The sequence below is a fragment of the Streptococcus sp. 27098_8_12 genome (genome assembly GCF_041432115.1).
GTDB classification, from domain to species: domain Bacteria; phylum Bacillota; class Bacilli; order Lactobacillales; family Streptococcaceae; genus Streptococcus; species Streptococcus parasanguinis_V.
Genome location: NZ_JAPVZA010000002.1, coordinates 113,862 through 154,888, shown reverse-complemented (window position 1 = coordinate 154,888; position 41,027 = coordinate 113,862). Strand labels below are relative to the sequence as shown.

Sequence of the window (41,027 nt, the reverse complement as noted above, 5' to 3'; positions counted from 1 at the left end):
TCTTTTTCTTATGCATGTGGGGGGAGCCATGAAAGGTCAAACTGGAGCAATTGGGCTTCAAGGAGATCTTGATGGGAAATCTCTTGTTTCTCTTTGCCATCTAATAGGGCTTTTTGGATGAAATAGGCGCCTGCAGTGTGTGAGTTGGCGCAAATCTTGAGCTCTTGCTTGGGAAGATGGAGAAGGACTTCTTTAAAGAGAGGGAGTCCCAGATCATAGATTGGTTTTCCTGGACAGGTTGGATAGAGTCCAAGGGCTGACCAGATGTACCAAGCAGATAGGCTACCATTGTCCTCATCACCTGGATAGGCTTGGAAATCTTGATGGAAAGCTTGGGAGCGGATCTGGTGGATCAGGAGATTAGTGTATTCGGGATGAAGACTGTAACGGAAGAGGTAGGGAATGTGAAAGCTGGGTTGATTGGAGATGGCGATCTGCCCAAATGGAGCTTGGGCCATTTCACTCATTTCATGGATTTCATAGCCATATCCTCTTACATCAAATTGAGGTCTTTGATTGGCCAGATCCAGCAGTCGTTGGGTGAAGGCTTTTTTACCGCCCATTAGCTCTATCAGGCCGGAGAGGTCGTGTAAGGCTCCAAAAGTAGCCTGGGTGGCAGAGCATTCTGCATAATCTCCTCCCCAGCTAGTAGGAGAGAAGGGTTCTTTAAAGTTTCCATTGGTGGATCGTGCTCTCATAAAGCCTGTTTGGGTATCATACAATGTTCGGTAGGAGAGGCTGGAAGTAGCATACTGAGTAGCCGTTTCTGTCTGACCCAATTGCTTGGCAACGGTAGCAATGCAAAAATCACTATAGGCATAATCGAGGCTATGGCTCACACTTTCGTGAAAATCATCGGGTAGGTAGCCAAGGGCCTTGTAGCTTTCATTACCATGGCGACCAAAATGTTGAGTGGGGTCTGTTTTTTGAGCCGTCTGGAGCATGGCTGTCAGGATGTTTTCATGTAGGTCTGGTGCGATCCCTTTTGTGACAGCATCCGCAAAGACGCCATCGATGAGGGTGCCTGGCATCATCCCTCGTTCATCTGGGGCCAACCATTTTGGTAGAAAACCAGTATCCTTGTAAGTGTTTAAAAATCCTTCGAGAAAGTGACGGTAGTAATCGGGGTAGCCAAGGCTAAAGAGCGGAAAAGAGGTCCGAAAGAGGTCCCAAAATCCGATATTCGTATAAGCTTTTCCTGATTTGATTTCATTATGGGTGACATCCAGGTGCCAGTCATTTCCCTCAGTATCCGTTTCATAAAAAGTTTGAGGGAAAAGGAGGAGTCTGTAAAGGCAATGGTCGAAAAAGGCTTGGTCACGCCCTCCGGTATCCTTCACTTCAATTCGTTTTAGCAGCTGATTCCATTGATCGGTTGCTTCTTTTTTAGCTTCCTCTAGGGAAGGGTTGGGAAGATGGCTGTGAGCCATGTCTTGGGACAGATAAGAAGTTCCTAATTGGACGGTCACTTCATTGCTAGAAAAGGTGAGAAAAAGATCTTGATCGATATGAGTGACGTTCTCGATCGGCTGGCTAAATTGCCACTGGAGAAAGAAAGAGTAGAAAGTATCTGCGGTATGGGCCTGATCCAGAATGTGGAAGTGGCAGGTTTGGTCTGTCAGAGTCAAGTCCTCTAGTTCCTTTGCTGCATGAAAGCAGAGTGTTAGCTTTTCTGGTGCTCGAAAGCGCATGACAGCCCCGTAGCGACTTGGAACCAGCTCGCTTTGAATCTGATAACGTTCCGAAAAAATACGAAGGTAGTGGGGCTGGAAAAGAGCTTCTTTCATTGAATAACTGCTTTGGCGACGGAAGAGGTCGGAACTTGTAACTTCTCCTGTGATGGGCGTGATGAGGCACCAAGCGTAGTCTCCTATCCAAGGACTAGGCTGGTGGGTGAGGCGAAAACCCTGAAAAATAGGAAGATTGGGGTTGAAAAACCAAGCCCCTTGTTCGTGTGTCGTCTGGGGAAGGAAGTAGTTCATTCCAAAAGGGACTCCAGTATAAGGGAGGGTATTTCCGTGGGAATAGTGGGGATGATTCTCGCTTCCCCAGCGGGTATCGATGGTCTGGCAAGTTGTGCGCATCTTGTCTCCTTTTTCTTCATCAACCTTAAATGATCTGTGTTTTTCTTGGAACACGCGGTGGTATTTTCTTCATTGTATCAAAGTGTTGTCAAATATGATAGCGTTTTTATCAAATGGAAAATTTTGTAGAAAAAGGGCTATAGTTTGCGTATGTATTTCCCCTTTGAAATCTTTTATACTGAATAGGAAAGAATCGATACGTGTGAGGAAAATAAATGACCTATTCAAAAGAAATTGTGCGAGAATGGTTGGATCAAGTGGCTGAGCGAGCTAAGGAGTACCCGGAGTGGGTGGATGTCTTTGAACGTTGTTATACAGACACTTTGGACAACACAGTTGAAATTTTAGAAGATGGTTCAACCTTTGTGTTAACAGGGGACATCCCAGCTATGTGGCTGCGTGACTCAACGGCTCAATTGAGACCCTATCTTCATGTGGCAAAAAGAGACCCTCGTTTGCGCCAGACCATTGCTGGTTTGGTCAAACGCCAGATGACCTTGATCCTCAAGGATCCCTATGCTAACTCTTTTAATATTGAGGAGAACTGGAAAGGCCACCACGAGACCGACCACACCGATTTGAATGGCTGGATTTGGGAGCGCAAGTATGAAGTGGATTCGCTTTGCTATCCCTTGCAATTGGCTTATCTCCTGTGGAAGGAAACAGGTGAGACTAGCCAATTTGATGAGACTTTTGTTACAGCGACCAAGGAAATCCTTCATCTTTGGACAGTGGAACAAGACCACAAGAATTCCCCTTATCGCTTTGTTCGGGATACAGATCGTAAGGAAGACACGCTGGTGAATGATGGCTTTGGGCCAGATTTCGCTGTGACAGGGATGACCTGGTCAGCCTTTCGTCCAAGTGATGACTGCTGTCAGTATAGTTACTTGATTCCGTCCAATATGTTTGCAGTGGTTGTCTTGGGTTATGTGCAAGAAATCTTCGCAACATTGAATCTAGCCGATAGTGAAAGGATCATTGCAGATGCCAAACGCCTGCAGGCGGAGATTCAAGAAGGGATCGAAAACTACGCCTACACCACTAACAGCAAGGGTGAGAAAATCTATGCCTTTGAGGTAGACGGTTTGGGAAATGCTAGCATCATGGATGATCCGAACGTACCAAGCTTGTTGGCGGCTCCTTATCTTGGTTATTGTGCGATCGAAGATGAAGTCTACCAAGCCACTCGTCGGACGATTTTGAGCCCTGAAAATCCTTACTTCTATGAAGGGAAGTATGCTAGTGGGCTCGGAAGTTCTCATACCTTTTATCGCTATATCTGGCCGATTGCTTTATCAATTCAAGGATTGACAACAAATGATAAAGCTGAGAAAAAACATTTGCTGGACCAGTTGGTTGCCTGCGATGGAGGCACGGGCGTCATGCACGAAAGTTTCCATGTAGATGATCCAACCAAATACTCGCGTGAATGGTTCTCTTGGGCCAACATGATGTTCTGTGAATTGGTCTTGGATTACTTGGATATTCGCTAATGAGCTGTCGCTTAACAGATTCTGGGAAAGAATCAAAAATATATTTTTAAATTTAAGTTAGAATGAGGTTTTACTCATGGAAAATGTTGTTGTACATATCATCTCTCACAGCCACTGGGATCGTGAGTGGTATTTACCTTTTGAAAGTCACCGCATGCAATTGGTGGAACTCTTTGACAATCTCTTTGATCTTTTTGAAAATGACCCTGAATTCAAAAGTTTCCACTTGGATGGACAAACCATTGTCCTTGACGACTATTTAGAAATTCGCCCTGAAAACCGTGACAAGGTGCAGCGCTATATCGACGAGGGCAAGCTCAAGATTGGTCCCTTCTATATTTTGCAGGATGATTACCTGATCTCTAGTGAAGCCAATGTCCGCAATACCTTGATTGGACAGGCTGAATGCGCTAAATGGGGCAAATCTACTCAGATTGGTTATTTCCCAGATACCTTTGGAAATATGGGGCAAGCCCCTCAAATCCTTCAAAAATCAGGGATTCACGTAGCAGCTTTTGGGCGTGGGGTCAAACCAATCGGATTTGACAACCAAGTCCTCGAAGATGAGCAATTCACCTCTCAATTTTCTGAAATGTACTGGCAAGGGGCGGATGGTAGCCGTGTGCTGGGTATTCTCTTTGCCAACTGGTACAGTAACGGGAACGAAATTCCAGTGGATAAAGACGAAGCTTTGGCTTTCTGGAAACAAAAATTGGCAGATGTTCGCGACTATGCCTCAACCAACCAATGGTTAATGATGAACGGCTGCGACCACCAACCGGTTCAACGAAACTTGAGTGAAGCTATTCGCGTGGCCAACGAACTGTTCCCTGACGTGACCTTTATTCATAGCTCCTTTGATGAATATGTGCAAGCAGTGGAAAGTGCACTTCCCGAACAATTATCAACGGTTACGGGAGAATTGACCAGTCAGGAAACCGATGGTTGGTACACTCTTGCTAATACCTCTTCTTCACGTATTTACCTCAAACAAGCCTTCCAAGAAAACAGCAACTTGCTCGAGCAAGTGGTGGAACCTTTGACCATCATTACTGGTGGGCACAACCATAAGGATCAATTGACCTATGCTTGGAAGACACTCTTACAAAATGCGCCACACGATAGTATTTGTGGATGTAGCGTAGATGATGTTCACCGTGAAATGGAAGTTCGTTTTGCCAAGGTCAACCAAGTCGGAAACTTTGTCAAGACCAACCTTCTGAACGAATGGAAGGGTAAACTAGCGACTCAAAAAGCCCAGAGTGAGCACCTCTTTACGGTCATCAACACTGGCTTGCATAATAAGGTGGACACCGTCAGCACGATTGTCGATGTTGCGGTTTGTCCATTTAAGGAATTGCATCCGACAGAAGGCTTCAAGAAAATGGCTGCTTTGAGCTTGCCAGACTACCATGTAGAGGATTTAGATGGACATCTTGTAGAAGCAGAGATTGAGGACTTGGGAGCAAGCTTTGGCTATACCCTGCCTAAGGATAAATTCCGTCAACCTTATATTGCACGTCAAGTGCGCGTGACAATTCCAATTCACCTTGCACCACTTTCTTGGTCAAGCTTCCAACTAGTCGAAGGGCCAGCAGCACAAAGCGATGGTATCTTCCAAAATGGAGTTATTGATACTCCATTTGTGACAGTAAGTGTAGATGAAGGTATCACAGTCTACGACAAGACTACAAACGAAGCTTACGAGGACTTTATCCAATTTGAGGACCGTGGCGATATCGGGAATGAGTACATTTATTTCCAACCAAAAGGAACAGAGCCAATTTTCGCAAAACTGAAAGGTTATGAAATTCTGGAAAACAATGCTCGCTATGCTAAGGTTTTGCTCAAACATGACTTGACTATTCCAGTTAGCGCAGATGAAAAATTGGATGCTGAACAAAGAGGTATCATCGAGTTCATGAAACGAGATGCAGGTCGTTCAGAAGAGTTGACAACCATTCCTCTTGAAACGGAGATGACCATTTTTGTAGATGATCCACAAATTCGCTTCAAGACTCGCTTTACCAATACAGCCAAAGACCACCGCATTCGTCTCTTGGTCAAAACTCATAACACACGCCCAAGTAATGATTCTGAAAGCATCTATGAAGTTGTTACAAGACCAAATAAACCAGCAGCTTCTTGGGAAAATCCTGAAAATCCACAACACCAACAAGCCTTTGTTAGCTTGTATGACGATGTTAAAGGAGTGACAGTAGCCAATAAAGGATTGCACGAATACGAAATCCTTGAGGACGACACCATGGCTGTAACCCTTCTCCGTGCTTCAGGTGAGCTAGGTGACTGGGGCTACTTCCCAACGCCAGAAGCTCAGTGCTTGCGCGATATCGAAGTTGAGTTTGCAGTAGAATGCCATCAAGCAGGGGAACGCTTCTCGGCCTTCCGTCGTGCTAAAGCCTTCCAGGTGCCATTTACAGCTCTTCAAGTTGCAAAACAAGAAGGTAGAGTTGCTGCAACAGGTAGTCTCTTCAACCATGCAGCCCTCAACTTGCCACAAGTCTGCCCAACAGCCTTTAAGGTGGCTGAAAATGAAGAAGGATACGTCCTTCGTTACTACAATATGAGTCAAGAAAATGTTCGCGTGTCAGAAGGACAACAAACGGTTGTCGATCTTCTGGAACAACCGTATCCGGTCCATACAGGTTTATTGGCACCGCAAGAAATCCGGACAGAATGGATCAAAAAAGAAGAAATCTAATTTCAAAAAGATAACATAAAAAGAAAGGAGGAGCGAAAAGAGTAAGAACCGACTGCTGATTCGCTCCTTTTTACAGGTAAAAGCAATGACCATTGCAACGATTGATATCGGAGGGACTGGCATTAAGTTTGCTAGTCTAACTCCTGATGGAAAGATTTTAGATAAGGCCAGCACCGCAACGCCAGAGACTCTGGAAGAGTTGCTAGCTTGGTTGGATCAGCGATTGTCAGAACGTGACTACCGTGGGATTGCCATGAGTGTGCCAGGAGCCGTTCATCAAGAAACAGGGGTAATTGAAGGGATCAGTGCCATTCCTTACATCCATGGTTTTTCATGGTATGAGGCACTTTCTCATCATAAGCTACCTGTCCATCTAGAAAATGATGCCAACTGTGTTGGACTGAGTGAATTGCTGGCGCATCCTGAGATTGAAAATGCAGCCTGTGTTGTGATTGGTACAGGAATCGGTGGGGCTATGATTATCAATGGCAAGCTTCACCGTGGTCGTCATGGCTTGGGCGGTGAGTTTGGCTACATGACAACCATCGAACCTGCAGCAAAGCTCAATAACTGGTCACAACTAGCATCAACAGGAAATATGGTGCGCTATGTGATTGAAAAATCAGGTCAGTCTGATTGGGACGGACGCAAGGTTTACCAAGAAGCGGCAACCGGCAATGCCCTTTGCCAAGAAGCCATTGAGCGGATGAATCGAAATCTAGCTCAAGGGCTCCTCAATATTCAGTACCTAATCGACCCAGATGTCATTAGCCTCGGTGGCTCTATCAGTCAGAACCCAGATTTTATCAAAGGGGTGCAAAAAGCGGTAGACGTCTTTGTGGAAAGATATGAAGAGTATACAATTGCGCCAGTGATCCAAGCTTGCACCTATCAGGCAGATGCCAATCTCTACGGTGCCCTTGTCAATTGGTTACAGGAGGAAAACCAATGGTAACTTTTACAGGACTTAGTTCCAAACAAGCCCAAGCTATCGAAGCATTAAAAAAGCACATTTCTCTACCAGATGTAGAAGTGGCGGTCACCCAGTCTGACCAAGCTTCTATCTCTATCAAAGGTGAGGGTGGAGAATATCAATTGACTTATCGCAAACCTCACCAACTCTATCGCGCCTTATCTGTTCTCGCAACAGCTTTAGAAGAAGGGACTAAGGTAGAGATTGAAGAACAAGCGGCTTATGAAGATTTAGCCTACATGGCTGACTGTTCGCGAAATGCAGTTCTAAATGTTGCATCTGCCAAGCAGATGATTGAAGTCTTAGCTCTCATGGGTTATTCAACCTTTGAGCTTTATATGGAAGATACCTATCAGATTGAAGGGCAACCTTACTTTGGCTATTTCCGTGGCGCTTATGCTGCTGAAGAATTACAGGAAATCGAAGCTTACGCCCAGCAGTTTGATATGACCTTTGTACCATGTATCCAGACCTTGGCTCACTTATCAGCCTTTGTCAAATGGGGTGTCAAAGAAGTCCAGCAACTTCGTGATGTAGAGGACATTCTCCTCATCGGTGAAGAAAAAGTTTACGACCTAATCGACGGCATGTTTGCCACTCTGTCTAAACTGCAGACACGCAAGGTCAATATTGGCATGGATGAAGCCCACTTGGTTGGTTTGGGACGCTACCTCATCTTAAACGGTGTTGTGGACCGTAGCCTCCTCATGTGTCAACATTTGGAGCGCGTGCTGGATATTGCAGACAAGTATGGTTTCCACTGCCAGATGTGGAGCGATATGTTCTTCAAGCTCATGTCAGCAGATGGCCAGTACGACCGTGATGTCGAAATTCCAGAAGAAACTCGTGTTTACTTAGACCGCCTTAAAGACCGTGTGACCTTGGTTTACTGGGATTATTATCAGGATAGCGAAGAAAAATACAACCGTAACTTCGGTAATCACCACAAGATTAGCCAGGATATTGCCTTTGCAGGTGGTGCTTGGAAGTGGATTGGTTTCACACCACACAACCATTTCAGTCGTCTCATCGCTATCGAAGCAAACAAAGCCTGCCGTGCCAATCAGATCAAAGAAGTCATTGTGACTGGTTGGGGAGACAATGGTGGTGAAACAGCTCAGTTCTCTATTCTGCCAAGCTTGCAAATCTGGGCAGAACTCAGCTACCGCAATGATTTAGACCGTTTGTCAGCTCATTTCAAGACCAATACAGGTCTACCGGTTGAGGACTTCATGCAGCTGGATTTGGCCAATCTTTTACCAGATCTACCAGGAAATCTAAGTGGTATCAATCCCAACCGCTATGTCTTTTATCAGGATGTTCTTTGCCCAATTCTTGATAAGCATATGACTCCTGAACAGGACAAGCCTCACTTTGCCCAGGCAGCTGAGACTCTGACTGACATTAAAGAAAAAGCTGGAGTCTACGCTTATCTTTTCGAAACTCAGGCACAGTTGAATGCCATTTTAAGTAGCAAGGTGGATGTAGGCCGACGCATTCGTCAAGCCTATCAAGCAGGTGATAAAGAGAGCTTGCAACAAATTGCTCGGGAAGAATTACCAAAACTCAGAAGCCAGATTGAACACTTACATGCTCTCTTTAGCCACCAATGGTTGAAAGAAAACAAGGTCTTTGGTTTGGATACCGTAGATATTCGTATGGGTGGACTCTTGCAGCGGATCAAGCGAGCTGAAAGCCGTATTGAAAACTACCTAGCAGGCGAAATCCCTCGTATCGATGAACTAGAAGTAGAGATCTTGCCATTCAACGATTTCTACGGGGATCAGGACTTCGCAGCCACAACGGCTAACCAGTGGCATACTATTGCGACGGCTTCAACCATTTATACAACGTAAAAAATGCCAAGTTGGATGACAGAAGTCTCATCCACAGTGGCTAGGAGTAGAAGAGGAGCTGTCTTTACGACCACCCTTTTCTACTCTTTTTTAAAGCTATGTCATAAATTTGTAGAATTTTTTCTATAATTAGGAGTTTGAAAATGTAAATGGGCTATCTTATAATAGGTGATGTAAACGCTACCAAAGCAAATAAACACGCTCAAGGCTCAAAGGGGGGGAGTTAAATGAAAAAGTTTGTAAGGACTCTGAGAGAAAATTTCATTTTTCTTTTAATGGTCTTACCTGGTGCAGCGTGGTTAATCTTATTCTTCTATATTCCGGTTTTTGGGAATATCGTAGCATTTAAGGACTATCATATTACGGGAGAGGGCTTCATTGACAGTGTCATGAAGAGTAAGTGGGTTGGCTTTGACAATTTCAAGTTCCTCTTTAGTTCCAAAGATGCCTACATTATTACAAGAAACACGGTATTGTACAACTTAGGATTCATCTTCTTAGGATTGATTGTTTCCGTTGGGATCGCCATCATCTTTAGTGAGTTGAGATCAAAAAGAGTGGTCAAGGTGCTTCAAACCTCCATGCTCTTCCCATACTTCCTATCATGGGTTATCATCAGCTTCTTCACCGATGCCTTCCTTAACGTGGACAAAGGATTGGTCAACCACATCTTAACTTCATTTGGTATGAAAGCCATCAATTTCTACTCGGAATTGTGGATCTGGCCAGCGCTTCTCCTCTTCTTAGGAATCTGGAAAGGCTTTGGTTATAGTAGTGTCATGTACTATGCAACCATCATGGGAATTGACCCAACTTACTATGAAGCAGCGACTGTGGATGGTGCGTCTAAGTGGCAACGCATTCGCAACATCACCATTCCTCAGTTGTCTTCCTTGATTACAGTCTTGACCATTCTTGCAGTCGGAAATATCTTCCGCGCAGACTTCGGTCTTTTCTACCAAATCCCGCATAATGCTGGAGCGCTCTATAGCGTAACCAACGTTATTGATGTTTATGTCTACAACGGTTTGACCAAGTCAGGGGATATCGGGATGACAGCAGCAGCCGGTCTTTACCAATCGGTAGTCGGTTTGGTTCTTGTTTTGATCTCAAATATCATTGCCCGTCGCATTGATAAGAATGCCGCTCTCTTCTAGAAAGGAGGATCGTATGAAAAAATCAACCATTCAAAAAGAAAAAATTGATAATGTCGGGATCCATTCTTTCAGTAAGAAGAGCAACTTCTTCTTTACCTTGTTGTTGACCTTGGTCGGCTTGACCTGTGTGCTTCCCTTCATCTTCGTTGTCATGATCTCTTTGACAGACGAACAAAGTTTGGCAGTCCATGGCTTCCAATTCTGGCCAGCAAAATTTGGATTTGATGGTTATCTCTTCTTGGTACAATTCAAAGACAAAATCTTGCAAGCCCTCTTCATTACCTTGTTTGTGACCATTGTGGGAACAGCATGTAATGTCTTTATCACCACAACTTATGCTTACGCAATCTCACGGAGTACCTTTAAATACCGCAAGTTCTTTACCGTATTTTCACTCCTTAGTATGCTCTTTAGTGCAGGGTTGGTTCCAAGCTACATTGTGACCACTCAACTCTTGCAGTTAGGTGATACCATCGGGGCTTTGATTATCCCAATGTTGCTCAGTCCATTTAACATCATCTTGATGCGGACCTTCTTTAAACGGACCATTCCAGAAGCCATCCTTGAATCCGCTCGGATCGATGGGGCAAGTGAAACACGGATCTTCTTCCAAATCTGCTTGCCATTGTCTCTACCAGGGATTGCGACTATCAGTTTGTTCACTGCTTTAGGATTCTGGAACGACTGGTTCAACGCCCTCCTCTATATTAAGAGTGACAACCTTTACCCATTGCAATACCTCTTGATGCAAATCCAAGACAATATGGATTACATCGCTAAAAACGTCGGGGTATCCGGCCAATTGGCAGGAGCTGTACAATCCATCCCACGGGAAACAGGACGTATGGCCATGGTGGTTGTGGCAACAGTGCCAATCGCCATTCTCTATCCATTCTTCCAACGCTACTTTGTAAAAGGCTTGACCATCGGTGGTGTGAAAGAATAACATCGTTCATTGAAAATCAACAGGATTTTCAACTCATAACTTAGTCTAAAAAGAAAATAACATAAAGGAGATTTTTCTTATGAAAAATTGGAAAAAATATGCGTTAGCATCTGCTAGTGTCATCGCTCTTGGAGCTACTCTTGCTGCTTGTGGAAGCCTTACAGGTAACAACAAGAAATCTGCAACAACTGAAGACGGTAAACCAATCATCAAGATGTACCAAATCGGTGATAAACCAGATAACTTGGATGTTCTTCTTAAAAATGCCAACAAGATCATTGAAAAGAAAGTTGGCGCAAAATTGGATATCCAATATCTTGGTTGGGGTGACTACGCACAAAAAATGAACGTCATCATCTCATCTGGTGAAAACTATGATATTGCCTTTGCCAACAACTACGTTATCAATGCTCAAAAAGGTGCCTATGCTGACTTGACAGAATTGTACAAGAAAGAAGGGAAAGAACTTTACAAAGCACTTGACCCAGCATACATCAAAGGGAACACTGTAAATGGCAAGATCTATGCTGTTCCAGTAGCAGCCAACGTTGCATCTTCTCAAAACTTTGCCTTCAACGGACCACTTCTTGAAAAATATGGTATCGACGTTTCAAACGTCAAAGACTATGCTTCTCTTGAACCAGTCTTGAAAGCTATCAAAGAAAAAGATCCAAACGTTGTTCCATTTGCAATGAACAAGAGCTACGGTGGACCTTCAGATGACTTCGACTATGTGGCTGTTGATGGACTTCCATTCGTTGTTGACTTGAAAGGTGACACTACTAAGATCGTTGACCGTTACACAATTCCTCGTTATGTAGAAAACTTGAAGACTCTTCACAAATACTACGAAGCAGGATACATTCCAAAAGACGTAGCAACGAGCGACACTGGTTATGATCTTTCTCAAGATACATGGTTGGTTCGTGAAGAAACAGTAGGACCAGCTGACTACGGTAACAGCTTGCTTTCTCGTGTAGCAAACCGTAAGATCGACATCAAACCATTTACTGAACTGTACAAGAAAAACAACACCACTCAAGTAGCTAACTTTGTTATCTCAAACAACTCTAAGAACAAAGAAAAAGCCATGGAAGTGTTGAACCTCTTGAACACTGATCCAGAACTCTTGAACGGCCTTGTTTATGGACCAGAAGGCAAGAACTGGGAAAAAGTTGCCGGTAAAGAAAACCGTGTCAAAGTCTTGGATGGCTACAACGGAAACACTCACATGTCTGGATGGAACACTGGTAACAACTGGATTCTTTACATCAACGAAAACGTAACAGATGAACAAATTGCACAATCTAAGAAAGATTTGGAAACTGCAAAAGAATCTCCAGCACTTGGCTTCATCTTTAACACAGACAAAGTGAAATCAGAAATCACTGCTCTTACAAATACTTTGAACCAATTCGCAGGTGCGATCAATACTGGTACTGTGGATCCTGAAGTAGAAGTTCCTAAGATGCTTGAAAAATTGAAATCAGAAGGTGCTTACCAAAAAGTGCTTGACGAAATGCAAAAACAATACGACGAATTCCTTGCTTCTAAAAAATAAGAAACAGGTCGTGTGAAAAGGCTTTGGGGCTGTCTCCAAGGCCTTTTTAAGTTTTTATGAAAATGAATCCTGGAAATGAAAATCAATATTTCAATTCACTAATGCAAATATGAGGAAAGCGTTTTATTTTTATGATATAATAGAATAACTAATTGGGAAAGAGGCTGAATGATGGGAAAAATCATCGAGTTCATTTTTACGAGAGTCTATGTTGCTATGCTGGTAACAGGGATTTTTTGGGTCTTGACGATCTGTGGGGGTGTTCTGCTAGGAGTAGGACCGGCTAGTGCCACTATCATGAGCCTCTATGCGGAAAATGGCATGACCTACAAGGACTATCATTGGTCACGCGCTTGGGAACTCTTCAAAGAAAATCTACGCCCGGCTAATCAAGTCTTTTACACCTTCTTTGCCATTGAAGGGGTTCTCCTTTATGGCATGTACCTCATGATCCAGATTCCTCACTTGAATTTCTTCCAAATTTTGGTTCTTTTGTTTAATCTGGTTTTTCTCTTGGTTGCGCCTCTAGCTTACGCCGTTTATTTGAAATTGCAAGTTCATTTCGATCTCTCTTATGCCAATAGTATCAAGCTCAGTTTGATCGGAATGTTGCTGGACATTCGTCCGGTTCTCAAGTTCATCCTTGGAACTGCGCTACTTGGCGTCATTAGCTACTATATGCCAGCCCTTCTCTTTTTCGTCTTGATCGGTGTATGGCATTTCTTTGTCAATGATATCTTTGACCCTGTTTATCAAAATATCCACGAAAAATTGGTATCCTAACGATGAAAAAAATCTGGTTAAGTACGCTTTTAAAATTCTACGCCTATGTCATGGTGGTCATTTTGACCATTATGGGTCTCGTCGTAGCGGGGATCTCTTGGAAAAACCAGCAAACTGAAGCCGATCGGATTGCCCAACGGGTCTTGACTGAAGTCGTGACGGATCTCGAGACCTCTTATCAGCGGGTCACACAAGAAGGGCGTAGTCTCGTTGAAAACCCTGCAAAGTTAGAAGGGGTTTATCGCTATTTTACCTTGTCACCATCGGAGTATGAGACTTGGCGATTGAATGCCCAGTTCCCTTCTTATATCCAATTGTCCCTACATAAGAATATTGACAGTCTCTATTTGAGCAATAAAAACATCGAGGGCATCGATGTCACCTTGTCTGATTACAAGACAGTATTTGTCTCTACCCGGCAATCGAAGGGGGGGAAGCAAGTTTCAGCGGACCATTACAAGGCTCCTGCGACAGCCATTCCGGTTCCTTTGACAGATCCGACTACGGGTGCTGGAGTTGGGATCGCTTATATGACGCTGGACCAGGAAATTTTGACGGCAGCAATTGACAATGCTAGAGGAGATCTACCGGTTGCTGTGCGGATCTTCACTCCCTTTGGGAAAGAAATGTACCATGAAGGGGATAAGGAGCAAGCAAAAGATGTTAAATGGCAAACCCGTAGCACGATCTATGGCTACAAGGTGGATGTCGTCGTTTCTGAAAGTTATTTGGTCAAGAAGGGTCTAGCTAACCTGACCACTTTTCTCTCCATTGCCTTCCTGATTTTCTTGATCCTGTACTTGTTATTACGGCAGATTTTCAAAAATTACCGGCGTCAAGTCCTCGACTTGGTTGATACCATGAATCAGATCAGTCAAGGCGATAGTGAACGTCGGATTGATACTTCGACCAAGGACCAAGAACTTTTGGTCATTGGTAATATGATCAATACCATGTTAGACAATATGGACAAGAACATTCGGGATATCTACCAGTTGCAGCTCAGCCAAAAAGATGCCAATATGCGGGCCTTACAAGCCCAGATCAATCCCCATTTCATGTACAATACACTGGAATTTATCCGGATGTATGCCGTCATGCAAGAGCAGGATGAATTGGGTGATATTATCTATGAGTTTAGTAGTCTCTTGCGCAATAATATCTCAGATGAGCGAGTGACGACGGTTGAAAATGAGCTCGAATTTTGTCGCAAATACAGCTACCTCTGCATGGTACGTTATCCAAAATCGATTGCCTATGGCTTTAAGATCGATCCAGGTTTGGAAAAAATGAAGATTCCAAAATTCACCATCCAGCCTTTGGTCGAGAACTATTTTGCGCATGGGGTGGACCATAAACGCAAGGACAATGTGATCAGTGTCAAGGTCTTGCAAGGAGAAGGGCAGGTCATCATCTTGATCACTGATAATGGGCGCGGGATGAAAGAAGAACAGCTAGAAAGCATTCAAGAGATGCTAGCCAATCGCAATCCACGCTCAGAAATCGAAGAAAAGAGTGGTCGGCAGTCCATCGGAATTGTCAATGTCCATGAACGCCTGCTGCTCTATTTTGGAGATCGCTACCATATCCAAGTCTTCTCCCAACCTAACCATGGAGTGACTTATACGATAACCATTCAAGATGAATAAAGGAGACAGAATGTACAAAGTCTTATTAGTAGACGATGAGTATATGATTACAGAAGGGTTAAAAAAATTAATCCCCTTTGACCACTGGAATATGGAAGTGGTCGCAACTGCAGAAGATGCAGACCAGGCCCTTGATTATGTGCGAGAGTATCCGGTAGATGTGGTGATCACGGATGTCAATATGCCTGGGAAAACTGGACTTCAGATGATTGCTGAGATGAAGGATTTGATCCCAGATGCTGCCTTTATCATTATGTCAGGCTATCAGGATTTTGAATACGTCAAGACAGCTCTCAATTTGCGCGTGGCAGACTACCTGCTCAAACCGGTCAATAAGGTGGAGATGGGCAATATCCTAGAAAAAATTCAGCATAAAATCCAGCAACCAAGCCAAGAGTTGGCCGACCGTTTGATTCACGATGATATCTCTGAGGAAGAGTTTTGTCGCTATATCGCAGGTCGGAACTCATTGTGGATTGGAGTCGCTAAGGAGAAAAAAGGCTTTATCAGCTCGTCTTATCAAGTTCTTGGGCAAAATCTTCAACTCTTTATCTCGGATCAGGAAGAAGAAGCCATGATTGAGAAGGCCTTTGAACCTCCGTATAAGGAGCACTTTCATCAATTTAAGGATCTAGTGGAGCGGAGCCTCTTTTATGGGGCGACCCCTCTCAATCAAGATGAAGAAGTCTTCCATTACTACGAGCCGGCCTATCGGGTGATCATGCAAGGAAATATCCAACAGATCTTAGAAGAACTGGACTGGTTAGAAAAAATGATCCTTGAGAAGACCCCTAAGGTCTCACTGACCAAGCAGCTCTTTATCCAATTTTTGATGGATGTCTTTCATTTGTTTGAATACCTACAAGGAGATGATTTGGCCGATGTGGTCAAGAAAGTCCAAGAAGCTGCTACCTTTAGAGAGATGATTAGCTTTATCCAGGAAGAATTGTCCCGTTTCTTATCCCACTATCGGATGAACGAAAATGTAGCGAGTGTCCTCCAAGTGATTAGCCGTGATTACCAAAAAGAGCTGTCGCTCAAGGACATCAGTCAGGCTCTCTTTATCAATCCAGTCTATTTAGGCCAATTGATTAAACGAGAAACCAATGCAACGTTCGCAGAACTCCTCAACAAACAGCGGATTAAGGCTGCCCAGCAGCTCCTCTTATCGACCAATGACAGCATTGAAGATATCTGCTATAAAGTTGGTTACAGTAATGTAGGCTATTTCTACAAGGTTTTCCGTAAACTCTGTGGGAAATCGCCTAAAACCTATCGCTTACAAGTCATGACAGAGCATACAGAAGATGAGTAAAAGGCTGAGACGATTTGTCTCAGCTTTTTAATTGAAGATAAAGTCTTCTTAGAAACTTTCCTTAGGTGAGTAGATAACAGAAGGTCAGAGACTCTGAAGCTAAGTTTTGAGTATTTTTTAATTTGACAAATATAAGTAGACAGTGTATACTTTATAAAAAGTAGACGGCGTATACTTTGATAGGGAAAGGTGGTCAAATGAAACGGAATACGGAAGAACTGAAAGAAAAGTTAATTTCGGTCGGCATTGAAGAAATTAGAACTAACGGGATTGACCGGATGTCTATGCGTACAATAGCTCAAAAATGTGGGGTGACTCATGGAGCTCCCTATAAGCATTTTGGAAGTAAAGATAGATATATTCAAGTGGTTATGGAACACTTATCAATGTTCTTTTTGACAAATATGATACAAGGGATTGATACTTCCATAGATGCAAGAACTCAACTAATTCTGATGGGCTGTAACTTTGTAAGGTTTGCCCAAGAGGAAACCTATCTATTTGAAGCATTATTTATCAAATTTCCATATAACTATTTGGAGCTATCCCAGGAAACTATTTCAGTCAACTCCTCTTTACCAGGATTTGAACATTTTAAGTCGGTAGCGTTAAGACTTAAAGATGAGGAAAATCTTTCTAGTAGTGACGCAGAAATTTTGATCCATTTTTGGAGTTTTATTGCTGGTTTGGCTCTATTGGTAAGGAGTCCCGTTGGAGAAAGCTTTAAAGAAAATGATGTTCAAAAGACCGTCAGAACGATGCTTGATATTTATATAAAAGGAGATAGCTGATGAATGTTTTAATAATCTATTCACATCCGAATGAAACAAGTTATAATGCATCAATCCTTCAAACTGTGCAAAAGCATTTAGCACCAGAGCATAGGGTTAAAATAGTAGACTTATATAAAGAAAACTTTGATCCGGTTTTACGTTTTGATGAAAGGCATAAAAGGAGAGATTTACAGCATAATGAAGACATGAAACCGTATAGAGATTTATTGAGTTGGGCGGATCAGTTGATTTTTATTTTCCCTACTTGGTGGAGTGGAATGCCAGCTATTTTAAAAGGTTTTATTGATCGTGTTTTTGTTGCAGGTTTTGCTTATCAGAATGGACCTCGAGGTCCGGTGGGGCAACTAGATGGAAAAGCATGGATCATTACGACGCATAATACGCCAAAAATTTTTCTTCCTTTTTCTCAAGACTACGCAAAGGTTCTAAAATCCCAAATCTTGAAACCCTGTGGTATTAAACCGGTTAAAGTGACACAAGTTACACGAGTGGAATATATGAGTGATCGTCAACGGAAAGAAGAACTCGAAAAAATCGCACAAATAGCAAAAAGGATTTAAAAAGTGCTTTACAAGTCATGACAGAGCATACAGAAGATGAGTAAAAGGCTGAGACGATTGTCTCAGCCTTTTTACTTTTCATTTTACGTCCTTTGTATCTTGATTTTCCCAACTAGCAGCTCAGCTTCAATGGTGATTTCTTTGAGTTGGGTCCAATCGATTTTTTCTTGGTCAACGTGAAATAGAAGGGGGGTCATGGCGAGGAGCGCCTGGCGTTCTTCAGGAGTTAAACTCTTGGTGAGGCTGACCGTTTCGGATGAGAGGATCTGGCAGTGGTCTTCAAAGTGCTCCAAAATTTCCTGGTTGGAGTAGGACTGCTTGGTCAATTGATCTTGGGCCAACTGACGAATTTCTTTTAGATGAGAAGAGGTTGGAACGACCTTAATGATGACCCCTTCAGCTTTTAAGACACGCTCAAATTCAGCATAATTAGCCGGGGAGAAGATGTCCAAAATGACCTCCATACTCTTGGATTGAATGGGTAAATGAGCCAAGTCTCCGACAAACCAATTGACCTTCCAGCTAGTGTCACTCTTGGCAGCTAGTTGCACAGATTCCTTGGAAAGATCAAAGGCATAGAAAGTAGCTTCGGGATAGGCTTCTTGTAGTTTTCGGGAGTAATAACCTTCTCCGCAACCGATATCTAGAATTCTGGCATCACTGGTCGGAATTTTTTGTCCGATCGCTGTTAGAATCGGCTCATAAAAACCTGCTTCTAGGATTAGCTGGCGATTCTGGAAATTTTCTTTGTCATAGTCCTTTGATTGTTTGATCTGGGGAGCCAGGTTGACATAGCCAAATTTCGCTAAATCAAAAGAATGGCCCTTGGGACATTTAAAACTGGTCTCCACAAGTTCTAGGTCCAGTTGACAGATGGGACAGGCAAAAGCAGTGGCTGTTTGAAATCGTTGTAATTTTGGTTTAATCGGTGTATTCATATTAGTAGTGTAACAAAAGAGCCTCTAGATAGCAACCGATGCTCTAATAGAGTACCAAACAGAATATGAGCTGATAGAAAAAGGCAATTCATTGATGCCGATTTTAAAGGACTTGAATCAATGGGGAAAAGAATGGCTGCAATAAATTTTTTCCTCATTTTAATCTCTTCTATCTCGCCACTCATCTCTTCATTTTGACCACTTATCCCCAAAAGCCATTTTTTAAGCGGCTTTTTTGTTAGACTGGTTCTATCAAAAGGAGAGAGAACATGATATTACAAGCTAAAAACATCAGTAAACGATATGGAAATCATTTAGCCGTAAACAATATTCACTTACAGTTTGAAAAGGGAACCTTTAATGCGATTCTAGGACCAAATGGGGCGGGGAAATCAACGACGATTTCCATGTTGATTGGTTTGAAACAACCAACGCAAGGTGAAATCATCTATAAACCAGGTACTAAAATTGGTGTGGTCTTCCAAACCAGTGTTTTAGATGAGATGCTAACGGTTAGAGAAAATCTGACCATTCGTGCGAGACAGTACAAAGACCTAAAATCAAATCGTGTGTCTGATCTTATTGATCGGCTAGGCCTATCAGCTTTCCAAAAGCAGAAATACGGAACGCTTTCAGGTGGCCAAAAGCGTCGGGTTGACATTGCGCGTGCCCTGCTCTCACAACCAGATATTCTGTTCTTAGACGAACCAACGACAGGTTTGGATATCCAAACTCGGAAGTCTATCTGGGATTTGCTCTATCAATTGCAGAGAGAAGAGGGAATGACTGTTGTATTGACCACGCATTATCTTGACGAAGCAGATGAAGCTGATCAAATTTATATTGTGGACCATGGGGAAGTGATTGCTCAAGGATCGGCGCTAGATATTAAGAGTCAATATGCAAAAAACATCTTGAAGATTCGTTTCAAGGAGAGACAGCAGATAGAAAGTCTCAAATCTTTGGGAATGTCAGTAGAGCAACAAAGTCAATTGGAGTATATTTTTCAACCCAAGAGTGAAAGGGAAGCCATTGATTACCTGGCGCAAGTTAGAGATAGAATAGCCCATTTTGAGTTTCGTCCAGGGACCATGGATGATGCCTTTATTGCACTTACAGGAAGGGAGGTCCGCTAATGCTAGCCTTACTAAAGCGAAATTTTTTATTGTACTTCAGAAATCGTTCAGGAGTTTTCTTCTCCCTGTTGGGAGCCTTGATTTCCTTTGTTCTCTATATTATTTTTCTTCAAAAAAATCTAACAGATGCTTGGGCTCAACTCCCCAATAGAGGTCCTGTGTTAAATAATTGGTTAATGAGTGGGACGCTGGCTGTAACAGGGATTACGACAAGTCTGGCTGCCCTGACTCAGTTAGTAAAGGATCGTGAACGTCAAGTAGATCAGGATCTTTATTTATCGGATCAAGGAAAGTGGCGGTTACCATTTTCGTATCTAACGAGCGCAATCATCATCTCTTTTTTCATGCAGGCCCTTATGTATGTGCTGATGTGTGGTTATTTTAGAGAAGTTCCAACCCTTTCTCTATTACCTGAAGTACTCCACATCATGCTGCTTAGTAGCCTGCTTTCTAGTTTGGTGAATGCCATTTTTGTTTATTTTTTCCATTCCGTAGACAGTCTTGGGAAGTTTTCGACCATAGTGGGTACAGCTTCTGGTTTTTTGGTAGGGACTTATGTACCTTTAGGTGTTCTACCTGATTTTGCACAACTACTAATGAAATGTACTCCAGCAACTTATATTGCTGCACTTTATCGGCAAGTACTCATGAAAGAAGCATTAAATGAGACCTTTAAAGGTCAAGATAATCTTCTTCAAGAGTTTCAAGAAAAAATGGGCGTTCAGCTCAAATGGCAAGCCTTATTGACAAAGGAACAAACATACCTTATAGTGTTAGGTGGTATTCTTTTAGCTTTGGGGATTTGGGTTTCCTTAGCAAAAAGATCGAATAAAAGAAAGTAAGTGAGAATTGGAGTAGGAATGAAGATTCGTTTTGAGGAAAAACAGGATATCCCAGAAAACGACCCCTGTGTGGTCATTCAAGCCAAGCAATTATCCGATCAAGCACGAGAGGTGATGGACTATCTCGAACAATTTTCGACAGTGAATCAAGTAGTGATCCCTATCAAAACAGATGATCATTTGATCATGGTGAAAATTGATGACATTATTCTAGCCGAGATTGATAAGAATCAGCTAACCATTTATACGACAGACAAAACGTTCATCGTCAGAGATACTTTGACAAATTTTCAACATCGGATTAATCGTCGTAATTTTTTACAGATATCCCGCCACGCGGTGATGAATATCGACCATTTGGAATCGCTATCGGATAGTTTTTCAGGCAATATGATGGCTAAACTGACACGCGGAGTAAAATCAAGTGTCAGTCGGAAATATGTCAAATCCTTGATGGATTATTTAGGGGTGTAGGAGAAAGTGATGAAACGAGTTATAGCTTATTTTGTATCTGGTATGAGGACAGGATCCTTCTTTTATTTGTGTTTGGTGTTATTATCCCATGTCTATCCCAACATCGTCTATCCCGCTGTAAATGTCCGCAATATCCTGGCGATCTTTTTGATGAGTGGGACAATGGGAGTCTTGACATTCATTCTTGAGGAAGAAGAGTTTTTGACCTATAGTTTGCGTGTGGCCTTGCATTTAGTTGTGACAGCTGCCATCTTAGCATTAACCTACTTGTTTTTTGGCTGGGGGACAGCCTTACGGAGCCCGATTCCTTGGTTGATCTTTCTAGCCATTTACGGCCTGATCTGGCTGTACCAGATTTGGCAGCTCCATAAAAAAACTCAACGAATTAACCAAGCTTTGTTGCATCGCAGAAAAGGGAAATAGTCCCAGAAAAAAGTATATAAGAAAACCACGAAGTTTCGTATGAACTTCGTGGTTTTGCTTTCTTAATATGTCAAAACAAAGTATTTTTTCTTACCGCGACGGATAACGGTCAATTCATTTTCTAATTTATCGCTATCGCTCAAGACATAGTCAAGGTCTTGGATGCGTTCGCCGTTGACGTAGATAGCTCCGTTTTGAACATCTTCGCGGGCTTGGCGTTTAGAATTGACCACACCAGCTGTGACCAAGAGTTCAACGATGTTGAGGTTGTCTTCTGCTTGGACCTGGTAGTTTGGCACACCACGAAGTCCTTGTTTGAGTTCTTTGACAGAAAGGTTTTTGATGTTTCCTGCAAAGAGTTGTTCCGTGATGTTGAGGGCTTCCTTGTAAGCTTCTTCACCGTGAACGAGGGTGACCACTTCACGCGCCAAGATCTTTTGAGCCAAGCGTTCATGAGGAGCAGCCTCAAACTGTTTGCGAATCTCTTCGATTTCATCGAGTGACAAGAAAGTGAAGATCTTCAAGAAGCGCACAGCGTCGGCGTCCATCACATTCATCCAGAATTGGTACATTTCGTATGGAGATGTTTTGTCTGCATTGAGCCAGACCGCATTACCTTCTGATTTACCGAATTTCTTACCAGTTGCATCTGTGATCAAAGGCACAGTCATAACATGACCAGTTTTATCTGCTTTACGACGCATCAACTCAGTACCGGCTGTCATGTTTCCCCATTGGTCAGATCCACCGATTTGAAGGGTTACATTGTGTTCTTGGTTGAGGACGTAGAAGTCATAGCCTTGCATGATTTGGTAGGCAAACTCTGTGTAAGAAATCCCTGTTTCAATCCGTTTTTTAACAGATTCTTTACTCATCATAGCATTGACTGTAAAGTATTTTCCGACATCACGAAGGAAGTCAATAAAGCTAATGCTTCCGAACCAATCGTAGTTGTTGACCATTTCGGCTTTATTGTCACCATTTTCAAAATCGAGGAAACGAGACAATTGCCCTTGAATGGAGCGAACCCATTCTTGTACAGTTTCTTTTGTTTGGAGACTACGTTCAGCATCTTTGAAGGACGGATCACCAATGAGACCAGTCGCACCGCCAACGAGCGCATAAGGTTTGTGGCCTGCTAGTTGAAGGCGACGGCTCGTCAAGATGGCAACCAAGTGACCAAGGTGAAGGCTGTCAGCAGTTGGATCATAACCAGTATAATAAGAAACCTGACCTTCTTCCAGTGCTTTGCGTAAGGCTTCTTCATCCGTCGTTTGAAATACCAAACCACGCTCTTTTAGCTCATCAAAAATGTGCATGTGTCTTTTCTCCTTTATAAGTTTATTCATTTCTCTATTCTACCATAAACCACGGAAATGGCAATGGTTCCCATCATTTTCTTGTCCTTACCCAGGAAGAATGAGTGACGATTTCTACGCTCTTGTGATTGAAAACAAAGGGCCTAATCTGCTATAATATAGGGAACAAGGAGAAAGAATCAGTGAATCAATTAAAAGAGAAGCTGCAAGAGTTTTGGAAGAAAGTCCAAAAATTCTTTGCAAAGATGTATACAGAAACTCCGAATAAGGAAAAAAATGAGGAAAGTAGCTGGTCTGTCGGCGATATTTTTGCGACATTTTTGAGGACCCTCAAACTCTTGTGGGATGTCATGATCGCCCTGTTCGTGTGCCTCTTTTTATTTGGTGCAGGGATCGGGATTGGTTATGCGGCGAGCCTCTTTAGCAATGTCAAGGTTCCAAAGACAGAAGAATTGGTCCAGCAGGTCCGCAACGTCAGCAGTGTTTCAAAACTGACTTATTCCGATAAGAGCTTGATTGCAGAAGTGGACAGTGATTTGATCCGCACGCCAGTCGCAGGAGACGCCATTTCAGATAATGTCAAGAAGGCTGTGATCGCTACTGAGGATGAGAATTTTGAAAGCCACAAGGGGGTTGTACCTAAAGCCGTTCTTCGGGCAACACTTGGATCCGTAGCCGGTGTGGGTTCCTCTAGTGGGGGATCGACCTTAACCCAGCAGTTGATCAAACAGCAAGTCGTAGGAGACGCTCCCACCTTTACTCGTAAGGCGACAGAGATTGTCGATGCCCTAGCTTTAGAGAGGGGAATGGATAAAAACGAAATCCTAACCACCTACTTAAACGTCTCGCCTTTTGGACGAAACAATCGGGGACAAAATATTGCAGGTGTGGAAGCCGCGGCTCAAGGGATCTTTGGCGTCTCTGCGAAAGACTTGTCTGTTCCACAAGCAGCCTTTATCGCTGGCTTGCCACAGAGTCCGATTGTCTACTCTCCTTATGCTGCAGACGGTAGCCTAAAGAGCAAGGAGAACCTCGAGTTAGGTTTGGCGCGTGCCAAAGATGTCTTGTTCAATATGTACCGGACGGGAGCCTTATCGAAAAAAGACTACGAAACCTATGCTCAGTACGACTTGACCAAAGACTTCATTGCTCCAGATGGCATCGAGAAAACACCGCATGACTACCTCTACTTCCAAGCAATGGCAGAAGCAAAAGAGGCCATGTATGATTACTTGATCAAGCGGGACAATGTAACCAAGCAAGACCTGAAAAATAATGAAACCGTCAAGGCTTATCAAGAATTAGCTGAGAGTGAGTTGCGCGAAGGTGGTTACACGATCCAAACCACTATTAACAAACCGGTTCACAATGCGATGCAGGCTGCAGTCGCGAATTTTGGAAGCGTCTTGGATGATGGAACGGGTCTTGTAGAAGTTGGGAATGCCCTTATGGACAACCGAACAGGTGCGGTTTTAGGATTTATCGGTGGACGAAATTTTGACGGCAACCAAAACAACCATGCCTTTGATACAGAGCGTTCCCCAGGGTCTACTATCAAACCTCTGTTGGCCTATGGGATTGCCATCGACCAAGGCTTGATGGGAAGCAATAGCATCCTTTCTAACTATCCGACTAATTTCTCAAGTGGTGAGCCAATCATGCACGTGGATAGCCGAGGGACAGCCATGATGGATCTCCGTGAGGCCCTCAATACCTCATGGAATATTCCAGCTTACTGGACTTACCGGACTCTTCGTGAAAAAGGTGTGGATGTCCCATCCTACATGAAGAAAATGGGCTATGATATCCCTGAATATGGCATTGAGAGTCTGCCGATGGGGGGAGGAATTGAGGTCACTGTTGCCCAACATACCAATGGTTTCCAAACCATTGCTAACAATGGGAACTACCTCAAACGCTACATGGTAGAGCAAATCATTGATCGAGATGGGGATGTAGTCTACAAGCACGAGGCAGATCCAGTTCGTGTCTACTCTCCAGCAACGGCAACGATTATGCAGGATCTCTTGCGCGGGGTTATTACGTCTGGTGCAACAACGACCTTTAAGTCACGGATTAGCCAAGTCAACCCAACGCTGGCAGGTGCAGACTGGATTGGAAAAACCGGTACCACTAACTCAAATGGAGATATGTGGTTGATGCTGTCCACCCCTAATGTTTCTTTAGGAGGTTGGATCGGTCATGACAACAATGCTTCCATGCAGACCTTGACTGGATACAACAACAATGCCCAATACATGGCGCAGTTGGCGAATGCAATTTACCAAGCAGATCCAAGTCTCTTTGGGATTCAGGATAAATTCACTCTCGATAAGAGTGTGATCCGCTCTGAAGTGCTCAAATCGACTGGTGAAAGACCGGGCCGCGTCAATGTCAATGGTCGGGATATCGATGTGAGCGGTCAAATGGTGACGAGCCTTTGGGCCAAAAACGGAGCGCCAACCACTCAATACCGCTTTGCCATCGGGGGATCGGATAGCGATTATCAAAGTGCTTGGGCATCCATTCTCGGCAATAGCAGTGGAAATCAGTCGAATAATAAGAACAATTCGACAACCAATAGTTCATCCAGCAATAGTTCAAATCGAAACAGCTCAAATCGTGGCAATCGACGCTAGTCTGATCCAGTAGAAAACCTAGAGAAAGCCTTGATTTTTGGAGCAAAAAACGGTATAATAGTGATAACTAATTTGTCGTGTGCTTTATTTGAAATATTGTCCAAATAAGAGCTTACAGCAGTTAAATCTTACTTGAATAAGTCGATTTAGCTGCTCTTTTTGTGCCTATTTTTCAGGAAAATCCTAGTTTGTTACACAAATTTAATTTTTCTAAAAATTACAAAAAGCGACGAATGAGGTGAAGAGACAGCTCTTCACGTGATGCAAATCACACAATTGTAGTTAAAACCGGATAGGTGGTGAAAGTCATTTTACCAAGCTATCCTAGTATGGAAAAAGGAGCTAAAAACTTTGGCAGGACATGACGTTCAATACGGGAAACATCGGACCCGTCGTAGTTTTTCAAGAATCAAAGAGGTTCTTGATTTACCAAACTTGATTGAAATCCAGACAGACTCATTCAAAGATTTCTTGGATCATGGCTTGAAGGAAGTATTTGAAGATGTGCTTCCCATCTCAAACTTCACGGATACAATGGAATTGGAATTTGTGGGTTATGAAATCCGCGAACCTAAGTATTCGCTTGAAGAAGCGCGCATCCACGATGCCAGCTACTCAGCACCAATCTTTGTGACCTTCCGTTTGGTCAACAAAGAAACAGGTGAAATCAAGACCCAAGAAGTTTTCTTTGGTGATTTCCCAATCATGACTGAAATGGGAACCTTCATCATCAATGGTGGAGAACGGATTATCGTATCTCAGTTGGTCCGCTCACCAGGTGTCTACTTCAATGATAAGGTGGACAAGAATGGTAAGGTTGGTTATGGATCAACTGTTATCCCTAACCGTGGGGCTTGGTTAGAGCTTGAAACCGACTCAAAAGACATTGCTTACACACGTATCGACCGCACACGTAAGATTCCATTTACAACGCTTGTGCGTGCTCTTGGATTCTCTGGAGATGATGAAATCATCGATATCTTTGGGGACAGCGAATTGGTTCGCAATACCATCGAAAAAGATATCCACAAAAATCCAATGGATTCACGGACAGATGAAGCCCTCAAAGAAATCTACGAGCGTCTTCGTCCAGGTGAACCAAAAACAGCGGAAAGCTCACGTAGCTTGTTGGTAGCTCGTTTCTTTGATCCACGTCGTTATGACTTGGCACCAGTTGGTCGCTACAAGATCAACAAGAAACTCAATATCAAGAACCGCTTGTTGAACCAAACAATCGCAGAACCATTGGTAGATGCTGAAACAGGGGAAATCCTTGTAGAAGCTGGTACTGTTATGACGCGCGATGTCATCGACAGCATCTCTGAACAATTGGATAACGGTTTGAACAAAATCACCTACATTCCAAATGATGCTGCTGTTTTGACAGAACCAGTTGAATTGCAAAAGTTCAAAGTTGTCGCTCCAACAGATCCAGACCGCGTTGTCACTATCATCGGGAATGCCAACCCATCTGACAAAGTACGCATCGTAACTCCAGCAGATATCTTGGCAGAAATGAGCTATTTCTTGAACCTTGCAGAAGGTCTTGGCCGTGTAGATGATATCGACCACCTTGGAAACCGTCGGATTCGTGCCGTTGGTGAATTGCTTGCCAACCAAGTGCGTCTTGGACTTTCACGGATGGAACGAAACGTTCGCGAACGGATGTCTGTACAAGATAACGATGTCTTGACACCACAACAAATCATCAACATCCGTCCAGTAACTGCGGCAATTAAAGAATTCTTTGGATCTTCCCAATTGTCACAGTTCATGGACCAACACAACCCACTTTCTGAGTTGTCTCACAAACGTCGTTTGTCTGCCTTAGGGCCTGGTGGTTTGACACGTGACCGCGCTGGATATGAAGTGCGTGACGTGCACTATACCCACTATGGTCGTATGTGTCCAATCGAAACACCTGAAGGACCAAACATCGGTTTGATCAACAACTTGTCATCCTACGGACACTTGAACAAATATGGTTTCATCCAAACGCCATACCGTAAAGTGGACCGTGAAAAAGGTGTAGTCACCAACGAAATCGTTTGGTTGACAGCCGATGAAGAAGATGAGTACATCGTTGCTCAGGCCAACTCTAAGTTGAACGAAAAAGGTGGCTTTGCTGAGCCAATCGTTATGGGACGTCACCGTGGTAACAACCAAGAATTCCCATCTGATCAAGTCGACTACATGGACGTATCTCCAAAACAAGTAGTTGCCGTTGCGACAGCATGTATTCCTTTCTTGGAAAACGATGACTCCAACCGTGCCCTCATGGGTGCCAACATGCAACGTCAGGCTGTGCCATTGATCGATCCAAAAGCCCCTTATGTGGGGACTGGTATGGAATACCAAGCAGCCCATGACTCAGGAGCTGCAGTCATTGCTCAACACGATGGTAAAGTTACTTATGCAGATGCAGACAAGGTAGAAGTTCGTCGGGAAGATGGATCTCTTGATGTTTACCATATCCAAAAATTCCGTCGTTCAAACTCAGGTACGGCTTACAACCAACGTACCCTTGTAAAAGTTGGCGATGTCGTTGAAAAAGGCGACTTTATCGCTGACGGTCCATCGATGGAAAAAGGGGAAATGGCCCTTGGTCAAAACCCAATCGTCGCTTACATGACTTGGGAAGGGTATAACTTCGAGGATGCCGTTATCATGAGCGAACGCTTGGTGAAAGAAGATGTCTACACATCTGTTCACTTGGAAGAATTCGAATCAGAAACACGCGATACCAAATTAGGCCCTGAAGAAATTACCCGTGAAATTCCAAACGTTGGGGAAGATGCTCTTCGTGACTTAGATGAAACAGGTATTATCCGTATTGGTGCGGAAGTAAAAGAAGGCGATATCCTTGTCGGTAAGGTAACACCGAAGGGTGAAAAAGACCTTTCTGCTGAAGAACGTCTCCTTCACGCGATCTTTGGAGATAAATCTCGTGAAGTGCGGGATACTTCTCTTCGTGTACCTCACGGTGGAGATGGAGTCGTTCGCGATGTTAAGATCTTTACACGTGCAAACGGAGATGAATTGCAATCGGGTGTCAACATGTTGGTTCGTGTTTACATCGCACAAAAACGCAAGATCCGCGTCGGAGATAAGATGGCCGGTCGTCACGGAAACAAAGGGGTTGTGTCTCGTATTGTTCCAGTTGAAGACATGCCTTACCTTCCAGACGGTACACCAGTTGATATCATGTTGAACCCTCTTGGGGTGCCATCACGTATGAATATCGGTCAGGTTATGGAACTTCACCTTGGTATGGCCGCTCGTAACTTGGGTATCCACATCGCAACACCAGTCTTTGACGGAGCAAGCTCAGAAGACCTCTGGGATACTGTAAAAGAAGCTGGTATGGATAGCGATGCCAAGACCATTCTTTACGATGGACGTACAGGTGAGCCATTTGACAACCGTGTCTCTGTCGGTGTCATGTACATGATCAAGCTTCACCACATGGTTGATGATAAACTCCATGCCCGTTCAGTTGGACCATACTCAATGGTTACCCAACAACCACTCGGAGGGAAAGCTCAGTTTGGTGGACAACGTTTCGGGGAAATGGAAGTGTGGGCCCTTGAGGCTTATGGTGCATCAAATGTCCTTCAAGAAATCTTGACTTACAAGTCAGATGATGTCAACGGACGTTTGAAAGCTTATGAAGCGATTACCAAAGGTAAACCAATTCCAAAACCAGGTGTACCAGAATCCTTCCGCGTTCTTGTCAAAGAATTGCAATCTCTTGGTCTTGACATGCGTGTCTTGGACGAAGATGATCAAGAAGTGGAACTTCGTGACCTCGATGAAGGGGAAGACGATGATGTGATTCATGTGGATGACCTTGAAAAAGCACGTGAAAAAGCAGCCAAGGAAGCAAAAGCAGCCTTTGATGCTGAAGAATCAGAAAAATAATCAGTAAAAATGATTGTCTTGTGAGAAACCAATGCTTCTGACAGGATGATTCGATAACAAGATACAGATACAAGGAGGTGGCAAGAAAGTTTCCTTTCTTCCCCCACCTAAGCTGTATTCAAATGAAACAAGTATGAAAACAAGGAAAGGTAAGAAATAGTGGTTGATGTAAATCGTTTTAAAAGTATGCAAATCACCCTAGCTTCTCCAAGCAAGGTCCGTTCATGGTCTTATGGAGAGGTCAAGAAACCTGAAACAATCAACTACCGTACATTGAAACCAGAACGTGAAGGTCTCTTTGATGAAGTCATCTTTGGACCTACAAAAGACTGGGAATGTGCGTGTGGGAAATACAAACGGATCCGTTACAAAGGGATCGTTTGTGACCGCTGTGGGGTTGAAGTAACACGTGCCAAGGTTCGTCGTGAACGTATGGGACACATCGAGTTGAAAGCTCCTGTATCACACATCTGGTACTTCAAAGGCATCCCTTCTCGTATGGGATTGACTTTGGATATGAGCCCTCGTGCCCTTGAAGAAGTCATTTACTTCGCAGCTTATGTGGTGATCGATCCAAAAGATACACCACTTGAGCACAAATCCATCATGACGGAACGTGAATACCGTGAACGCTTGCGTGAATACGGACCAGGTTCCTTTGTAGCTAAGATGGGTGCAGAAGCGATCCAAGACCTCTTGAAACAAGTGGATTTGGAAGCTGAAATTGCTCTCTTGAAAGAAGAATTGAAGACTGCAACTGGTCAAAAACGTGTGAAGGCTGTTCGTCGTTTGGATGTCTTGGATGCTTTCTACAAATCTGGTAACAAGCCAGAATGGATGGTTCTCAACATTCTTCCAGTTATTCCACCAGATCTTCGTCCGATGGTCCAATTGGATGGTGGCCGTTTTGCTGCCTCTGACTTGAACGACCTTTACCGCCGTGTGATCAACCGGAACAACCGTTTGGCACGTTTGCTTGAGTTGAATGCCCCTGGTATCATCGTGCAAAACGAAAAACGGATGCTCCAAGAAGCCGTTGATGCATTGATCGATAACGGTCGTCGTGGTCGTCCAATCACAGGGCCAGGTAGCCGTCCACTCAAATCATTGAGCCACATGCTCAAAGGGAAACAAGGACGCTTCCGTCAAAACTTGCTCGGTAAACGGGTGGACTTCTCAGGACGTTCCGTTATCGCCGTTGGTCCAACTCTTAAGATGTACCAATGTGGTGTGCCACGTGAAATGGCGATCGAGCTCTTCAAACCATTCGTGATGCGTGAAATCGTTGCGCGTGATATCGTACAAAACGTTAAAGCTGCAAAACGCTTGGTTGAACGTGGAGATGAACGCATCTGGGATATCCTAGAAGAAGTGATCAAAGAACACCCAGTTCTCTTGAACCGCGCACCGACCCTTCACCGTTTGGGGATCCAAGCTTTTGAACCTGTATTGATTGACGGGAAAGCCCTTCGCTTGCACCCACTTGTCTGTGAAGCCTATAATGCCGACTTTGACGGGGACCAAATGGCCATCCACGTACCGCTTTCAGAAGAAGCTCAAGCAGAAGCTCGTATCTTGATGTTGGCTGCTGAGCACATCTTGAATCCAAAAGACGGTAAACCAGTTGTTACTCCATCTCAGGATATGGTATTGGGGAACTACTACCTCACTATGGAAGAAGCTGGTCGTGAAGGCGAAGGCATGGTCTTTAAAGACCGTGATGAAGCGGTCATGGCCCTTCGCAATGGCTATGTTCACTTGCATACCCGTGTCGGAATTGCGACAGATAGCTTGAACAAACCATGGACAGAAGCGCAACAACACAAGATTCTCTTGACAACTGTTGGTAAGATCCTCTTTAACGATATCATGCCTGCAGAACTTCCATACCTTCAAGAGCCAAATAATGCCAACTTGACAGAAGGCGTTCCAGCTAAGTACTTCTTGGAGCCTGGTCAAGATGTCAAAGCAGCGATTGAGAAATTGGAATTAAACGTTCCATTCAAGAAGAAAAATCTTGGAAATATCATCGCAGAAATCTTCAAACGCTTCCGTACAACTGAAACTTCTGCATTCTTGGACCGCTTGAAAGACTTGGGTTATCATCATTCAACCCTTGCTGGTTTGACAGTGGGGATTGCCGATATTCCGGTCGTTGAAGATAAGGCAGAAATTATTGAAGAATCTCACAAACGTGTGGAACAAATCACCAAACAATTCCGTCGTGGTTTGATCACGGATGACGAACGCTACAATGCCGTTACAGCTGAATGGCGTGCAGCCCGTGAGAAATTGGAAAAACGCTTGGTGGATAACCAAGATCCGAAGAACCCAATCGTTATGATGATGGACTCTGGAGCCCGTGGTAACATTTCAAACTTCTCGCAACTTGCCGGTATGCGTGGTTTGATGGCCGCTCCAAACGGACGGATCATGGAATTGCCAATCCTGTCAAACTTCCGCGAAGGTTTGTCAGTACTCGAAATGTTCTTCTCAACTCACGGTGCCCGTAAAGGGATGACCGATACGGCCTTGAAGACAGCCGACTCAGGTTACTTGACGCGTCGTTTGGTTGACGTGGCCCAAGACGTCATTATCCGTGAAGATGACTGTGGAACAGACCGTGGACTTGTGATCCGTGCCATTACTGATGGTAAGGAAATGATCGAGCCACTCGAAGAACGCTTGACTGGTCGTTATACCAAGAAATCTGTTAAACATCCTGAAACAGGTGAAGTCATCGTTGGTCCAGATACCTTGATTTCAGAAGACCTAGCACGTGAAATTGTCAAAGCTGGTGTTGAAGAAGTCACTATCCGCTCTGTCTTTACATGTAACACCCGTCATGGTGTCTGCCGTCACTGCTATGGTATCAACTTGGCGACTGGTGATGCGGTTGAAGTGGGTGAAGCAGTCGGAACTATCGCTGCCCAATCTATCGGGGAACCTGGTACACAGTTGACCATGCGTACCTTCCACACGGGTGGTGTTGCCTCAAATACCGATATCACTCAGGGTCTTCCTCGTGTCCAAGAAATCTTTGAAGCCCGTAATCCAAAAGGGGAAGCGGTCATCACTGAGGTCAAAGGGGAAGTCACAGCCATCGAAGAAGATGCTTCTACACGCACTAAGAAAGTCTTTGTTAGCGGAGCAACTGGTGAGGGCGAATACGTTGTCCCTTACACTGCCCGCATGAAAGTCGAAGTGGGAGATCAAGTCTCTCGTGGTGCGGCTCTGACAGAAGGGTCTATCCAACCAAAACGTCTCCTTGCCGTTCGTGATGTCTTGTCTGTTGAAACTTACCTTCTTGCGGAAGTACAAAAAGTATACCGTAGCCAAGGGGTAGAAATCGGCGACAAACACATCGAGGTAATGGTGCGTCAAATGATCCGTAAAGTACGTGTCATGGATCCAGGAGATACAGACCTTCTCATGGGTACTCTGATGGACATTACAGACTTTACAGATGCCAACAAGGATGTCCTTATCTCTGGTGGAGTTCCTGCAACTGCTCGTCCAGTCCTTATGGGAATTACCAAAGCCTCTCTTGAAACCAACAGTTTCTTGTCAGCGGCTTCCTTCCAGGAAACAACTCGTGTCCTTACTGACGCAGCGATCCGTGGTAAGAAAGACCATCTCCTTGGACTTAAGGAAAATGTTATCATTGGTAAGATTATTCCTGCAGGTACAGGTATGGCTCGTTACCGTAACTTGGAACCACAAGCAGTCAATGAAGTTGAAATCATCGAAGAAGTGCCATTAACAGATGGAACAGTCGATGAAGTTCAAACAGCTGAAGTCGTAGAAAAATAAGAAAATAAGTCGGAACTACAAGTTCCGGCTTTTTTTTTTTTTTTGAAAAAATAATAAAAATTTGTTATTTGAAAAATAATTGTATAATTATTGAATTGTTTTTTTACCAAAAATATTAGCCCGGTAGAAGCCATGCTGTAAATACTTACAATTAGTGATTATATGGATATGTATTCTAAACACCAAAATAATAAAATGACTAACTATTAGTAATTTCTTTATAAAACCCAAAATCGGTTTGACATTTAAAGTCATTGGCGGTAGAATGAAAAAAGATGTACACAAATTAAAAAAATGTTGAATTACATGCATGTCAACGGGAGAAGTTTATGGGAAAATTGAAAATTATGGTTGTGTTTGGAACCCGACCGGAGGCCATCAAAATGGCCCCTTTGGTATTGGAGTTGCAAAAACAAAAGGAGGTTATTGAGACCATCACAGTGGTCACTGCCCAGCACCGTCAAATGCTGGACCAGGTCTTAGAAACCTTTAACATCGTACCTGATTACGATTTGGATATTATGGGAAAAAGCCAGACCTTATTGGACATTACCTCTAAAATTCTGAATCAATTAGATCCAGTTATCAAAAAAGAAAAGCCGGATATGGTGCTCGTCCATGGAGATACGACAACCACCTTTGCGGCGAGTCTGGTTGCCTTTTACAATCAAGTCCGCATTGGTCACGTCGAAGCTGGTTTGAGAACCTTTGATAAATATTCACCGTATCCAGAAGAGATGAACCGTCAAATGACGGATGATTTAGCGGATCTGTATTTTGCGCCGACAGGCGAAAGTAAGGCCAATCTCTTAAAAGAAAATCATCCGGAATCCTCTATTGTAGTGACGGGAAATACTGCCATTGATGCGTTGAAACTCACGGTTCAAGAGGACTATCACCACGAAGTGTTAGATCAATTGGATCCAGATAAAAAAGTCATCCTGGTCACCATGCATCGAAGAGAAAATCAAGGCCAACCCATGCGAGCGGTCTTTGGAGCTCTGAGAGAAATGGTGGATCAAGAACCGACTATTGAAGTGGTTTACCCAGTGCATCTTAGTCCAGCGGTCCAAGAGGCGGCAAACGATCTATTAGGAGAACATGATCGGATCCACCTCATTGAGCCTCTAGATGTGCTGGATTTCCACAATTTAGCTTCTAGAAGTTACTTTATCATGTCGGATTCAGGTGGGGTGCAAGAGGAGGCGCCATCATTAGGAAAACCGGTATTGGTATTGCGCGATACAACGGAACGCCCAGAAGGGGTCAAAGCAGGGACCTTGAAATTAGTTGGAACGGATCCTACCGTCGTCAAATCTACGATGACAGAGCTCTTAACCAATGAACATCTTTATCTAGAAATGGCGAATGCGCGAAATCCTTATGGGGATGGAAGAGCATCTGAGCGAATCGTACAAGCTATTAAACATTACTTTGGCCAGGGAGAGGCTGCCGAAGAATTTCATGAGGGAGAGAAAGAATAAATGAAAAAAACGGAAAAGTTAAGTAGATGGTTGCTGATTTTGATTGTTTTCGAAGTACTTCTTTTACTTTACTGCTTGTTTTTTGCAAGAGAGATTCTGATTGAAGAAGGCTTGTTCTTTGTTTTAGGATTATTTGCTGCTATTGTTTTATCGGATTTATTGTTGACATGGACCATCCTGTTGTCATTTGCCCTTGGGATTGTCTTTTTGGTGGCGGGTGTTGTCTATATCCCATTTCATCAAGCCTTGCTCTTGCTCTTTAGTTTTCCGATCTTGATTGGAATCTTGACCCGAATTCGCTATCACCTCTTTAAAGAGATTGCAAAAGTGAAGGATCAAGAGGCAGAAGCTTACGCAGATTACCGCAACCGCATCGCTTCTTATGGCGGACAAACCAATGATACGATTCAGGCCTTGCTCATTCACTGGTCGCACGAGGAATTGTTCTTCCAATTGCAACCGAGAGAGTACAATCGGACCTTGAACCAAATCAACTATTTGTTAACGCATCATCTGAAGCCAAATGAAAGCTTGTATTATGTATCAGACGGTAATTTCTTGATTTTATCATCTGATAGTGAGCGGGATCTGAAGAGCGATTATATGACGGTCTTAAAACCACAGTTGGAAGGACTGGTTTTCCAAGGAGAAGATGGGGTTCAGGGCATCCAATTTCAGTCAGGATTTCTTGTAGTGGATCAATCCAATCGAACCAAATACCATCGCTATAAAGAAATGATTCGTTACTTAAAACGTCAACTTGAAACAGATATTATTGTGGAATATTAGGAGGAAAACATGTCTCTTACAAATATATTTTTTAATATAGCTGTAGGCATCAGTGTATTTTTTGCCTTGTGCTTTATTGTATTATTTGTAGCTTATACGGTGATTTACCGCCGTGTCAATAAAAACTTTAAGGCGGTGGACCATGATTAGTCAAATTGTGATGATTATTGCCTTGATTTCGATTTGGTTGTCCTTAGCCTGGGGCTTAGTAATCCTCTTTTCAGCCGTTCATTTTTGGTTTAAACACAGTGATTTTCGTGTCAATACGGATCCACTTCCTTATTATCCAAAAGTGACGATCGTCGTACCCGCCCATAATGAGGATGTGGTCATTGCACAAACAGCCAAAGCGATCCTTGATATGAACTACCCACATGATCGTGTAGAATTACTGCTCTTTGCGGATAATTGTTCCGATCGCACCTATGAAGAGTGTTTGGCGGTTAAAGCATTGCCAGAGTATGCAGGACGTGATTTGACCATTATCAATCGAAGTGGGACAGGCGGAAAAGCCGGTGTGCTAAATGACGCTTTGGCAATGGCGACTGGAGACTATATTTGTGTCTATGATGCAGATGCCATGCCTGAAAAAAATGCTCTTTATTTCCTTGTGAAAGAAGTCCTCAAAGATCCAGAACGTCATGTGGCTTCTTTCGGCCGCAATAAAACGCGGAATGCCAATCAAAACTTCTTGACCCGCTGTATCAACCAAGAGATTGTTGTCACCCAACGGGTCCACCATGTGGGCATGTGGCATCTCTTTAAGATTGGACGGATTCCAGGAACTAACTTCATTATTCAAACCGAATTTGTCAAGAGTATTGGAGGATGGAAAAACGGTGCCTTGACTGAGGATACGGATATTTCCTTCAAGATTATGCAAAGTGGGAAGTTGATTGCGCTAGCCTATAATTCAGAAGCCTTCCAACAAGAGCCAGAGACTCTGAAGAGTTACTATATGCAGCGGAAACGTTGGGCCAAAGGGAATTATGAAGTGGTTCTTTCCAACTTCAAGCATTTATTTGGTAAGGGAAATTGGCGCGTGAAGTTAGAAGTGACCAACTATTCCTGTGTCTTCTTCTGGTTTAATGCGGCCATCGTCTTATCGGACTTGATCTTTTTTGCCAATATTCTGGCCATGTGTATCCATACAGTGGTGCCAGGTGTGCAAATTCCATTTGCCTTTGATTCAGAAAATATCTACATTGCGCAATTGATGCTCTTCAATTGGATCTTGATGATTGGGCTTTACCTGCTTCAGATTAATGTAGCTCTTGCTTCACAATTTGGTCAAGCCACTACCAAGCAAATTTGGTTGGCCTTGGCCGCCTATTTCACCTATTCTCAACTGTTTATCATTGTGTCGATTGATGCCATCTCTTCGATTGTGATGGATAAACTATTGCACCGGAAAGAAACCAAATGGGTTAAAACAAAACGATTCGCAGGATAGGAGAAATTATGAAAACGAAAAAGATGAGATATGTATGGTTTCTAGTCATCCTTTGCATTTTCTGTTTGACCTTGTTTTTAGCGAGAACGAGAAGTAAAGTGGAGATGCGAAATCGAATTTATCATCAGTGGAATGAGCATTTTGTTGTTTCAAAAGGGAAAGAATCCTATGTTCGAACCACCAATGATAGCAATCAAACAGTAGTGTTATCCGAGGCGCAAAGTTATGGAATGCTCATTACTGTTGCAGCTGCCGAAAAAGGACAAGCCCAACAAGCAGACTTTGACCGACTCTATCACTATTATCTAAATCATCGCTTGGAAGGTACCCAATTGATGTCTTGGAAACAAACCATCAGCAATGGGAAAGCAAAGGATGAGGATCATAATGCTACAGATGGAGACCTCTACATCGCCTATGCTCTTCTAAAAGCCGCTCAGCAATGGCCAAAGCAAGCTAAAGACTACCAGGCTCAAGCCAAAGCGATTTTAGAAGATATTCTCGCACACAACTACAATGAAGAAACCGGTGTGTTAACGGTGGGGAATTGGGCCAATCAGGACTCGGAGTTTTATCATTTGATGCGGACGTCTGATACATTGCCAGCGCAATTCCAGATCTTTTATGAAGTGACAAAAGATTCGAAGTGGTTGGATATCAAAGAAAAGATGTTGCAGCAACTCCAAACGATCAGCTCCCAAACCAAAACAGGTTTACTACCTGATTTCATCTGGGTAGATGAGCAAGGAACGCGCGTAGCGGATCCCAAGACGATTGAATCCAAGTATGATGGTGCCTACTCGTATAACGCTTGTCGCCTTCCATACAACCTTGTTCAAAGTAAGGACAAAACCAGTCAACAATTGCTGAAAAAGATGCTTAACTTTTTCAAGAGTCAAAGAAATCTGTATGCAGGTTATGATTTGAAAGGGAAGGCCTTGAACAATCATCAGGCAGCAAGTTTTTTGGCACCGATTGTCTATGCCTCTGAACATGAAAAAGGTTATTTGAAGTTGGTTCAACAGAACAAGTATATCTTTACACAAGATCTACCTCTGAACAACTATTACGATGCAACCATGACAACCATGATTGCACTTGAATTGTTCTAAATACTTGAGAAGAGAGAGTTCCCCGAGATGGCTCGCCATTTTGTTGGGATTCTCTTCTTTTGATTCTCGAAAAAAGGACCCAATAGCAATTGGGCAGTCTATTTTTGAAAAATAATGGTGAAAATCACCTGAAAACTACCTGAGAAATCATGCTCTGAGCAGAAAACTTTTATTCTCAAAGGATTTTCTATATAATAGAGGATACAAAGGATGGAAGAGTTTATGTATCGAGTGATTGAAATGTACGGGGACTGTGAACCCTGGTGGTTTTTAGATGGTTGGGAAGAAGATATCGTGAGTAGTCGGAAGTTTGAAGACTATTACCAGGCTTTGAAATACTACAAGCAGAAGTGGTTGGAGTTAAATGAGCACTTTCCAAGTTATAAGAGTCGGAGTGATCTCATGACGATCTTTTGGGATACCAAGGAGCAAGAGTGGTGTGAGGACTGCAGTGAAGATGTGCAGCTTTTCCACTCGATTGTCCTCTTAGAAGACGAGCACAAGATCCCTAAAAGCAAGCTCCGCCCAGGCTACGAAAAGGAAAAAGGCAGTCGCAAGCACCGTTCTTGTCAATATACACTCGATTCAAAAAAGGGGACAACCCTGTCATAAGAGACATTCGGAAGATTTTTTAGAGCGATCTAGAAAGTCTTCTTTTTTTGTCTTCTTTTTCGAATAGTATAAGTGAGAGGAGGAACTATGGTTCAAGAAATTGCAAAAAAACTGATCCACATGGGGAAAAAGGAAGAAGCTCAGGATCTTTACTTCATTCCTCGGAAGGAGGAGTACCAAGTTTTTATGAGGGTGGGAGACGAGAGGCGCTTTGTGCAGTCCTTCCCTTTTGAGGAGATGACGGCTATTATCAGCCACTTCAAATTTGTAGCAGGGATGAATGTGGGAGAAAAAAGGCGCAGCCAGCTAGGATCGTGTGATTACCCATTAGAGGATGGAGTGGTATCGATCCGCTTGTCGACGGTGGGGGATTATCGTGGTTATGAAAGCTTGGTTATTCGGCTTTTGCATGATGAGGAACGCGAATTGCGGTTTTGGTTTGATCAATTGCCGGACTTGAAGAAGAAATTGGCTGGTCGTGGGCTTTATCTCTTTGCAGGTCCTGTTGGTTCGGGAAAGACCACTCTCATGCATGCTTTAGCGCAAGAGCGCTTTGCGGACCAGCAAGTCATGTCTATTGAAGATCCTGTCGAGATCAAGCAGGATAATATGCTTCAGCTTCAGCTGAATGACCAGATCGGCATGACCTATGACAACCTGATCAAACTCTCCTTGCGCCATCGGCCGGACCTTCTCATTATTGGAGAGATCCGAGATAAGGAAACAGCTCGTGCAGTCGTACGAGCTAGTTTGACAGGGGTCACCGTCTTCTCTACTATCCATGCTAAGAGCGTTCGAGGTGTTTATGAGCGACTTTTAGAGCTTGGAGTGAGTGAGGAAGAGCTCAAGATTGTTTTACAAGGTATTTGCTACCAACGATTAATTGCAGGAGGAGGTGTGGTCGATTTTGCGACGGAAAACTACCAAGAGCACTCAGCCAGCCGCTGGAACCAACAAATGGATCTCTTGGCTCAATCGGGATATATCCAGCTGGCTCAGGCCCAAGCCGAAAAAATTATCTACCGCTAAACAAAAGCAAATCATCGAATTGTTTTTGAATCTTTATTCGAGTGGTTTTCACCTATCTGAGATTGTCGATTTTCTGGATCGCTCTCACCTAGTGGAGAGTCGTTTGGTTTCCCAGATGCGAGAGGATCTCTCGCGGGGGCGGAGTTTTTCAGAGATGATGGCAGGGATCGGTTTTTCAGATGCGGTCACGACACAGCTGTCTCTCGCTGAGCTTCATGGCAATCTTGCATTGAGCTTGGAGAAAATCAGTGCTTACCTAGAAAACATGCGCAAGGTCAAGAAAAAGCTGATTGAGGTGAGCACCTATCCTCTTATCTTGCTTGGATTTTTAGTTCTAATTATGCTTGGCTTGCGCAATTACTTGCTCCCTCAAATGGATGCTCAAAATATTGGGACGCAAGTGATCAGTTCCTTCCCCCAACTCTTTTTGGCACTCGTAGCGGGAATAGTGGCCCTCTTCTTATTCAGCTTTCTCTATTATCGAAAATCTAGCAAGATCAAAGTTTTTAGAAGCTTGTCCCATCTTCCTTTCGGGAAAGGCATGATTCAAGCTTATTTGACAGCCTATTATGCCAGAGAATGGGGCAATCTGATTGGACAAGGATTGGAGCTGTCTCAGATTTTTACCATGATGCAGGAGCAAAAATCCCAGCTTTTCCAAGAGATTGGAAGAGACTTAGCTCTTTCTTTAGACCGCGGTCAATCCTTTTCAGAGACGGTCGGGGGATATTCTTTTTTCAAAAAAGAATTGCCGCTCATGATTGAATATGGCGAGGTCAAATCAAAGCTTGGAAGTGAGCTAGAGATCTACGCTGAAAAAACATGGGAAGATTTCTTTCGTCGGGTCTACAAGGCCATGAATGTGATACAACCCTTGGTCTTTGTCTTTGTGGCTCTTGTGATTGTCTTACTTTACGCAGCCATGTTGCTGCCGATTTATCAAAATATGGAGGTTCATTTATGAAAAAATTAAAAACATATAAGGTAAAAGCTTTTACGCTTATTGAAATGTTGGTGGTCTTATTGATCATCAGTGTACTCCTATTGCTCTTTGTGCCGAATTTGACCAAGCAAAAAGACTCTGTGAAAGAGACAGGCAATGCAGCCGTTGTCAAGGTGGTCGAAAGCCAGGCTGAATTGTATGAGC

General features: G+C 43.5%; 31 protein-coding genes and 1 pseudogene (1 of these 32 only partly in view). 29 read left to right on the top strand and 3 right to left on the bottom strand.

Translation table 11 applies throughout. The features are described from left to right. Positions 1-8: 8 nt before the first annotated feature. The gene (locus tag O3629_RS01530; protein ID WP_371608618.1) at positions 9-2,084 is read right to left on the bottom strand and encodes a GH92 family glycosyl hydrolase; all 2,076 of its coding nucleotides are present in this window, start codon (positions 2,082-2,084) and stop codon (positions 9-11) included. A 215-nt stretch (positions 2,085-2,299) separates the two neighbouring features. Between O3629_RS01530 and O3629_RS01525 the strand changes: the two genes are divergently transcribed. The 12 genes from O3629_RS01525 to O3629_RS01470 all read left to right on the top strand — a co-directional run bounded on the left by O3629_RS01525 (position 2,300) and on the right by O3629_RS01470 (position 17,896). After that, a complete protein-coding gene (locus tag O3629_RS01525; protein ID WP_371608617.1) occupies positions 2,300-3,580 on the top strand; it encodes a glycoside hydrolase family 125 protein in 1,281 nt (426 codons plus the stop codon). A gap of 76 nt (positions 3,581-3,656) precedes the next feature. After that, the gene (locus O3629_RS01520; protein WP_070505309.1) at positions 3,657-6,302 is read left to right on the top strand and encodes an alpha-mannosidase; all 2,646 of its coding nucleotides are present in this window, start codon (positions 3,657-3,659) and stop codon (positions 6,300-6,302) included. Between the two features lie 85 nt (positions 6,303-6,387). After that, positions 6,388-7,257, top strand: a complete 870-nt coding sequence (locus tag O3629_RS01515) for an ROK family protein (RefSeq protein WP_371608616.1) — start codon at positions 6,388-6,390, stop codon at positions 7,255-7,257. After that, positions 7,251-9,131 (top strand): beta-N-acetylhexosaminidase, encoded by a 1,881-nt coding sequence (locus O3629_RS01510; protein ID WP_371608615.1) that lies wholly within the window; start codon positions 7,251-7,253, stop codon positions 9,129-9,131. The genes O3629_RS01515 and O3629_RS01510 overlap by 7 nt, the downstream gene beginning before the upstream one ends. Before the next feature lie 227 nt (positions 9,132-9,358). Next, positions 9,359-10,288 (top strand): sugar ABC transporter permease, encoded by a 930-nt coding sequence (locus tag O3629_RS01505; RefSeq protein WP_003009701.1) that lies wholly within the window; start codon positions 9,359-9,361, stop codon positions 10,286-10,288. 13 nt (positions 10,289-10,301) lie between these two features. Continuing rightward, the gene (locus tag O3629_RS01500; protein WP_371608614.1) at positions 10,302-11,234 is read left to right on the top strand and encodes a carbohydrate ABC transporter permease; all 933 of its coding nucleotides are present in this window, start codon (positions 10,302-10,304) and stop codon (positions 11,232-11,234) included. A 79-nt stretch (positions 11,235-11,313) separates the two neighbouring features. After that, positions 11,314-12,795, top strand: coding sequence for an ABC transporter substrate-binding protein (locus O3629_RS01495; RefSeq protein WP_070448811.1), 1,482 nt, complete (start codon positions 11,314-11,316; stop codon positions 12,793-12,795). A gap of 171 nt (positions 12,796-12,966) precedes the next feature. Further along, positions 12,967-13,578, top strand: a complete 612-nt coding sequence (locus tag O3629_RS01490; protein WP_021154271.1) for a YesL family protein — start codon at positions 12,967-12,969, stop codon at positions 13,576-13,578. A gap of 2 nt (positions 13,579-13,580) precedes the next feature. Next, complete coding sequence (locus O3629_RS01485) at positions 13,581-15,227, top strand: sensor histidine kinase (protein WP_049492095.1); 1,647 nt, start codon at positions 13,581-13,583, stop codon at positions 15,225-15,227. 10 nt (positions 15,228-15,237) lie between these two features. After that, positions 15,238-16,542, top strand: a complete 1,305-nt coding sequence (locus tag O3629_RS01480) for a response regulator transcription factor (protein ID WP_049492100.1) — start codon at positions 15,238-15,240, stop codon at positions 16,540-16,542. A 197-nt stretch (positions 16,543-16,739) separates the two neighbouring features. Beyond that, complete coding sequence (locus O3629_RS01475) at positions 16,740-17,333, top strand: TetR/AcrR family transcriptional regulator (protein WP_003004492.1); 594 nt, start codon at positions 16,740-16,742, stop codon at positions 17,331-17,333. Next, positions 17,333-17,896, top strand: a complete 564-nt coding sequence (locus O3629_RS01470; RefSeq protein ID WP_014712763.1) for an NAD(P)H-dependent oxidoreductase — start codon at positions 17,333-17,335, stop codon at positions 17,894-17,896. Before O3629_RS01475 ends, O3629_RS01470 begins: the two co-directional genes overlap by 1 nt. Positions 17,897-17,979: 83 nt before the next feature. Here O3629_RS01470 and O3629_RS01465 read toward each other — a convergent pair whose 3' ends face one another. Beyond that, positions 17,980-18,834, bottom strand: coding sequence for a putative RNA methyltransferase (locus tag O3629_RS01465; protein WP_371608613.1), 855 nt, complete (start codon positions 18,832-18,834; stop codon positions 17,980-17,982). A gap of 58 nt (positions 18,835-18,892) precedes the next feature. Here O3629_RS01465 and O3629_RS01460 point away from each other — a divergent pair. From O3629_RS01460 to O3629_RS01440, 5 genes and pseudogenes are all read left to right on the top strand, one after another. Beyond that, positions 18,893-18,979: pseudogene (locus O3629_RS01460) on the top strand (winged helix-turn-helix transcriptional regulator); the annotation flags it as partial. Positions 18,980-19,103: 124 nt separating this feature from the next. After that, positions 19,104-19,970 (top strand): ABC transporter ATP-binding protein, encoded by an 867-nt coding sequence (locus O3629_RS01455; protein WP_045758988.1) that lies wholly within the window; start codon positions 19,104-19,106, stop codon positions 19,968-19,970. Next, positions 19,970-20,812 (top strand): ABC transporter permease, encoded by an 843-nt coding sequence (locus O3629_RS01450; RefSeq protein WP_049492112.1) that lies wholly within the window; start codon positions 19,970-19,972, stop codon positions 20,810-20,812. Before O3629_RS01455 ends, O3629_RS01450 begins: the two co-directional genes overlap by 1 nt. Before the next feature lie 18 nt (positions 20,813-20,830). After that, a complete protein-coding gene (locus O3629_RS01445; protein ID WP_003013710.1) occupies positions 20,831-21,286 on the top strand; it encodes a LytTR family DNA-binding domain-containing protein in 456 nt (151 codons plus the stop codon). A gap of 9 nt (positions 21,287-21,295) precedes the next feature. Beyond that, complete coding sequence (locus O3629_RS01440) at positions 21,296-21,709, top strand: DUF3021 domain-containing protein (protein WP_003004151.1); 414 nt, start codon at positions 21,296-21,298, stop codon at positions 21,707-21,709. A gap of 62 nt (positions 21,710-21,771) precedes the next feature. On the opposite strand, the gene tyrS is transcribed toward O3629_RS01440, so the two are convergent. Continuing rightward, positions 21,772-23,028 carry a tyrosine--tRNA ligase gene (gene tyrS, locus O3629_RS01435; protein WP_003004779.1) on the bottom strand — a complete coding sequence of 419 codons (1,257 nt, stop codon included), beginning with the start codon at positions 23,026-23,028 and terminating at the stop codon, positions 21,772-21,774. A 182-nt stretch (positions 23,029-23,210) separates the two neighbouring features. Between tyrS and pbp1b the strand changes: the two genes are divergently transcribed. The 12 genes from pbp1b to comGC all read left to right on the top strand — a co-directional run. Then, positions 23,211-25,667, top strand: coding sequence for a penicillin-binding protein PBP1B (gene pbp1b / locus O3629_RS01430; RefSeq protein WP_371608612.1), 2,457 nt, complete (start codon positions 23,211-23,213; stop codon positions 25,665-25,667). A gap of 351 nt (positions 25,668-26,018) precedes the next feature. Continuing rightward, the gene (rpoB, locus tag O3629_RS01425) at positions 26,019-29,588 is read left to right on the top strand and encodes a DNA-directed RNA polymerase subunit beta (RefSeq protein ID WP_049492125.1); all 3,570 of its coding nucleotides are present in this window, start codon (positions 26,019-26,021) and stop codon (positions 29,586-29,588) included. Between the two features lie 159 nt (positions 29,589-29,747). Further along, complete coding sequence (gene rpoC / locus O3629_RS01420) at positions 29,748-33,401, top strand: DNA-directed RNA polymerase subunit beta' (RefSeq protein WP_223345764.1); 3,654 nt, start codon at positions 29,748-29,750, stop codon at positions 33,399-33,401. A gap of 329 nt (positions 33,402-33,730) precedes the next feature. After that, positions 33,731-34,885, top strand: a complete 1,155-nt coding sequence (gene wecB, locus O3629_RS01415) for a non-hydrolyzing UDP-N-acetylglucosamine 2-epimerase (protein ID WP_371608611.1) — start codon at positions 33,731-33,733, stop codon at positions 34,883-34,885. Continuing rightward, entirely contained in the window at positions 34,886-35,674 is a 789-nt protein-coding gene (locus O3629_RS01410) for a hypothetical protein (protein WP_155168051.1), read from the top strand. It abuts the gene before it with no gap. 9 nt (positions 35,675-35,683) lie between these two features. After that, positions 35,684-35,824: a hypothetical protein gene (locus O3629_RS01405; RefSeq protein ID WP_003004308.1), complete on the top strand. Its 141-nt coding sequence runs from the start codon at positions 35,684-35,686 to the stop codon at positions 35,822-35,824. Continuing rightward, positions 35,817-37,127: a glycosyltransferase gene (locus tag O3629_RS01400; RefSeq protein WP_045758996.1), complete on the top strand. Its 1,311-nt coding sequence runs from the start codon at positions 35,817-35,819 to the stop codon at positions 37,125-37,127. The genes O3629_RS01405 and O3629_RS01400 overlap by 8 nt, the downstream gene beginning before the upstream one ends. Positions 37,128-37,135: 8 nt before the next feature. Continuing rightward, complete coding sequence (locus O3629_RS01395) at positions 37,136-38,239, top strand: glycosyl hydrolase family 8 (protein WP_371608610.1); 1,104 nt, start codon at positions 37,136-37,138, stop codon at positions 38,237-38,239. A 222-nt stretch (positions 38,240-38,461) separates the two neighbouring features. Further along, on the top strand, positions 38,462-38,851 hold the full coding sequence (locus tag O3629_RS01390) for a DUF1033 family protein (RefSeq protein WP_049482553.1): 390 nt from the start codon (positions 38,462-38,464) through the stop codon (positions 38,849-38,851). 87 nt (positions 38,852-38,938) lie between these two features. Continuing rightward, the gene (gene comGA / locus O3629_RS01385; protein ID WP_371608609.1) at positions 38,939-39,880 is read left to right on the top strand and encodes a competence type IV pilus ATPase ComGA; all 942 of its coding nucleotides are present in this window, start codon (positions 38,939-38,941) and stop codon (positions 39,878-39,880) included. Continuing rightward, the gene (gene comGB / locus O3629_RS01380; RefSeq protein WP_371608620.1) at positions 39,813-40,844 is read left to right on the top strand and encodes a competence type IV pilus assembly protein ComGB; all 1,032 of its coding nucleotides are present in this window, start codon (positions 39,813-39,815) and stop codon (positions 40,842-40,844) included. The genes comGA and comGB overlap by 68 nt, the downstream gene beginning before the upstream one ends. Continuing rightward, positions 40,841-41,027 carry the 5' portion of a competence type IV pilus major pilin ComGC gene (gene comGC / locus O3629_RS01375; RefSeq protein ID WP_101770912.1) on the top strand. The gene runs 131 nt beyond the window's last position, so only the first 187 of its 318 coding nucleotides appear in the window; it begins with the start codon at positions 40,841-40,843; its stop codon lies off the right edge, out of view. Before comGB ends, comGC begins: the two co-directional genes overlap by 4 nt.

What these genes read in the sequence shown, in the direction of transcription:
- O3629_RS01530 (WP_371608618.1), bottom strand. Translation starts at nt 2,084, where the DNA reads ATGCGCACAACTTGCCAGACCATCGATACCCGCTGGGGAAGCGAGAAT.
- O3629_RS01490 (WP_021154271.1), top strand. Translation starts at nt 12,967, where the DNA reads ATGGGAAAAATCATCGAGTTCATTTTTACGAGAGTCTATGTTGCTATG.
- O3629_RS01515 (WP_371608616.1), top strand. Translation starts at nt 6,388, where the DNA reads ATGACCATTGCAACGATTGATATCGGAGGGACTGGCATTAAGTTTGCT.
- O3629_RS01520 (WP_070505309.1), top strand. Translation starts at nt 3,657, where the DNA reads ATGGAAAATGTTGTTGTACATATCATCTCTCACAGCCACTGGGATCGT.
- O3629_RS01505 (WP_003009701.1), top strand. Translation starts at nt 9,359, where the DNA reads ATGAAAAAGTTTGTAAGGACTCTGAGAGAAAATTTCATTTTTCTTTTA.
- O3629_RS01405 (WP_003004308.1), top strand. Translation starts at nt 35,684, where the DNA reads ATGTCTCTTACAAATATATTTTTTAATATAGCTGTAGGCATCAGTGTA.
- O3629_RS01450 (WP_049492112.1), top strand. Translation starts at nt 19,970, where the DNA reads ATGCTAGCCTTACTAAAGCGAAATTTTTTATTGTACTTCAGAAATCGT.
- O3629_RS01525 (WP_371608617.1), top strand. Translation starts at nt 2,300, where the DNA reads ATGACCTATTCAAAAGAAATTGTGCGAGAATGGTTGGATCAAGTGGCT.
- O3629_RS01495 (WP_070448811.1), top strand. Translation starts at nt 11,314, where the DNA reads ATGAAAAATTGGAAAAAATATGCGTTAGCATCTGCTAGTGTCATCGCT.
- O3629_RS01400 (WP_045758996.1), top strand. Translation starts at nt 35,817, where the DNA reads ATGATTAGTCAAATTGTGATGATTATTGCCTTGATTTCGATTTGGTTG.
- O3629_RS01445 (WP_003013710.1), top strand. Translation starts at nt 20,831, where the DNA reads ATGAAGATTCGTTTTGAGGAAAAACAGGATATCCCAGAAAACGACCCC.
- O3629_RS01480 (WP_049492100.1), top strand. Translation starts at nt 15,238, where the DNA reads ATGTACAAAGTCTTATTAGTAGACGATGAGTATATGATTACAGAAGGG.
- O3629_RS01410 (WP_155168051.1), top strand. Translation starts at nt 34,886, where the DNA reads ATGAAAAAAACGGAAAAGTTAAGTAGATGGTTGCTGATTTTGATTGTT.
- O3629_RS01465 (WP_371608613.1), bottom strand. Translation starts at nt 18,834, where the DNA reads ATGAATACACCGATTAAACCAAAATTACAACGATTTCAAACAGCCACT.
- O3629_RS01395 (WP_371608610.1), top strand. Translation starts at nt 37,136, where the DNA reads ATGAAAACGAAAAAGATGAGATATGTATGGTTTCTAGTCATCCTTTGC.
- O3629_RS01470 (WP_014712763.1), top strand. Translation starts at nt 17,333, where the DNA reads ATGAATGTTTTAATAATCTATTCACATCCGAATGAAACAAGTTATAAT.
- O3629_RS01440 (WP_003004151.1), top strand. Translation starts at nt 21,296, where the DNA reads ATGAAACGAGTTATAGCTTATTTTGTATCTGGTATGAGGACAGGATCC.
- O3629_RS01500 (WP_371608614.1), top strand. Translation starts at nt 10,302, where the DNA reads ATGAAAAAATCAACCATTCAAAAAGAAAAAATTGATAATGTCGGGATC.
- O3629_RS01475 (WP_003004492.1), top strand. Translation starts at nt 16,740, where the DNA reads ATGAAACGGAATACGGAAGAACTGAAAGAAAAGTTAATTTCGGTCGGC.
- O3629_RS01485 (WP_049492095.1), top strand. Translation starts at nt 13,581, where the DNA reads ATGAAAAAAATCTGGTTAAGTACGCTTTTAAAATTCTACGCCTATGTC.
- comGA (WP_371608609.1), top strand. Translation starts at nt 38,939, where the DNA reads ATGGTTCAAGAAATTGCAAAAAAACTGATCCACATGGGGAAAAAGGAA.
- O3629_RS01390 (WP_049482553.1), top strand. Translation starts at nt 38,462, where the DNA reads ATGTATCGAGTGATTGAAATGTACGGGGACTGTGAACCCTGGTGGTTT.
- tyrS (WP_003004779.1), bottom strand. Translation starts at nt 23,028, where the DNA reads ATGCACATTTTTGATGAGCTAAAAGAGCGTGGTTTGGTATTTCAAACG.
- wecB (WP_371608611.1), top strand. Translation starts at nt 33,731, where the DNA reads ATGGGAAAATTGAAAATTATGGTTGTGTTTGGAACCCGACCGGAGGCC.
- O3629_RS01510 (WP_371608615.1), top strand. Translation starts at nt 7,251, where the DNA reads ATGGTAACTTTTACAGGACTTAGTTCCAAACAAGCCCAAGCTATCGAA.
- O3629_RS01455 (WP_045758988.1), top strand. Translation starts at nt 19,104, where the DNA reads ATGATATTACAAGCTAAAAACATCAGTAAACGATATGGAAATCATTTA.